Consider the following 46,894-nt stretch of genomic DNA (forward strand, 5'->3'; position numbering starts at 1 on the left):
GCGGTGTGTCAGTCAATAGAGGTATTGGCTGATCCACCGCATTCGCGAGCAAGCCCGCTCCCACATTTTTGATCTTCGCCGCCTTGGGACCCGCGCAAACCCCAGCCGCTCGTCACCAAACCCGGTGTTTTCCCTTAAACAGTTGATAGCGTAGATAAATTTTCAAAAAAAGCGCTTGACGCATTCCCGTTCTCCGCGAATAATGCGCGCCACTTGGCTACATAGCTCAGTTGGTTAGAGCATAGCATTCATAATGCTGGGGTCCGGGGTTCAAGTCCCTGTGTAGCCACCAAGTACTAAAAACGGCTTACCGAAAGGTAGGCCGTTTTTTTATGCCTGAAGAAAAGTACACCGCCCCATCACACGAAGGATGACATTCCCCGTCATCCGCCCCCGCTCGCCCAACCTTATCGCCCCTGCATCGGCAATCGCCCTATTGCCCCAGCGAAGTCAGTGTTTATGGCGATGGTGTACATCGGGAAAGTGCGCATGACTGTGCTGGATCGGTGCGTGCTCATGCGCATGACTGTGTGGCTCGGTACCGTCCCACTCAAAGCCATGCTCATGTTGGTGGTGCGCATCGTGTGTATGGCGATGGCCATGTGTGAGGGGATCGTGCTGATGCTCGTGCGCATGATTTTCCATCAAATGAATCCACACCCCGATCGCCATCAAGGCGGCAGCGAGCAAGAACATCAGCGAGACCGACTCACCGAGCATCAGGATCGAGATAACCGCACCAAGGAAGGGAGCTGTGGAAAAGTAGGCGCCAGTGCGCGCGCTGCCAAGCCCGCGCAGAGCCAGCACAAACAACACCAAACTCACGCCATACCCCAACAGCCCAACTACCATGATTGACCCCAGCGTGGCCACGGCCGGCAGTTGCGACCCGATAGCCAACGCCAAACAGCAATTGACCACCCCCGCCGCCAAGCCTTTGCTGCCGGCGATAAAAAGCGCATCCGAGGCAGAGACCTTACGGGTCAGGTTATTGTCGATGGCCCAACAAAAACAGGCGAAAGCCACGGCCAGCGGCCCCGTCCAATCATGAGCCGTCGCCGTTCCTTGCGGCCATGACAAAACGATCCCGCCCAAAACAATAGCGATCATGCCGATAACGATGCGGCGATCTGCGTTCTCTTTAAATACGACCCACGCCAGCACTGCCGTGAGCACTGACTCAAGATTGAGCATCAGCGATGCGGTGGCTCCCGCCGTGCGAGTCAGACCGTACATGAGCGCCACAGGCGCCAGCACGCCCCCAAAGACGATGGCGCCAATCAACCAGGGCCACTCTCCGGCTGCAAGCCCGGGCCGTTTCCAGCCGTGGTCGCGAGCCAACCGAACGATGGCCAGGCCCAGGCCGCTGCCCAGATAGAGCAGCCCTGCCAACAGGATGGGCGGCGTATCCACCCCCAAGAGCTTGGCGAGCGGAGTGCTGGCGCCGAACAACGCCGCCGCAGCCAATGCGTAGAGAACGCTCAAATTCATAATGGGTCGCCCTGTCAGGCTTATTGCATAAGGACGAGCATCATAGCTGTGCCCGGGTAAGAATTATGTGAACGCCAGCCTGCTGGATTCTGTGCGGTGGAAGCGGCAGGATAGCCCGGCTGGCGACCACCTTCAGAAATTACAGCAGCCGTGTTTTACGCCTGAAGAAAAGTACCCTGCCAAACCACAAGAAGGTGACGCATGACATTCCCCGCTACTGCCATCAGCACTGACCGGCTTTTACTGCTCCCCGTCCACCCTTCCCACGCTCGCGCCCTGCAAGCGTACCTGCTGGAAAACCGTGAATTCCTAAAGCCGTGGGAACCATCGCGTGACGACGCCTTTTTTGAACTGGAAGCCATCACCGAACGCCTCGAAACCATGGCTGAGAAAAACGCCAGCGGCGAAGCGTTGCACCTGCTGATATTCAGCCAGGACAAAATCATCGGTGCCTGCAACTTCAGCAACATCGTGCGCGGTGCGTTCCAGGCGTGCCACTTGGGTTATGCGCTCGCCGAATCCGCCCAAGGCCAGGGCCTCATGCATGAAGCGCTAACGGCGGCGATTGCTCATGTGTTCGACGCAATGCAGCTGCACCGCATCATGGCCAACTACCGGCCAGAGAATGAGCGCAGTGCGCGCCTGCTGGCGCGGTTGGGGTTTGAGCAGGAGGGTGAAGCGCGGGCGTATCTCAAGATCAACGGGGTTTGGGCAGACCATGTGTTGACCGCATTAATAAACCCAACTGCACCCTCATAAGGCCATTTTTACGGGACCTCAGGCCCGTAACACTTACCTTTTGAAAGCCAGAGTGCCGTCCTTGTAGTAGGTGTGTATTTCCCCTTTCTATATGAAAACCCAGCCACGCCTAGAGATCCGCACTCTCGAAAATCGGTATTCACGGTGAAATCAATGTCACCATCCTTTGTGCCTGGATTCCCTTCAATATCAGCCTTGGAAAAAACCATCACCGCTACTGAGTCTATTTTTATGCCATTAGCTTTTGCCCGATCAGTAAGGTTCCCGGCGATGGTTGGGATTTTATCGGTGATCCGCTCAATATCCTTTTGGTCTTCGTAATACTTGACTTCAACAGCCTGTGAAAAACAGGAGTACGCGAACAGAAGCCCGAAAATACTTAGCCTCTTACTCATAGCCCTAGCCGAAAATGATAAGAGGAATAGAGGGGAAGCCGACTTACTTTTCATCCCTCGACACCCGGACAAGGATTCACCAACTCCGAATACTCAAACTCCGTAAAATACGGAATCCTTGTCCCCGGAATCATCCCTCCCGTGTACTTCTTCTTCCCGCTCGGCCTGACCGCCTTCGCGCCAGCACCGATCAACAATGGCTGACCATTGGCCAACAAATAATCCACCATCTCTCGGTGCATCGTTCCATTCCAGTGCTTGTCTGCATCCAGCGGCAGCAACACAAAGTTGGAGTCCGCCGTAAACATGTTCAGCGCTTCCGCCGCTTCCCGCGAGGTGGCGGTATGGCCGCACAGCACTTCGGCGGTTTTCAGGGTGTAGGCCGGCACGTACCGGCTGCTTTGGTACTTGCTCAGGATCAGCCCTTTGCGGGTCAGCACCGCCAAGCCTTGCTCGGCATGGCAGATCGCCTCGTCGCCATACTTCAGTTTGCAGAAGTTGGTGTAGGAGATGTCGATGATGTCACTGCCGGAAACGCCCAGGTCCTGCTGTATCTGGGCGCGGGCTTGAGGGGTTTGGTACGGGATGCTGCAGCCACTGAGCAGCAGTGCAGTAACAACGAAAACCATCGGTAAAGTACGCATCAAAACTCCAAAAACGGGATGAGAAGGTGTCAATCCATTAAATCGCTACCGGTAAAACCATGTCCTTTTGCCCTTCCACCGTCACGTCATAAACCTTCTCGCTGCACACCGAGAACCCCTGCAAATCAAACTCCACCAGATAGGTTTTGTTAGCCTTCGGCAGGAAGCTGCGGGACAACGGCCCGCACTTTTCCAGGGTGTATGACGTCCCGCGATCATTGCGCCAGTTCGCAACGCCCTCCACCACGGTCAGTTGGTCCGCCGGCACCAAGGTCTCGCGGAACGACCGGGCGCGATAGAGCCCATGGGCCAGGCCCTTGTATAACCCTCGGACAAGCGCCGGCGCCTGTTGCTCCAGGGAATCGTTGTAAACAACCCCCACGCTGCTCAGATTCCCCACGGGCCCAGCGCTGAAGCTCACCTGCGATTCGGTGCTGAGCATTCTGAAAATAACCTTCGCATGGTGGTCGTCTGCCGTCAGTACGACCGGTTTGGGTTTGGCCGGCGGCGGGCCTTTATGAGAAGAACAACCCGCACCAAAAACAGCCACCAGGCACAACGGAAAGACCCAAGCAAAGGAACGACCCATAGATAAATTCAAACCCTGTTAAATGCCATGATGGTTAAGTGCGAGATAGCTTAATGCCACCGCTCGGAAAAGTATCTCCCCCGCCCCCATGTGCCTCGCAATATTCCCCCGCCGTCGAAACCTCACTACTGCCGAACAACCTGAAAAAAGGAGCTACACATGGGTTTTCTCGCCGGAAAGCGCGTTTTGATCGTGGGCGTCGCCAGCAAATTGTCCATCGCTTCGGGCATTGCCGCCGCCATGCACCGTGAGGGCGCCGAGTTGGCGTTCACGTATCAGAACGAGAAATTGAAAGGCCGCGTGGAAGAGTTTGCCGCCGGTTGGGGTTCCAGCTCGGCGCTGTGTTTCCCGTGTGATGTGGCCAGTGACGCGCAGATCGCCCAGGTGTTTGCCGAGCTGGGCAAGCAGTGGGATGGACTGGACTGCATCGTGCATTCCGTGGGTTTCGCCCCGGGTGATCAGTTGGAAGGTGACTTCACCGATGCCACCACCCGCGAGGGTTTTCGCATCGCTCACGACATCAGCGCTTATAGCTTCGTGGCCCTGGCCAAGGCCGGTCGGGAATTGATGAAGGGCCGCAATGGCAGCCTGTTGACCCTGTCTTACCTGGGCGCAGAACGCACCATGCCCAACTACAACGTGATGGGCATGGCCAAGGCTTCGCTGGAGGCTGGCGTGCGGTATCTGGCCGGCTCGTTGGGCCCCGAAGGCACGCGGGTTAACGCGGTGTCTGCGGGGCCGATTCGCACCCTCGCCGCTTCCGGCATCAAGAATTTCCGCAAGATGCTGGCGGCCAACGAAGCGCAAACGCCGTTGCGCCGTAACGTCACCATTGAAGAGGTCGGCAACGCCGGCGCCTTCCTGTGCTCGGACCTGGCGTCGGGTATCAGTGGGGAAATCATGTACGTGGACGGCGGTTTTAATACCACCGCCATGGGCAATCTCGACGAGTGATTTTCAGGCCGTAACAGTGCCCCGTTTACTGGGGCGCTGTTGCGTCAAACCCCTTGCCGCACAAAACACTGCTCCACCACCGACTTGCCCCACTGCTGCCCTTCCTGCTCCGACTCCAGCAAAAAGCCCACGTTTTCATACAACTTGCGCGCCACATCCAGGCCCTTGAACGTCCACAACCGCACCGCCGGAAACGGGTGTTCATCGCAGAAATCCAACGCCTCTTTCAGCAGCCGTTTGCCCAACCCCTGACCGTGGGCCGATGGGTCCAGAATGAAGCAGCGCAAGATTGCCTCGCCGTTTTCGCCCTCGCCATCAATGGCAATCGAACCCACAATCTGCGCCCCCTCCAGCACCGCCCACACTTCGTTGCGCGGGTTGGCCAGGCGCCCCATCAGCTCTGACATGTCCGCCGCCACCAGGCTTTCAAACGGCTGGCCAAAATTTGCGTGTTTGGCGTAGTACTCGGCGTGCATTTGCGCGATGCGGCCAATCACGCCCGGCCGGTAGCCACGGGCAATGCGGTAGTGCCTGGGTTGCCGGGCGCCGGTGCGCTGGGTTTGCAGGGCTGCGGCGTATTGGTCCAGCCCACGGCTGACGGCCTGTTGCTGTTCGCTGGACAGGTCACCAATCGCCTCGCCCACCTGCCGTCGGGCAAACGCTTCTATGTCACCTAACGTCTTCTGCCCTCGCGCGGTAAGCCGCAGTTTTTTCGAGCGGGCGTCGTCCTCGTTGGCAAACTCTTCCAGCTCGCCCGCCTCGATCAGCTTGCGCACCATGCGGCTCACCGATGATTTTTCCAGCCCCAGCAAGGTGACCAGTTCGGCCGCCGTCAGTGCGCCTCGCTCGCCAATTTCGACGATGGTGTGAACGGATGACGGTGGATAACTGCTCGCCGCCAACTTCGGCTGCATAAAACCCAGCTCTCGCACCATAAGACGCGAGGCACAGCGGATCTGATCGATAAGGTCTGGCCTGGAACGGTTCACGGGGAAAACCTCTGCCCGAATGAAGAGAGATATAGTTGTACCGAACAACCAAATACAGATCAATCTCCCCTCTCGCAAACTGCTGAGGTACATTCCCTCCCCACGGACAACAGATCATTCTCAAATGAACGGAGTCATCGCGTGCTTTCGATTTTCCCCCGTCAACGCCTTATCACCCTCTCGCTGATTGCCACTGCCCTCACCCTCGCCGCCTGCCACAGCGCCACCGCGCCTGAACTGCCGCCCGCCCCGGAACTCGGCTCGGGCTATCGCACCGACATGAGCACCCGCCACGCCGAGCGCCATATGGCCGCTGCCGCCAACCCGTTGGCGGCCGAAGCCGGGCGGGAGATCTTGCGCAAGGGTGGCTCGGCCATTGATGCGGCGATTGCCATGCAAGCCGTGCTGACCCTGGTGGAGCCGCAGTCTTCCGGGATCGGCGGCGGTGCCTTCATCATGTTGTGGGACGGCAAGCAGGTGCACGCCTACGACGGTCGCGAAACCGCACCGGCGGGCGCCACCGAGCGGTTGTTCCTCAACGCCGACGGTACGCCGATGTCGTTCCCGCAGGCACAGATTGGCGGGCGCTCGGTGGCAACGCCAGGCGTGTTGCGTGCCCTGGAGATGGCCCACAAAAAGACCGGCCACCTGCAATGGGCGACGCTGTTCGAGCCGGCGATTCGCCTGGCCGAACAGGGCTTCCCGATCTCTGCGCGCCTGCACAGCCTGATCGCCGCCGACCGCTATATCACCCGCTCGCCGGAAATGACTGCGTACTTTCTGAACGCCGACGGCAGCCCCAAGGCCACCGGCACGCTGCTGAAAAACCCGGCGCTGGCCAACGTCTTCAAGCGCATCGCCAAGGAAGGGCCGGACGCGCTGTACTACGGCCCGATTGCCGAAGAAATCACCCGCAAGGTGCAGGGCAACAGCAATGCCGGCAGCCTGACCCTGACCGACCTAAAAGGCTACAGCGCGGTTGAGCGGGCGCCGTTGTGCACCGACTACAAGCGCTGGAAAGTCTGCGGCATGCCGCCGCCGTCGTCTGGCGGGATTGCCATCGCGCAAATCCTCGGCACGTTGCAGGCCCTGGAAGCCCGCGACCCGCGTATGGCCCTGGCACCGTTAAAGCCGGTGAAAAACGACTCCCCGGCAGGCCTGGAGCCGGTGCCCGAAGCGGTGCACCTGATCGCCGAGGCCGACCGCCTGGCCTATGCCGACCGCGCCCAGTATGTGGCGGACTCTGACTACGTGCCGGTGCCGGTTGCCGGGCTGGTCGCGCCGGATTATCTGGCCAGCCGCGCCGCACTGATTGGTGAGCGCAGCATGGGCGTCGCCAAGCCGGGCAAGCCTGCCGGTATTGAAGTGGCCTACGCGCCGGATCGCTCGCCGCTGCGTATTTCCACCTCCCAAGTGGTGGCGGTGGATGACGTGGGTGGCGCGGTGTCGATGACCACTACGGTGGAGGCCGCGTTCGGTTCCCACGTAATGGTTCAGGGCTTTTTGCTGAATAACCAGATGACTGACTTCTCGTTCATCCCTGAAGAAAATGGCCAGCCGGTGGCCAACCGGATCGAGCCGGGCAAACGCCCGCGTTCGTCCATGGCGCCGACGCTGGTGTTTGATCGCCAGAGCGGCGAGTTGGTGGCCACGGTGGGTTCGCCGGGCGGTTCGCAGATCATCGAATATGTGAGCAAATCCCTGGTGGCCATGCTCGACTGGAACCTCGACCCGCAAGCCGCCGTCGGCCTGCCCAACTTCGGCAGCCGCAATGGGGCTACCGAGCTGGAAGCCGGGTTGTTCAGTGCGCAGTTCAAACAGGCGCTGAAGGACAAGGGCCACGCCCTGAGCGAAATCGACATGACCAGCGGCGCCCAGGCGATCGTTCGGGTGCGTGATGCGCAGGGCAAGGCGTCGTTGATCGGCGGGGCTGACCCACGGCGTGAAGGCGAGGCGCTGGGGGATTGATTTGACTTAACGGAGAGCTGCGCGTGCACAAGGCAAATAACCTCGGCGCCCTGGTTGGCGTCGACCATGGGTTTTGTACGATTGACGATCCATTGCGGCCTGACGAGGTGTTCATCTGCAAGCAGGTGCACAGCGCCACGACCATTGAATGGAACGCGGAGCTTACGGCCAACACGGTTGAGGCCGATGGGGTTTTCAGCCGGGATGTGCAGCCGATTGCGGTGATCACCGCCGATTGCCTGCCGTTGCTGATAGCCTCGGAAAACGGGGATTTTGTCGCGGCAATTCATGGCGGCTGGAAGGGGCTGCAAGGCGGGATCATCGCCAATGCCATGCAGCGGTTTACCACCGAGGGAGTGGCGTTGGATCAGTTACGGGTTGCGATCGGGCCGTCGATCAAGCCTTGTTGTTATGAGGTGAGTGGCGAGTTTGTTGCGCAGTTGCAGGCGAGTCAGGGGCATTTGTGGCGGGATGGGGATGCGCCTTGGACGGTTGAGCAACCGGGGCCTTTGTTGGCTCCGCAGATTTCGCCGCCAGAGCCGAGGCAGGCGTTGAGTGCGTGGTTTGATTTGAGCCGGTATGCGCTGATCTTGCTGGAGGCGGCGGGGATAAAGCGTGAGCAGGTTGAGGTGAGTGAGGTGTGTACGTATTGCACCTCGCCGGCGTTTGCGAGTTATCGCAGAAGGACGCATGACAGTACGGAAAGGAAGACGTTGTTGTATTCGTGGATTTCGCGAAAAACGCAACGATAAATCGGCGAATACAGCCTCTGCGGCAACACCAAATTTGTGGCGAGGGAGCTTGCTCCCGTTGGGGTGCGAAGCGCCCTCAGAATGAGCTGATGCGTTTTTCCAGGAAGAGCACCGTACTCAGTTTCAGGGCTGCTGCGCAGCCCAACGGGAGCAAGCTCCCTCGCCACAATGGAGTCGCGCTCATGAAAAAGTAATCGGCGCTCCCAAGTCTAACGCCGTAAAATTCATCGACTGATCTTCAACCCCTTACGCCCCGCATGCCGCTCCAGCGCCAGCTCAATCAACCGGCTCACCAGCTCGCTGTAGCTCATGCCCGCCGCCTGCCACAGCTTCGGGTACATGCTGATGCGCGTAAAGCCCGGCAACGAGTTGATCTCGTTGATCAGCACCTCCCCCTCGTCCGTCAGAAACACATCCACCCGTGCCAGCCCGGCGCAACCCAGGGTTTCAAACGCTTCGATGGCCAACGCACGAATACGCTCGCTGGCTTCAACACTGATGTCCGCCGGCACCACCACTTGGGCCGCCTGGTCATCGATGTATTTGCTGTCGTAGGAATAGAACCCGTCGCGCACCACGATCTCGCCGCAGCCACTGGCGATGGGATTCTCGTTGCCCAACACCGCACACTCGATTTCCCGGCCTTTTACCGCCGATTCCACCAGCACCTTTTCATCGAACCCCAGCGCCAGCTCAACGGCCGCATGATATTCAGCCTCGCTGCCCACCTTGCTCACACCCACGGACGAACCCTGGTTCGCCGGTTTCACGAACATCGGCAATCCGAGCTTCTGCTGCGCTTGCTCGAAGGTGGTACGCGCCGCGTTGCGACGGTTGAGGGTAATGAACGGCGTGACCGCAATCCCGGCATCACGCAGCAGGCGTTTGCTGATGTCCTTGTCCATGCACACCGCCGAACCCAGCACGTCGGAGCCGACAAACGGCAAGTCGGCCATGCGCAGCAACCCTTGCAGGCAGCCGTCTTCGCCGAGGGTGCCGTGGACAATCGGGAAGATCACGTCGACGTGTTCCAGCGAGGCCTGGCTTGCGGTTTCTACCAGTTGCTGGCTGGCCTTGCCCGGCACCACGGCCAGTTCACGGTTGGATTGATTGAGGGCGATCAGCGCCGGGTTTTCCTCGTTGAGCAAAAAGCCCGAGGTGTCGTTGAGGTGCCAGTGGCCGGCCTTGTCGATGCCGATCAGGATCGGCTCGAAGCGCGAACGGTCCAGTGCATCGACGATGTTGCGCGCCGATTGCAGCGACACTTCGTGCTCGGCCGAACGGCCACCAAAAATAATCCCTACCCGCAGCTTGCTCATGATCGGCCTCACGTTTGAAAGTAAGGCTTCTTACCATGAGCCGTCAGCGATTCGCTACCAGCGTGGCCCCGAACAGCACATAACAACCACCGGCAAACCGGTCCAGCCACTTGCGCGAACGGCTGTAGACGGCGGCCATCCGCTCGCTGGAAAACACCAGCGCCACGCAGGAATACCAGCTGAACGACAGCGTCGCCATGGTGATCACGGCCAGGGTCAGCAGCATCGGCGACGGTGACGGCGGCATGGTGGATGCAAAGATCGTCGCGACGAACAGCGCCGCCTTGGGGTTGGACAGGTTGCCCAACAAGCCCAGGCGCCAGGCCGAGAACAGCGAACGCTTCGGTTCGTCGGGCAACAGGTTCTGGGCCATGGCCGGTGCCGAGCGCCGGAACAGTTTCAACCCCAAGTAGATCAGGTAGCAACCGCCGATGATCTTGAACGCCAGGTACAGCATGGGCGCTGCGGTGAACAACGACTTGATCCCCAAGCCGCCTGCCAGGCCCCACATCACGGTGCCGGTGGCCACGCCCGAGGCCGCCACCACGCCGTGGCGACGCGAACAACTGGCGGCCAGTTGCGCGGTGTTGAAGAAGTTCGGGCCGGGCGTGACGACCGCGACGGTCCAGAGCAAGGCCAGGGAGGCAAGAGGAGCCGCGTAGGCCGGGTTGAACAATTCCATGTGGGATTGCGCCAAGTGCAGTGCAGGAATCAAGATCATAGGCCCGGCAGAAGCCCCGCACAATCGTTCAAGACCCCGGCAGACAGCGGATTCAGACTGGGTTAACGTGTTTCCACCTCTTTGCGCGACAACTCATCATGGGCACTAACATCGACTGGCTGCACCGCGCGCCCCACGCCAGTGGCCTGGAGCGTATCGAGGCGTATTTTGCCGGGTTTGGCTTCGACCCTCATCGCCACGACACCTACGCCATCGGCCGCACCTTGTTCGGTGTGCAGAGTTTTCACTATCGCGGCGGCATGACCCACAGCCTGCCGGGCCGGACCATGGTGATCCATCCCGATGAAGTGCATGACGGTTGGGCCGGCAGCGAGGAAGGCTTCAAATACCGGATGATTTACGTGGAGCCGGCGCTGATCCAGCAGGTGCTCGGCGGCAAGCCGTTGCCGTTTATCCCCGGCGGGCTGTCGAGCGACCCGTGGCTGTTGCGCGCCAGTGAAGTGTTGCTGCAAAGCCTGGATTGCCCGATCGATCCGTTGCAGGAACAGGACGCCATGTTCGACCTGGCCCAGGCGCTGAACAATGCGTCGGGCATCACGGTGAATCGCAAGACCTTCGACTACCGCGCCGCCGAGCGCGCCCGGGAATTTATCCACAGTGCGCTTGGCCGGCCGATCACCCTCGATGAAATGGCGGAATACGCCAACCGCGACCGCTGGGCGTTGTCGCGGGATTTTCGTTTGTTGTTTGGTACCAGCCCTTATCGCTACCTGACCATGCGCCGCCTGGACCTGGTGCGCAGCCTGCTGGGCCAGGGCCAGTCACTGGTGGATGCCGCACTGACCGCAGGCTTCACCGACCAGAGCCACATGACCCGTCAGTTTCGCAGCACCTTCGGCATGCCGCCCTCGCGCTGGGTGAAGATGCTCGGGCGCTGAAATCCCACCTTGAAATGCACTCAAACTGTGGGAGCGGGCTTGCTCGCGAATGCGCAAGGTCAGTCAATGCATTCGGTGGCTGATACACCGCCTTCGCGAGCAAGCCCGCTCCCACACGCCAGCGCCGCACCCGCCAAGGCAATCGCCGCGCTCCACCACAACGCCCGTTCAATCCCACCCGCCTGCGCCGCACCCGTCGACCCGCCGGCATTCGCCAGCGACACCAGCAACACGCTGTAGCCGTAGACTTGTTGGTAGTACACCGCCAGAAAGTAGTACTGCACGCCAAAGCTGCTCATGAACACCGCCGTCAACACCATGGCCATGCACAACTCGCGATAGCCAAGCAGCCGCAGCGGCATCAGCGGGTCGCGGCCCCGGTGTTCGATCCACGCAAACAGCCCGAGCAGCGCCAACGCCAGGCCACGCAGCCCAGGGTCGACGGCGCCGCCCAGCCCCACTCCGGCCCCTGCACCAGGGCGAACACCTGCAACGTCCCGCCCACGGTCACGGTCACGGTCAACGCGCCGCTGATATCAAAGTTGCGCCCACATGCCCGCGCACCATCGGCGGGGATCCAGTAGCGCGCCGCCAGGGCGCATGCGCCGGCCAACGGCACGTTCACCCGAAACACCGCTTCCCAACCCCACGCCTGGGGCAGCACACCGCCGAGCAACGCGCCCAACGCCAGACCGGCCGCGATGAACTCAAGGACCATAACTGCCTGACCGTGCGCAACCTGCGCACCCGCCGGCTGGTGGACTGGCAATTCATGCTCGATGGCAACGTGCAGGACGTGAGCGTCGAGGGGCGGCTGATCTTTGATATTGGCGATGCATTGGTGGACGGCGCGGTGGGCGGGTTTGGCATCGCCCAGGTGATGGATTTTGCAGTGCGGGAAGACCTGGCTGCCGGGCGCCTGGTGCCGTTGCTGGAGGATTTTGCCGGGCGCAGTCGGGCAATATCGCTGGTGTATCCGCCGTCGCGGCAGTACTCGCCGAAGTTGATGGCGTTTGCCGAGGCGCTCAACCAGGCTCAGAGGTAGCACCACAACTGTGGCGAGGGAGCTTGCTCCCGCTCGGCTGCGCAGCAGTCGTCTAATCTACCGACCCAGCTGTATTGGCAGCAAAGCAATGGGACCGCTTCGCGCTCCAGCGGGAGCAAGCTCCCTCGCCACAAAAGCGGGCACTAACGGAAGGTCAGAGAGTTGGCTTAAAGCTGTCGCCCATCAATAGGATTACCAATCGTCAGGAAATGCCCACCCGCCACATGGTGCAAGGTACGCAGCGCATCCTGCCCTTCGAAATGCCAACGACCGTCGCTGAACACACGCTCATCCGCCTGGGCAGCCACCACTTCGGCGAGGAATAAATCGTAGGTCTGCTGGTTATGCGGCTCCGGCAGCAACCGGCATTCCAGCCACGCCACGCACCCTTCCAGCATCGGTGCTTCGGTGTGTTCGCCGCTGAACGTCTGCAAGCCATACGCGGCGAACTTGTCAGTCTCGCTGCCAGTGGTATTGCCCACGGTCTGCACGATATCGGCCTGGGCCGCACACGGCACATTGAGCACGAAGGTGCCGGCGCCTTCGAGCAGTTGCCGGGTCCAGGTGGCCTTGTCCAGCACGACGGCGACTTTGGGCGGTTCAAAATCCAGCGGCATGGCCCAGGCAGCGGCCATGATGTTGCGCTGGCCGTTGTGCGCGGCGCTGACCAGCACGGTGGGGCCGTGGTTGAGCAAGCGGTAGGCCTTGGACAGAGGGACGGGGCGGCGATGGTTAGGGCTCATGGACGAAAGGCTCGAAAAAAAACCTACGATACCTCAAGCATGAGCCCCAGTGACTAGCTGCTCAGTTGATTGGCGAATTGCCCCACTGCGCTGACCACCTTCTGTGCGCCGTCCTGGATCTCGACAATTACTGTGCCTGCCTCGGCCGCCAGGGCCAGGCCTTGTTCGGCTTGCAGGCGGCCATCGGTCATCAGCGCCACCGCTTCGCGGGCCATGTCCTGGTTCTGGCGCACCACGCCAACAATTTCTTCGGTGGCCTTGCTGGTACGCGACGCCAGTTGCCGAACCTCATCGGCCACCACCGCAAAACCACGCCCTTGCTCACCGGCGCGGGCGGCTTCGATGGCGGCGTTGAGCGCCAGCAGGTTGGTCTGTTCGGCGATACCGCTGATGGTCTTGACGATGCTGCCAATCACCTGGGACTGGGCGTTCAGCGCTTCGATGCCCTCGCCCGCCTGCTGCATGTGCTTGGCCAAATCGCGCATCACGTCCACCGCCTGGGTGACGACGGTGGTGCCGCGCTGGGCGCTGCTGTCGGTTTGCAGCGAGGTGCTGTAGGCGATGTTGGCCGCGTCGGCCACGGCTTGCTCCTGGTTGATCTGGTCGGTGATCACGGTGGCGAACTTGACCACTTTGTACAGCCGCTCGTTGGCGTCGAGCACCGGGTTATACGAGGCCTCCAGCCACACCACGCGCCCACGGCTGTCCACACGCTTGAAGCGGCCCGCGACGAATTCGCCGGAATTCAGGCGCTTCCAGAACTGCTGGTACTCGGGACTGTTGGCGTCCTGCGATTCGCAGAACATCCGGTGATGTTTGCCCTGGATCTGCGCCAGGCTGTAACCCATGCCATTGAGGAAACGGTCGTTGGCCGTCAGCACATTACCGTTGAGGTCGAACTCGATCACCGCCGTGGAGCGCACCAGCGCAGTGATCAGGTTTTCGTGCTCGCGGGACGCCTCGATGGTGCGGGTCAGGTCGCTGGAAAATATCGAAATATGCTTGATACGCCCATCGCTGCTGCGCACCGGTTGCACGATGGAGCGCAGCCACGCCTCGTTGCCGTTGCCCCGCATCAGGCGCACCGCACCGGCAAAATGTTCGCCACGCACCAGGGCGTTTTTGAAGCGCAGTTGAAACGCGTCCTGCTTGACGTGCGCCGGCACCAGGTCTTCGATCAAGCGGCCTTGTAGCTGGCTTGCCTGATAAGCCATCTCCTGAAGAAAGAGGGTATTGACGGATTCGATGCGCCCTTCGGGATCCAGGGTCAGGGTCATCATTTCGCTTTCCAGGCTCTCCCTGACTTGCTGCAGGCTGGACAATTCTTCGCGAAGAGCAGACAGCTCCTGCTTGAGACGGGTGTTGAACATGGAGGCACCGGTGGGGAAATGAAGGCGGGATCCGACCTGCATCGGCGCTACCGGCGTTTTCTTAAGACAGCTTTAGCGCATTGCTCAACTATATTTTCGCGGCACCTCAGCTGCCGTTGTTACGGCAGATGCCCATGACTTGATACTGGAGGGTATTGAGCTTGCCGGTGGAGTCTTCGTAGGTCATGCGCGATGGCACCGCGCTGCATGAGCGGATCGGCGGCGTGACGTTGACCACCTTGGCAATGTCCAGCTTCATGCCGTAGCGATACGCCTGGATTTGGGGCGCGGCCTTGCCGTTTTTCGCGGCATAGGCGGCCATGGCTTGCTGGTTGCTTTGCATCAATTGGGCGAAGGTGCGATCGCCTCCGCCTTCAGCCATCGCGCCGACGGAAAAAATCAGGGCCAATGCAGCGACAGTGGTTTTCAGGGTATTCATGAGGGCTTCCTCGTCTGACTTATTGAATTAAAAGTTCAGAGCAAGGGTAACTAACCAAACCTGTCGCAACGTTCACCGAAAGATTACTTATCCGTTATGTTTTATTGAAATTCCAAAATTGTAATCTGTGCGCCACCTCGCCGTTATCTCGTGTTTGCAACTATCTGCGCGGGCAATATCAAAATAAGAATGCCCCATCGATAAGAAGCTAATAGCTGCCACTACCGAGGAGCGATACATGAGTACCAAGCGCACATTTCCCCTTTCAATAGTTGCTGCACTGGCAGGCCTGACGCCGCTTACAAGCATGGCCGTGGAAGACAAACCCGAAGGTTTTATCGAAGGCAGCACCCTGAACGTGCTGGCCCGCAACTTCTACTTCAACCGTGACGATCGCAAGGGCCAGTCCAGCCCCACCGGCAATGGCTACTCGGAAGCCTGGGCCCAGGGTTTTATCGGCAAATTCGAGTCCGGTTTTACTCAAGGTACCGTGGGGTTCGGCCTGGACGCCTACGCGATGTATGGTCTGAAACTCGACTCCGGCACCGGCCGCAGCGGCGGCCAGGGCTCGTTCGGCGTGTTGCCGGTAGACAGCAACAACCACCCCGAGGATGCCTACAGCAAGCTCGGCGGCGCGGCAAAAGTGCGCCTGCTGGATACCGTGATCAAGGCCGGTGACGTGTTCCCTCTGACCCCGGTGGTGGCCTATGGTGACTCACGCGTATTGCCGGAAAGCTTTCGCGGCGTCACCGCGCAAAACACCAGTATCGAGGGCTTGAGCCTGCAAGGCGGGCACCTGAGCGGCATGAGCCAACCGACTCAAAGCGGCATGGACAAGGGCTTTGCGACGTTTTATGCGGGCAAGGTGGATTCACCCTGGGTCGGCTATGCCGGCGGCGACTATCAGGTGAACAAACACCTCAGCGTCAGCCTGTACACCAGCCGCCTGAAGGATGCCTGGGACCAGTACTACTTCGGCAGCGCCGCCAGCTACCCGCTGAACGATGACGTGTCGCTGTTTGGCGACTTCAACTATTACAAGGCGGTGGACGAGGGCAAAAAACGCCTCGGCGAGTTCGATAACAACATCTGGAGCGCCAGGCTCGGGGTCAAGGTGGGCGCCCACAGCCTGGCCTTGTCACACCAGCGCAACAACGGTGATGACGACTTTGACTACCTGCGCATGTCGGACTCGATCTTTCTTAATAACTCGATCCAGTACAGCGACTTCAACTCGCCCAAGGAACGCTCGTGGATGCTCGCCTATAACCTCGACATGCAGGCCTTCGGCATTCCCGGCCTGACCTTCATGACCCGCTACGGCAAAGGCACCGGCGCCGACTACAGCAACGCCAACGCCGTGTACATGCGCCGTGACGCGGCCGGCGACCCGCTGACCGATCAACGCCGCTGGGAGCGCAATATCGAGGCCAAATACGTGGTGCAGGGCGGCAACTTCAAAGACCTGTCGCTGCGGTTGCGCCAGGCGACTGTGCGCTCAAGTGCCTTTGAGTCGGATTTGGAAGAAGTTCGCCTGATCGTCGAATACCCATTGGCAATTCTGTAACCACCGCTCTTTGTAGGAGCGAGCGTGCTCGCGAAAAACCTGAGGGCGCCGCGTTAAACCAGAAGCCCCGCGTTATCGTTAACGACCTTCGCGAGCAAGCGCGCTCCTACAATTGAATAACATTTGTTCACCATTTGAAGCCTGTCAGAACTGTAATAGGCGCCTCACCTTCTCGTTAAGTTGCGCTTCTTATACTGGCTCCAACTAACGGCACACGCCTTATTGGGAGAAAGTCATGAAGCGATATCACCTGTTATTGATCAGTTTTCTCGGCGCCACGTCCACCGTCGCATTGGCCGATGACGGCGCCGACCGTTCCCGGCAGTTCCTCGCCGAGTTCCGCCAGCAACAGCAGCAGGTACACGGCGAACAGTCCGTGGCCGAGACCGCGCCCGCCGACCCACAGAAGCAGGCGATCTGAACGGCGCACACCGAGCACATTCATCTCTGAAGCTTTTGTGTAGCTCCTTTGGAAAGAGATGAATTTTTAACGCCCCGCATGGGGCGTTTTTTTTGCCGGCAGGTTTACAGCGCAACAACCGGTCACAAACTGCCTGATTGACCCTATAGCTACTTCAGCCTTCAAGCTTCCGAAAATCCGAATTGCAGCCTCTCTCTATCAATAAAAGGTAACCCCCCATGCGTATCCTTGTGGTTGAGGACGAGCAAAAAACCGCCGCCTACCTGCAGCAGGGCCTGACCGAAAGTGGTTACGTGGTCGACTGCGCCGCCAGCGGCGTGGACAGCCTGCACCTGGCCGGGCAACACGCCTATGAACTGGTGATTCTCGACGTCAACCTGCCAGCCAAGGACGGCTGGGAAGTACTTGAACAACTGCGCCGCGACAGCAACCAGCGGGTGATGATGCTGACGGCCCGTGGCCGGCTGACCGACAAGATCAAGGGCCTGGACATGGGCGCCGATGATTACCTGGTCAAGCCCTTCGAGTTTCCCGAGTTGCTGGCCCGCGTGCGTACTTTGTTGCGCCGCAGCGAGCACATCCCGGTGCCGGAAGTGTTCCGCGTGTCGGACCTTGAGCTGGACCCGCGCCGCCACCGCGCCTATCGCGGCACCCGGCGCATCGACCTGACCACCAAGGAGTTCGCACTGCTGCACGTGTTGATGCGCCAATCCGGCGAAGTGCTGACCCGCACGCAGATTATTTCCCTGGTTTGGGACATGAATTTCGACTGCGACACCAACGTGGTGGAAGTCTCCATCAGCCGCTTGCGGGCCAAGGTCGATGACCAGAGTGACGTCAAGCTGATCCACACCATTCGCGGCGTGGGTTATGTGCTGGAGGCCCGCCAATGAAAGCCAGCAGCCTGTCGATGCGCCTCGGGCTGACGGTGAGCCTGATGGGCGCCGGCCTGGTGGTGTTGCTCGCGACCTTGGCGTACCTGGCGCTGACCCACGAACTGGAGAAACTGGCGCGCAAGGGCCTGGAAAGCAAGATGGAGCAAATCCAGCACAGCCTGGCCCTGGGCTTGAACACCCGCGACATCCGCGCCCGCCCACATTCGTTGATGGATTTGGTGATGGGGCATGACAATTTCTACCTGACCATCGTCGGCACCGCGCCCGAAGAAGCGGTGCTGCTCAGTGTCGGTGCCAAACCCCAGGAACCGTTGCTGACCGACTTCGCACCGCGCCAAACCCTCGGTTACCTGAACTGGGACGACAGTAACGGCAACCAAGTGCTCAGTGCCTCCAGCCTGATGCGCCTGGCCAGCGGCGAACGCGTGCGGGTGTTGCTGTCGCTGGACCGCATGGACGATCAGGCGCTGCTCAGTGCCTATCTGCGTTCCACGGTGATCGCCTTGCCGCTGCTGTTGCTGCTGATTGGCATCGGCGCCTGGTGGGTGGTGCAACGCGGGCTGGCGCCGCTGCAGCAGTTCAGTCGCGTTGCCGCCAAGGTCACCACTCAGGACATGACTCACCGCCTGGCTGTGGATAACTTGCCCAAGGAGTTGGGCGAGTTGGCGCAAGGCATCAACTTCATGTTGCAACGGCTGGACGGCGGCGTGCAGCAGCTGTCGCAGTTCTCTGATGACCTGGCTCATGAACTGCGTGCGCCACTGACTAATCTGATGGGCAAGGCCCAGGTGACGTTGTCCCGGGAGCGGCCACCGCAGGAGTACAAAGCGGTGCTGGAGTCCAGCACCGAAGAGATGGAGCGCCTGGCGCGGATCGTCTCCGACATGCTGTTTCTGGCGCAGGTCAGCCACCCTGCGGCGCGGGTTTCGTTTGCGCCGGTATCCCTGGCCGATGAAGCGCGCCGGGTGATGGAGCTGTTTGCCTTGAGTGCCGAAGACAAGCAACTGACCCTGAGCCTCAGCGGCGATGCGTCGGTGCATGGCGACCGTTTGATGATTCAGCGGGCGATTTCCAATTTGCTGTCCAATGCCATTCGTCATACCCCGCACGCTTCCACGGTGTCGTTGCGGGTGGAGGCCCATGGGGAGCACGTGTCGCTGTCGGTGAGCAACCCGGGCTCCGGGATTGAAGCGCAACACCTGCCGAACCTGTTCGAACGTTTCTACCGCGTCGACAGCAGCCGCGCCCGCTCCGAAGGCGGTACCGGGCTGGGGCTGGCGATTGTGCGGTCGATCATGGTCCTGCATCAAGGTCGGGCAGAAGTCAGCAGCGAGCCCGGAGATTTCACTGTGTTTCGGTTGATGTTTCCCCTTCATACCGACGCGATCTGCCAATAAACCATTGTGGCGAGGGAGCTTGCTCGCGCTGGGTTGCGCAGCAACCCTAAAAAGCCCACCGCATTCTTTCAGCTGAAAGTGGGTCGTCGGTGTTGGGGCTGCTGCGCAGCCCAGCGCGAGCAAGCTCCCTCGCCACAGGTTATTGGTCAGGCATCAGGCGGTCTTCCTGTTCTTCACGCCGATGTGCCCAGTGATACAGCGCCGGCAGTACCAGCAGCGTCAGCAGCGTTGACGAAATAATCCCGCCAATCACCACCGTCGCCAACGGGCGCTGCACTTCGGCGCCGGTGCCGGTGGCCAGGGCCATGGGGATAAACCCCAGCGACGCCACCAGCGCCGTCATCAACACCGGGCGCAAGCGTGTCAGGGCACCTTCGTTGATCGCTACCGACAGTGAACGCCCCTCTTCCCGCAGGTTACGGATGAAGGCAATCATCACCAGCCCGTTCAGCACCGCCACCCCCGACAGCGCGATAAAGCCCACGCCCGCCGAGATCGACAGCGGAATATCCCGCAGCCACAGCGCCATGATCCCGCCGGTCAACGCGAAGGGAATCCCGGTAAACACCAGCAGCCCGTCCTTGAGGTTGTTGAACATCATGAACAGCAGCCCGAACACCAGCAGCAACGCCACCGGCACCACGATGCGCAAGCGATCGGAGGCTTCCTTCAACTGCTCGAACTGGCCGCCCCAAGTGGTCCAGTAGCCGGCAGGAATTTTCACCTGGGTGTCGATGGCGGCCCCGGCTTCCTCGACGAACGAGCCGATATCCCGCCCACGCACGTTGGCGCTGACGATCACCAGGCGCTTGCCGTTTTCGCGGCTGATCTGATTTGGGCCGAGCACCAGGTCCAGGCTGGCGACTTCCGACAGCGCGATAAACCCCAACTGCCCTGCCGCGTTATTCGCCAGCGCCGGAATCGGGATCAGCAGCCGCGACAAGCCTTCGATGTCGGTACGCAGCGCGTCGGACAAACGCACCACCATGTCGAAACGCCGGTCGCCTTCGTACATCGTCCCGGCCTGGCGCCCACCCACGGCGACGGCAATCGTGTCTTGCACATCGCCCACATTCAGGCCAAAACGCGCAGCCTTGTCGCGGTCGATATTGATGGTCAGCACCGGCAAGCCGGAGGTCTGTTCCACCTTCACTTCCGAGGCGCCCTTGAGGGCTTGCAAGGTCTCGGCGATTTCCCCGGCAGTCTTGTTGAGCACCGCCATGTCGTCACCAAACACCTTCACCGCGACGTCACTGCGCACTCCGGAAATCAGCTCGTTGAAGCGCAGCTGGATCGGTTGCGACAGTTCATACACGCTACCCGGCACAATCGCACTGGCGCGCTGGATGTCGGCGATGATCGCCTCGCGGGACTTCTTCGGGTCGGGCCACTGGTCCTTGGGTTTGAGCATCACGTAGCTGTCGGAGATATTTGGCGGCATCGGGTCGGAGGCGATTTCCGCGGTGCCGGTGCGGGCGAATACCCGCTCGATTTCCGGCACCTCGGCCATCAAGGTTTTTTCCAGCTGCTGCTGCATCTGCACCGACTGCGTCAGGCTGGTGCCGGGCACGCGCAGCGCTTGTTGGGCGAAGTCGCCTTCGCTGAGGCTGGGGATAAATTCGCTGCCCATGCGACTGGCCACCAAGCCCGACGCAACGATGGTCAGCACTGCCAGGCCAAACACCAGCGGCCGGCGCGTCATCACCCAATCCAGCACCGGCGCGTAAATACGGCGTGCGGTACGCATCACCAGGTTTTCTTCTTCCTTGACCTTGCCGGTCACAAACAGCGCAATCGCCGCCGGCACAAAGGTCACGGACAGAATCATCGCCCCCAGCAGCGCGATCACCACGGTGAAGGCCATCGGGTGGAACATCTTCCCGGCAACGCCCGTGAGCGCGAAGATCGGCAGGTACACCACCATGATGATCAGTTGCCCGAAGATCAGCGCACGCCGCGCTTCCTTGGCCGCCGCGAACACTTCATGCAGGCGCTCGCTGCGGGTCAGCAATCGCCCGTGGCGCTGCTGTGCGTGGGCCAGGCGGCGGATGGCGTTCTCGACGATCACCACCGCACCGTCGACGATAATCCCGAAATCCAGCGCGCCGAGGCTCATCAGGTTGGCGCTGACCTTGTTGGTGAACATCCCGGTAAAGGTGAACAACATCGCCAGCGGAATCACCATCGCGGTGATCAGCGCGGCGCGGATGTTACCGAGGAACAGGAACAGCACCGCCACCACCAGCAGCGCACCTTCGAAGAGGTTTTTCTTGACGGTGCTGATGGCTTTTTCCACCAGGTTGGTGCGGTCGTAGACGGTGACGGCGACCACACCTTCAGGCAGTGAGCGGTTGATCTCTTCAAGTTTTTTCGCGACGGCCTGGGACACGGTGCGGCTGTTTTCGCCGATCAACATGAACACCGTGCCCAACACCACTTCGCGGCCATTTTCGGTCGCGGCGCCGGTACGCAGCTCACGGCCGATATCGACCTGGGCGACGTTGCGCACCCGAATCGGTGTACCGTCGGAAGTGGTGATCACGATGTTGGCGATGTCGTCGATGGACCCGACTTGCCCCGGCGCACGGATCAGCAATTGTTCGCCGCTGCGTTCGATGTACCCGGCGCCGACGTTGGCGTTGTTGCGCTCCAGCGCCGTGACCAGGTCGCTCAAGGTCAGGTTGTAGGCCGCCAGGCGCTTGGGGTCCGGGGCGATCTGGTATTCCTTGGCAAAGCCGCCGATGGTATTGATCTCGGCCACGCCCGGCACGTTGCGCAGTTGCGGCTTGATGATCCAGTCCTGGATAACCCGCAGGTCGGTCGGCGTGTAGGCGGAGCCGTCTTCCTTGCGCGCGCCGTCTTTGGCCTCCACGGTCCACAGGAAAATTTCCCCGAGCCCGGTGGAGATCGGCCCCATCATGCTTTCGATGCCGTCGGGCAATTGCTCGCGGGCGACCTGCAAGCGTTCGTTGACCAATTGGCGGGCGAAGAACAGGTCGGTGCCGTCCTTGAAAATCACCGTAACCTGGGACAAACCGGAGCGCGACAACGAGCGGGTCTGCTGCAACCCCGGCAGCCCGGCCATGGCGGTTTCGATGGGAAAGGTGATGCGCTGCTCGGTTTCCAGCGGCGAAAACCCCGCCGCCGCCGAGTTGATCTGCACCTGCACGTTGGTGATGTCGGGCACCGCGTCGATGGGCAATTTCTGATAGCTGGCGATGCCGACACCGGCCATCAACAGCACCGCCAGCAGCACGATGATGCGCTGCTCGATGGCGAATTGGATAAGGCGCTCAAACATGGGAGATCACTCGCAGGGTCAATGGGCGTGCTCGGCCGAGGCTTTGCCCAACTCGGACTTGAGGATGAAGCTGCCAACGGTGGCCACCTGCGCCCCGGCGTCGAGACCCTGGCGCACTTCGACGAAACCGTTTTCGCTGACGCCCAGTTCGATATGCCGGGTCATGAAGCCATCGCTGGTGCGCACGAACACCGAGGGCTTGTCCTCGACGGTCTGGATCGCGTCCCGCGGCACGGTGACCTTGGCCTGGTAGGTGTCGGTGGCGACCTGTACCGCGACGAACAAGCCTGGGCGCCACGAGTCGTCGGGGTTTTGCACCGTGACGCGCACGGTGGCCGTGCGGGTTTGCTCGCCCAGCAAGTTGCCGACATAGGCCACGGTGCCGAGCACTTCGGTGCCCATTTCCGAGGAGGTGACCTTTACCGGTTTGCCGACCTGGACCTTGTTCAAATCCTTGGGGAATACGCCGAAGGTGACCCACACCTGGGACAGGTCCGACAGGGTGAAGGCGTTGCTGGTCTCGCTCACCACCTCGCCGACGCCGAGGTGTTTTTCCACCACCACGCCGTCAAACGGCGCACGCAGTTCGTAGCGATTACCGCCGACCAACACGGCGCTGCCGCTCAGGGCGTTCATCTTTTGCCGGGCATTGTTCAGGGCGATTTCGGACTCTTGCAACGCCTGGCGGGCCAGCAGGTAATCCTGTTCAGCGGAGATCTTGTCCTGCCATAACTGGCGCTCGCGCTGGAAGGTGGTGCGGGCCAGTACCACCCGGCGTTCGCTGGCCGCCAGCTCGCTGCGCTGATCGGAAATTTGCTGGCTGGCGATCACCGCCAGCAGTTCGCCCTTCTTCACCGATTGCCCGAGGTTGACCTTCACCGCCTCCACCACGCCAGCGGCTCGCGGCACGATGTGGGAGGTTCGGTCTTCGTCGAAACGCACCTCGCCCGGCAGCGACAGCATGGTGCTGATCTGCCGGGATTGCGCCGGCGCGAGTTGAATGCCGGCGGCCTGGATTTGCTGGTCGGTCAGCGCAAGCTTGCCTTCTTCTTCCGCCTCTGCCGCACTGCCGGTGGCCGGCCACGCCAGCATCAGCGTAATGGCCAGCGCCATCCTGTGTTTGTTGTTCATGGAACGCTCCTGACAATTCAAAACCGGGCGAGGTCGCCGTAAATCCGTTCGATACGCACCCAGGCTTCAGTGGCCTGGGCGGTCGCCGCGAGGTATTGGGTACGGGCCGCAATCAAGGTGCGCTGGGCGTCGAGCACGTCGAGGAAGTTGAACTTGCCCATCTCGAAACCACGGGTGGCGCTGTCTACCGCGCTTTGGGCGGCGGGCAGGATCTGCTGGTTGAATGAGCGCACTTCGGTATTGGCGGTTTGCCAAAGGTCCAGGGCCTGACGTGTTTCGGTGCGCAGGCGCAGTTCGGCGGCGTTGCGCAGGTCGCGGGCCTGGTCGGCGCGGCGACTGGCGGCGAGCACGTTGCCCTGGTTGCGGTTGAACAGCGGGATCGGCATCGACACGCCCACCACGTTGACCCGCTCGCGCACGCTGGCGTCGTATTGGCTGCCGATGGACACGTCGAGGTCGGGAATGCGCTGGGCTTTTTCCAGGCCCAAGGCCGCCTCGCCCTGGATGATTTGCAGCTCGGCCAGGCGCAGTTCGGCGGTTTGTTCCAGGCGCCCCAGCAATTGCGCGGGCGGCGGCAATGTGGGGGCGGCCTGGGCTTGGGTGGCGACGGCCTGGAAGTCGGTGCTGGCCGCGCCGGTGCTGGCGGCGAGGCGGCGATAGGCGTCGGTCAGGCCCATTTGCGCGCGGTTGAATTCCAGGCGGATTTCCGAGAGCTGTACCTGGGCGCGAGTGGCTTCCACCGGGGATGATTTGCCGGCGGTGACGCGACCATTGGCGACCACCAGCCCGCGCTCGGCCAGTGCCAGTGAGCGTTGTGCCAGGTCGAGGCGTTCCTGGGCCCGAAGCGCGCCGTAGTAACCGTCGATAACATCCGCCCGCAGCCCATTGCGGCGTTGTTCCAGAGTGAGTGCGGCCGCCTCTTGGGCGCGGCTGGCGACATCAATCCGTGCCCCGCGCTTGCCGCCCAACTCCAGGGTTTGGGTCAGCTTCAGCGTGGTGGTGCGTGAGTTGCGGCGGGTGTCTTCGGCATCCCAGGAGGCTACCGGGTTCGGGATCAAACCGGCCTGCTGGCGGCCGCCTTGGGCGATGTCGATTTCCCACTGCGCAGCGGCCATATCAGGGTTGTTGGCGAAGGCGGTTTGCAGGGCCGATTCGAGGGTCAGGGTTTGCGCAGTTGCGCCCTGAACCGTCATCAGGAATAGCACCGCAGAGCCAATAAAAGTGCTGACAAAAGTTGGCATAACAAGAGTTCCATGCCCATGAATTAACAGGTGGGCAATGTAACTTTCAGTACTTATCAGAGGAGTGGCCAGAACATTACAAATCCGTTAGCAACGGCTCTGCTACGGGCTTTTGCTTTAAGCTGCGGCCAACTTTTCCACTGCCCAGCGGGATCCTCGACATGCGTATTCTGGTTATCGAAGACGAACCTAAAACCGCCGATTATTTACATCAGGGATTGAGTGAAAGTGGCTATATCGTCGACTGTGCCGCCACCGGTGCCGACGGCTTGCATTTGTCCCGCCAGCACGCCTACGACCTGGTGATGCTGGACGTAAACCTGCCGTTGATGGATGGCTGGGATGTACTGCAACGTATCCGCCAGAACAGCAGCACGCGCATCATGATGCTGACCGCCCAGGGCCGCCTCGCCGACCGGATCAAGGGCCTGGACCTGGGCGCCGATGATTACCTGGTCAAGCCGTTTGAGTTCCCGGAACTACTGGCGCGGGTGCGCACCTTGATGCGCCGCAGCGTGCACTCGCCGGTGCCGGATGTGTTACGGGTGGCCGACCTGGAATTGGATCAAGGCCGCCACCGGGCGTTTCGTGGCTTGCAGCGCATCGACCTGACCACCAAGGAATTCGCCCTGCTGCATTTGCTGATGCGCCAGAGCGGCGTGGTGCTGTCGCGTACGCAAATTATCTCGTTCGTGTGGGACATGAACTTTGACTGCGACACCAACGTGGTGGAGGTGTCGATCCGCCGCCTGCGGGCGAAAATTGATGACCCGTTCGAGCGCAAGTTGATCCATACCTTGCGCGGCGTGGGTTATGTGCTGGAAGACCGTGAGTAACGGTCAGGCGTGCACCTCGTCGTGCTCATCGTGGTGAAAGCCGTCGCCCTCGACCTGAATGGTCGCGTGGGAAATATCGAATTGTTCATGCAGTAACTCCGTCACCTGGCTGAGGATCTGTTGCTCGCAGCCTTGCGCCGAATCCGCCACCAGATGAGTACTCAGCACATTCTTGCCGCTGGTGAGCGCCCAGATATGCAGGTCGTGTACGTCCTTTACTCCGGGGACACCGCGAAGCGCCTGCTCCACCTTGTCGATATCGATGCCGTCCGGCACGCCTTGCAGCAGCACGTTCATGCTTTCCTTGAGCAGGGTCCAGGTGCGTGGCAACACCCAAAAGCCAATCGCTGCCGCCACCAACGAATCCACCCAGCCCCAGCCGGTGTACATGATCACCAGCGCCGCGATAATCACGCCGATGGAGCCGAGCATGTCGCTCCAGACTTCCAGGTAGGCGCCCTTCACGTTGAGGCTTTCGCCACTGGCCGCACTCAGCAACCGCATGGCAATCAGGTTGACGATAAGCCCCAGCACGGCGATCACCAGCATGCCGGTGGACTGGATCTCGGCGGGTGCCTGCAAGCGTTGATACGCCTCATAAAGGATGTAGAACGCCACGGCGAACAGCAGCAGCGCATTAAACGCCGCCGCCAGAATCTCGAAGCGTGCGTAGCCGAAAGTGCGCTTGCGGTCGGCGGCGCGCTTGGCCACCTGGATCGCCACCAGGGAAATCCCCAGGGCCAGGGCGTCGGTCATCATGTGCGCGGCGTCGGACAACAGCGCCAGGCTGCCGGTGATAAAGGCGCCGATCACCTCGGCAATCATGAAACTTGAGGTCAGCCCCAGGGCGATCCATAACTTGCGTTCGTGGCCGGCGCGTACTTGGGCGTGGCTGTGTCCTGCGCTCATGAAATGTCCTCGTGGGTCGTCGTCCGGTTGATCATAGAGCTATAGGCCAAAACCACCGGCATGGGTTACGAAATTGTCATCACGGCGTCAGGTGGGCGTTACGCCGTGCGCACCAAAATTGAACATGAACGCTCTGGAACACTTCTATCAGGTATGCTTTTCGAGCAGGAAACAAAAAGAAACATATTAGCCAACCTGTTCGATAAGGAGTCCCGTTTTGGAGTTATCGACTGCCGCGTGGATGGTTCACGACACCCGCCTCATGCTCTGCGTATTACTGGCCATCGCCAGCATCATTGTGTTGATCAGCGCGACCAAGCTGCCGCCGTTCCTGTCGATCCTGATCGGCACGTTTATCGCCGGTGTCGGCGCAGGCTTGCCGCCGGAAGAAGTGGCCAAGGCGTTCAGCAAAGGCGCCGGGGCGATCCTGGGTGAAGCCGGGATCATCATTGCCCTGGGCTCGATGCTCGGCGCGTTGATGGCCGAGTCCGGCGCTGCCGACCGTATTGCCACCACCCTGCTGGGGTTGGGCAAGGGCAAGTCGTTGCCTTGGGTGATGGCGCTGGTGGCGATGGTGATTGGCTTGCCGCTGTTCTTTGAAGTGGGCCTGGTGATGATGGTGCCGATCATCTTTGTGATGGCCAAGCGTTCGAACCAGCCGCTGCTGAAAATCGCAATTCCGGCGCTGGCGGGGATGACCACCTTGCACGCCCTGATGCCACCGCATCCGGGGCCGTTGATTGCGGTTGGCGCGTTGCACGCCGACCTGGGCCTGACCATGTTGCTGGGCTTCTGCCTGGCGGTGCCGGCGGTGATTCTGGCGGGCCCGCTGTACGGCAACTGGCTGTCCAAGCGCATGCACGTGGATGAGCCGGCCGACATTGGCGCGCTGTTCAGTGCACCGCCCAAGGCGCCGCGCCAACCGAGTTTTGGTGTGTCGCTGCTGATCATTTTGTTGCCGGTGATCCTGATGCTCGGCAGCACCCTGGCCAAGGTCGCCATGTCGCCGGAAAGCCCGGTGGCGCTGACGTTGAAGTTCCTCGGTGAGCCGTTGATCGCGCTGGGCCTGGCGGTGATTGCCGCGGTGATTTGCCTGGGCTGGGCCAGCGGCATGCCGCGGGCTGAGGTCGGCAATACCCTGCGTAAAGCGCTGGCACCGATCGCCGTGCTGTTGCTGACCATCGGCGCGGGTGGCGGGTTGAAGCAAACCCTGCTGGATGCCGGCGTGAGCCAGACCATCAGCAAGGTGGCCGAAGGCGCACACATGCCGTACCTGTTGCTGGCTTGGTTGATCGCGGTGGCGCTGCGTCAGGCTACAGGCTCGGCGACCGTCGCCACCACTACCACGGCGGGCATCCTGGCGCCGATGATGGCGGGCTTGGCGGCAACGCAAAGCTCACTGGTCGCCCTGGCGATTGGTGCCGGCTCGGTGTTCTTCTGCCACGTCAACGACGCCGGCTTCTGGATGGTGCGTGAGTACTTCGGCTTGCAGTTGAAGCAGACGATTTGGGTGTGGTCAGTGTTGCAGACCATCGTGTCGGTGGTGGGCCTGGTGGGCACATTGCTGATGTGGCACTTCCTCACCTGAGGATCTGATGATCGTTCCCACGCTCCGCGTAGGAACGATCAGGTGGGTTGGCGCTTGCCAAAATGCGCCGCACTCACTGCGCCCACCGCGCCCATCACCACGCAATACCCCACACAGATCCACGCACTGGTGGGCATCAACGCGATCAGCATCAGCGGCGTGGTACTCGCCCACAGCGCATACGCAATGTTGTAGGTGAAGGAAATCCCCGACACGCGCACCTGCGCCGGGAACAGGCTGACCATCACCGACGGCACCGCGCCCACCACCCCACAACTCAACCCGGCAATCGCATACGCTGCGCCCAACCACACGCCGCCCGCAATCAGGCTGGCATACAGCACGGCAATCCCCACCGGCAGCAGCAGGCTGTAGACCAACACCGCGCGCCAGGCGCCGATGCGGTCCACCAGCAGGCCGGCCAGCACGCAACCAATGTTCAGGAACACGATGCCCAACGCGCTCAGGGCGAAGGTGTGGCTGGGGCTCATGCCGAAGGTTTTCTGCATCATGGTCGGGGTGATCACCACCAATACCACCACGGCAGAGGTGAGTACGCAGGTGAGGATCATTGCCGGCAGCAACGCGTTGCGGTGTTCGCGCAGGACGGTGCGCAGCGGCAGTTCAGCGCCAGCTTGGCGGCGCGCCTGCATTTGCAGGAACACCGGGGTTTCGCTGAGCCAGCGCCGCAGCCATACGCCGATCACGCCGAATACACCGCCCAGCAGGAAAGGGAAGCGCCAGGCGTAGTCGAGGATTTCGGCCGGGGTGAAGGCTTGCGCCAGCAGTGTCGCGGTCAGCGCGCCGAGCAGGTAACCGAAGGTCAACCCGGCTTGCAGGAAGCCCAGGGCATAGCCGCGATGCTTATCCGGTGCGTGTTCGGCGACGAATACCCAGGCGCTGGGCACTTCCCCGCCCACCGCCGCGCCCTGGAGGATGCGCAGCGCCAGCAGGATCAAGGGGGCGAAATAGCCGATTTGCGCGTAGGTGGGCATGATCCCGATCAGCAGGCAGGGCAAGGCCATCATCAGGATGCTCAGGCTGAACACCCGTTTGCGCCCCAGGTGATCGGCGAAGTGCGCCATCAGGATGCCGCCCAGCGGGCGTGCCAGGTAGCCGGTGACGAAGATCCCGAAGCTTTGCAGCAGGCGCAGCCACTCGGGCATTTCCGGTGGGAAGAACAGCTGGCTGAGGGTCAGCGCGAAAAATACGAAGATGATGAAGTCGTAGATTTCCAGGGCCCCGCCCAGGGCGGCCAGGCCCAGGGTTTTGTAGTCGGAGCGGGAGAAACGCTGCGCCTGTGGATAAGAGGTGGCAGTCATGTGAAAGCTCGGCAGACAAACAAAATGGACAGCAGGTTATGAGCTGGGCCGGGTGATGGCAATCACGCTGGATATATTTGCTTTACTCATTGATCAATGAAGATAACTACATTCCCAAATGAATAGCCGTAGAGGAACATGCAGCAAAACTGCCGCCCCCATAATAAATACAAATAGAGGTACTGAACGTGGCCGATGCTATCGAAGAAAGCCGCTACGCCCGATTCGCCCTGCGTTGTTCAAACTTCGCCGAGCGCTGGTTCCCTGACTCCTGGGTGTTTGCCGCCCTCGCCGTGATCATTGTCGCCGTGGCGACCCTGAGCATGGGCGCCGCGCCGACCGAGGCCGCCAAGGCGTTTGGTGACGGTTTCTGGAGTTTGATCCCGTTCACCATGCAAATGGCCTTTGTGGTGATTGGCGGGTATGTGGTTGCCAGCTCCCCGCCCGCCGTGAAATTGATCGATCGCCTGGCGCGCATCCCGAAGAACGGCCGCTCTGCCGTGGCGTGGGTGGCGCTGATTTCGATGGTCGCCTCGTTGCTCAACTGGGGCTTGTCCTTGGTGTTCGGCGGTTTGCTGGTGCGGGCACTGGCCCGTCGTACGGATTTGCGCATGGATTACCGCGCTGCCGGTGCGGCGGCCTATTTGGGCCTGGGCGCGGTATGGGCGCTGGGGCTGTCGTCGTCGGCGGCGCAGTTGCAGGCCAACCCGGCCAGTTTGCCGCCGTCGATTTTGTCAATCACCGGGATGATCCCGTTCACCGACACCATCTTTCTGTGGCAATCCGGCGTGCTGTTGCTGGCGCTGATCGTGGTCTCGCTGATCATCGCCTACGCCACTGCGCCCGGGCCGAACTCCGCGCGTGACGCCAAGGCCTGCGGTGTCGACCCGGCCTTCAACCTGCCCAAGCCGCAGCCACCGACCCGTCCGGGCGAGTGGCTGGAACACAGCCCGTTGCTGACCATCCTGCTGGCCTTACTGGCGGCCGGGTGGCTGTTCCATGAGTTCTCGACCAAGCCGGCGATCAGCGCGATCTCGGGGCTCAACACCTACAACTTCCTGTTCCTGATGGTGGGTGCGTTGCTGCACTGGCGCCCGCGCAGCTTCCTCGATGCGGTGGCCCGGGCGGTGCCGACCACCACCGGGGTGCTGATCCAGTTCCCGTTGTATGGCTCGATTGCGGCGTTGATGACGGTGGTGAAAGGCGGTGACGGTTCGACCTTGGCGCACCATATCTCGACCTTTTTCACCTCGATCGCGTCCCACGACACCTACGCGCTGTTGATGGGCGTGTACTCGGCGGTGCTGGGCTTCTTTATCCCGTCGGGCGGCGGCAAGTGGATCATCGAGGCGCCGTATGTGATGCAGGTCGCCAATGACCTGGAATATCACCTGGGCTGGGCGGTGCAGATCTACAACGCCGCCGAGGCGCTGCCAAACCTGATCAACCCGTTCTATATGCTGCCGCTGCTGGGCGTGCTGGGGTTGAAGGCGCGGGATTTGATTGGTTTCTCGTTTGTGCAGTTGCTGGTGCACACGCCGCTGGTGCTGTTTTTGCTGTGGGCGCTGGGCACGACGCTTAAATATTTGCCGCCGGTGATGCCGTAAACGCTTCTGTCACATTGCCTGCTTAAGCTTCTCACCCAGGCCCGGCAACGCCTCTTGTACCGTGATCGGCACCCCGCCGATCACGGTACAAATGAGTGCGTCGCAGCGCGGTCACGTTACAAAACCCGTCAGTCACAAACAGTTCCCTTACGCCCTAAGGCCTCGCCTTATAGACTGAAGCGTTTAAGCTTTGCCATATTTCACGCCACTTCAATGAAACATCCAGCAATAAAATAAACCAAAAACAGCAGTGAGAAGCCTCGGATGACTGACGAAACAGAAGACCAGAACGCCTCCAAAAATGCCTCCGACACGCTCCCCGACTCCAGCCGTCGGCGCTTTTTAGGCGGGGTTGCCGTACTCGGCGCCGGAGCCACCCTGAGCGCCTGCGGCGGCACGGCTGACCAGCCGGGCCCGGCGGTCGACCGCGAACTGTCTCCTGCGGAGCTGGACAAGGCCCTGCACGACAACGTGAAAAACGTAGTGGTGATCTACGGCGAGAACCGCAGCTTCAACAATCTGTTTGCCGATTTCCCCGGCGTGGAAAGCCCGCTCTCCGCGCTAAAGCCCGCCGACTACCAGCAGCACGACCGCGACGGCAGCCTGCTGGACACCTTGCCTGAGGTGTGGGGCGGCGTGAACCAGTTGGGTCCGCAGACCATCGACGGGGTGATCTACCCCAGCGCCACCCAATATCAGGAACACTTGCCCAACGCACCTTTCGCGTTGAAAGGCCCGGACGGTGAAGACCTGCCGCTGGCCCTGGTCACCCGCGACCTGTGGCACGTGTTCTATCAAAACCAGATGCAGATCAACGGCGGCAAGAACGACCGGTTCGTCGCCTGGGCCGACTCGGGTGGGCTGACCTTCGGCCATTACCCGCAAACGCGCTATTCCCTGCGCCTGTGGGACGTGGCCAAGGAATTTGTGCTGTGCGATAACTTCTTCCAGGGCGCCTTTGGCGGTTCGTACCTCAACCACCAGTACCTGATCAGCGCCCAGGTGCCGTTCTACCCGGACGCCGCCAACTCGGTGGCCAAGTCGCAGATGGCCACGCTGCAAAGCGATGACCCGACCGACACGCGCCTCAAGCCGCTGGACAAATCCCCGGCCAGCGCCATGACCGGCCCGCCGCAATTCGGCCCGAGCGCACTGACCCCGGACGGCTACGCAGTGAACACCATGGCGCCGCCTTACTGGCCCACCTGGATCCGCGACCCGGAACGCCCGGACTACGCCAAGCCGGACCTGCCCAGCGTATTGGTGCCACAGTCCCACGAACACATCGGCGACAAGCTGTCGAAGAAGAACGTCGACTGGGCCTGGTACGGCGGCGCGTGGCAGGCCACGATCGAGGAGCACAAGGATTCGGCAGCGATTCCGAAGATCCCGAGCTTTCAGTACCACCATCAGCCGTTCAACTACTTCAAGCAGCAAGGCCCGGAAAACCCGGTAGAGCGCAAGAAGCGCCTGCGCGATGGCGGCCTGGGCGATGAGCCAAGCACCAACCATTTCATGGCCGATGCCCAGGCGGGCACGCTGCCGGCGGTGAGTTTCTACAAGCCCCAGGGCAACCTGAACATGCACGCCGGTTACGCCGACGTGGCCTCGGGCGACCGGCACATCACCCGCACCTTGAAGATGCTGCAGGAAAGCCCGCAGTGGAAAAACATGGTGGTGATCATCACTGTCGACGAGAACGGCGGCTGGTGGGACCACGTAGCACCGCCAAAAGGCGACCGTTGGGGCCCGGGCACACGTATTCCGGCGCTGGTGATTTCACCGTTCGCGCGCAAGGGTACGGTGGACCATACGGTGTACGACACGGCGTCGATCCTGCGCCTGATCACCCGGGTATTCCAGCTGGAGAAACTCGATGGCATCAAGCTGCGGGACGAGTCGATGGTCGCCCGCGGCCAGAAACCCATGGGTGACCTGACCAACGCGCTGCACTTCAAGGTGTAGACGCGCTTACCCAAAAGCGACAAGCGCGCAGTTTTTCTACGCGCTTTTCCCGGTCAACCGCTACTGTGTGAGGGTGGGCATTCACCCCGCGCAGACGGGCTTTCGCTGACAGGGAACCATCATGTTAAAACTCACCAGGTTGTCCTTCACCCTGGCCGCACTGACCTTGAGTGCGGTCGTACAGGCTGATATCACCGTACCGCTGGGTACCCCGCAACGGGTCACCCAGTTGTTCGCGTACCCGAACAATTGCAGCGTCATCTGTTTTCGTCCCTGGACGCTGGAACAGACCGTCGAGCACTACCTGAACCAGAGCCTGCAGCGAGACGGTTACAGCCGGGCCAAAGTCAGCGTAAAAACCGACCATGACCAGGTGCTTGCCACCTTCAGCGGCGTACCGGACGGTTATGGCAAACCGCTGACCACCTTGCTCGACACCGCCGACCTGGCTTACCAGGGCGCCAGCAAACTCAATGGCGACGGCAAGTGGCAGTTCAACTGGTACCTGTTCCTGCCGCTGGGCATGGCCCTGGAAAACCGCAAGAGCATCGAACTGCTGCACTTCCCGCCGGATTACTCGCTGACCCACTTCCAGGACTACCTGGAGTCGGCCACCACCGACCGCTGGGCGACTTTGCTCACGGCCAACGGCATCCCGGCGACCCAGACGCCGGAGTACCAGACCATCATCGACATCGCCCCGATCGCCGCCCCCGCCACGGCGGGCAAGGACCTGGAAGGCGTGTACGGTTACTTCACCGACTACCAGACGCGCATGGTCAAGGAGCTGAGCCAGCACGCGGGCGGCGCATTGCCGATGGTGGCCTTCGGGGCGCCGGTGCGCAGCTGGATCAAGCAGCAATACGGGCAAACCGTGGCCGTGCTGGGGCTGGCGCAGATCAGCCCGGCCGGCGGCAGCCCGGTTGCGGTGCTGGGGGCCAATCACCCGAGTTACATCTGGTATGCCGCCAACCCCGACACGTATGACGGTGACGAGCAAAAGGCCGATGAGGCCGGTTTAAAGGTGATGGGCCAGGACTTGAGCGCCGCCTGCTGGCAGGCCTCGATGGGCCAGAAGCCCGCCAGCGATCCGAATGTGCAGCTCAAGGGCTGCATGAACACCTGGCAGGTGACGCGCAAGGAGCAGACCTGCGAACTGTTCTATACGTCGATCCGCGAGCTGACGCCCGAACAAGCGAACGCCAAGTGCGCCCAACCTGCGATCAAAACTCAGCTAAGGCAATTGAAAAGCGCAGTGCCGGCACCGGCGGTTGATGCACCTGCGCTTTGACGCTGGCTGCAAGAAGGGCATTTTCCTACATAAAAGATAGTCAATTTCTACTGTCAGAGTTGACAGTAGAAATTGGATCCCACTTAAGCGAGTCTTGAGCCGCGCCCATCCGCTGCAAGACTGGCAGTCAAGACACCACCGGCAGGTCGATGCAGCCCCCTCCTGGAGAGTCATGAAAACTCAAGCCATGGACAAGGCTAAAACCGCCGTGAGTGACTGTCTTTACCCCTTTGCCACCGTGCTCACTGCACACGCCTACCCTCGTGCGCGCGACTATGAAGTGGTGCGAACCCGGGACGGCTCAGGCGATGGCATCAAGACCCGCGTCGCGTTCGACAGCCGCCTGTGTATCGCCAAGGTGTCCGGCTACGCGCTGAGCGAGCGGCGCCTGCATACGTTGCAGATGTCGTCGCGCATCCACTTGTACGACCCGTGGTTCAGCGGCCTGTTGTCGCATTCGTGCAACCCGAACGTGTTTCTCGACATGACGTATCTGGAACTGTGGTCCGTTCAAAACGTTCCCGCCGGCGCCCTGCTGACCATGGATTACGCCCACACCGAGGACGTGCTGTTCCGACAGTTTCGCTGCCAATGTGGCGAGCTCAACTGTCGGGGCTGGATCACCGGCATGAACGAGCCGCTGAATACCGAGGGTCAACAGTTCATGGAGCAGTGGCGCAAGCGCAAAAGCCCTTAGACCGCACCCAGCGGGCGCAGGCGGTATTGCGGCGGCAACTGCTCGAAGCCACTGATGGTGGTGTTCAGGCTTTTCCAGCGACCGTCCTTGATCCCGTAGATGCAACCGTGAACCGACAGGCTCTGCCCGCGGTGCCAGGCGTTTTGCACAATGCTGGTGTGGCCGACGTTGGCCACTTGCTGGATCACATTCAGCTCGCACAGGCGGTCTACGCGTTCCTCTTCGGTGGGCAACTGGGCCAGCACGTCGCGGTTTTCGTAGTACAGGTCACGGATGGTGCGCAGCCAGCCGTCGATCAGGCCCAACTGGTTGTCCTGCATCGAGGCGCGCACGCCGCCACAGCCATAGTGGCCGGTGACCAGGATGTGTTTGACCTTGAGCACGTCGACGGCGTACTGGATCACCGACAGGCAATTGAGGTCGGTGTGCAGCACCACGTTGGCCACGTTACGGTGCACAAACAGGTCGCCCGGCAGCATGCCGACGATCTCGTTGGCCGGTACGCGGGCGTCGGAACAGCCTATCCACAGGTATTCCGGGGTTTGCTGGCGGGCGAGCTTGGCGAAGAATTCGGGATCTTCCTGTTTGATCGCATCTGCCCAGCGTTCGTTGTTATCAAGCAGGTCTTGTAGTTCGTTCATCAGGGAAAGCCTCAGGAATGATGCGCATCTTTGACAGCCGACCGCCGGTCCGGGTCACGCCAGGAATAAAGATAGCCGGCTGGCAATTACTTGAATCTTGGGGAGCCATGCCTGTCCACACACTATAAGCCCCACAGTATGAGGAATGGCCATGACTGATTCACGACGTCCTTTCGGCGCCACCCAACCGGAGCCGATTGATGACAACGAAGACCGCATGGGCTCCATGCGGGAACTGGACTTTGACGAGGAAGAACCGACCGCAGAAATCGGCGACGAGATTCCGCCGGGCGAACGCAAGCATTTGATGCCCGACGAACGGGTACGTGAAGTCGGGATGACGGGAGCTTCGACGGATGACCATGAGTCCACGGATGATGATATGAGCCCGGAGACGCTGATCCATGAGGATGGCGCACGGGATGCGCAGGAAGCGGGTGAAGACCACCCGGCGGATTACGATTTGAGCATCGTCGATGAAGACGAGATTGGCGGCGGGAATGGCTTGGATGAAGCCGAGTTGGCCGACATCGATCCAGTAGACGGTAACCGCTGACACAACACAGACCCAACTGTAAAAAATACCCCTGTGGGAGCCGGGCTTGCCCGCGATGCACGCGCCTCGGTGTCTCAGTGAGACCGAGGTGATGCTATCGCAGGCAAGCCAGCTCCCACAGGGGCTGCTTCCACTTGGGATTTGTGCGTTTTAGTCGACCAGGGTGCAGGCCATCACGACCGCATCTTCGCGACCACCGACGGCGGGGTAATAATCCCGCCGGCGGCCAATTTCGTTGAAACCATAACGCTCATAGAGCCGGAACGCGCCGGTATTGCTGTCGCGCACTTCCAGGAAACATTCCCGCGCCTTGGCCTCGTAGGCCCGGGACATCAGGTGCTCCAGCAAGCTCAAACCCAGGCCACGGCCCTGGTTTTCCGGTTTGACGGTGATGTTCAGCAAGTGCGCTTCATCGAGGATGATCTGCACCACGCCGTGGCCGACCTGCTGCTCACCTTCGAACATCAGCCAGATCTGGTATTTGCCCAGCCCGTCGAGAAAAATCCCGCGGGTCCAGGGGTGGCTGAACGCTGCGTATTCGATCTTCAGTACAGCGTCGAGGTCCGCCTCGGTCATCGGGCGGAAGGATAAAGCTTCACTCATCGGTACTTTTCCAGCGCGCCATCAGCTGGCGCATGGCTTGCCAAACATCAGCCTTACGCTGTGGCTCTTCCATTAATAGTTCCAGGCCCGGCAGGGCCCACACGCAGCCCAGGCCTTCGACCTGCAGTTCGCGGTACCAGGCCTCGGCGTTGGCTTCACCGGCAAACCGCACGGCGGGCAAGCCGATCAGCCACAGGCACACGCAGGGTTCGTCTTCCAGGCGCGCCGACACAAAACCTTGCACAAAATCCCGCGCGGCGTCCGGGCCCTGGTCCATGGTGCCCCGCACCAGCAGCGGCCAGCGTACTGGCTCGCCGACGATTTGCGGGCTGTCGGGCAGGCCGGCGGCGCGCAGCATGTCTTTGAGCAGCAGATAAGCCGGGTCGCGGGTCTGGAAGCGCTCGCCTGTGGGTAACTCCACCAGCAGCAGGCAACGCCCGGCTCGCAGCAGTTGCAGGGCAAAGCGCGGCGGCGGCACCACCGGGGCCTTGGCCACGGCAGGCGCCTCTTCGGCGACGACCGGCTTGGCCACCGGCGACGGGCGCGGCACTTCGACCTTTGGCCGAACCACCGGGGTTTCTGCCACAGGCTTGACCAGCGGCACCGGCGCAGCCGCCTCCTCACCCGTAGCCTCGAACGCCTCGAACGGTTCCGGAGCCTCCAGCAGCTCGGGCCGCGAGGGTGCGGCGAACGGTAATTCAGTGCGCGGCAGCCAGTTGACCACCTGCATGGCGGTCAAGTAAGCGCGACGTCGGGACTCGATAAGCAAAGGTCGGCCACTTGTGGATAACTAAAGAACGGGGATTCTACCGCCCTTCGACGAAGATCGCCCGCAGTTGATCGCGCAAGTGGGCGCCTCACGACCGGCTGTGGATAAATCCCGGCACCGATGCAGTACAATCGCGGCTTTTAATCGCTAACCAGCCGGCCATTCCGATGATCGAACCCAAGCGCGTCTTGCGCGCCCTCGCCGAACACTGGGCCCTGCTTGAGCCACTGTGCGAACACTTCGACCAAGGCACCCTGAGCCTCAGCGAATTGCGCGCCCAACTGGCTGCCCAACAACTGGACAGCACGCCACAGGACATCACCAGCCTGCTGGACGTGTGGATTCGCCTGGATATCCTGGTGCCTGTCGCCAAGAGCCCGAACCGTTTCGAGCTCAACGCGCAGATCCACGACTTCCTGGCGTATCTTCGCAAGGAGCACCGGCTAGGCCTGTGCCTGGAAATCGAAGCCTACCTGCGCCACCTTGAGCGCCTGGCGGGTTATATCCAGGACGCTTTCGATATCCGTGACGGCCATGACCTGGCGCGCCAACTGCGCCTGCTGGACATGCGCGTACGCGACGTGCTGAAAAAACTCGCCAACGACGAACAGGCCCTCGCGGCCGTAGCTGATCGCGCCAAGACCAGCGACCGGCAGATCCCGTTGCGCCAGCGTTACGCCGAAGTACTGGCGACCTGGGACGAATACGTCGAACCGATGATTCAACTGGTGAACGCCGACGGCGCCTTCGAACAAGGCGTGCGCAAGGTCGAAAACGTGCTGCTGCGCATGCTCACCGAACAGCAGCGCCTCGGCCACCTGGTGGACGACGACATGCTGCTGCGCACCCACGCGCGCATCCTCGAAATGCAGACCAGCGCCCAGCTGACCTTGCGTCACGCACGGGAACTGCTGCTGCCGCTGCGTGAAGAAGCACGCCGACACAACGCCGTGACCCGTGGCGCGGCGCTGGCCTTGTCGGCGATCCGCCGCAAGGGCCTGGACGCGGTGCCGCAAGCGGCGATGCCGATGTTCACCCGGCCGCAAAGCACCTTTCTTGGCAGCGCCAGCCAGGTCGAAGCCTACGTGTACGCCCTGGCCAACTTCGAGCCAAAGCCGGCGCGTTTCCCCAAGGCGCACAAATCCCACAAGGGCGAAGCCCCTCGCGCACCGCGCACGGTCAAGGAAATGCTCGAGCGCTGCGAAGACGCACTGCCGATGCCCGACCTGATGACCTGGCTGCTGGAGCAGGAACCGGACGGCGCAACCGACGAGTTGCTGTACTGGTTCTCTCGCCTGTCGCGGGAAAAACGCTTCAAGCGCGAACGTCTGGAACGACGGGATTACCACACTCACGAGCACCAGGTCAGCCTGCGCTCATTCGCCCTGCTCCCGGCCAGCCTTGATGCGACCGGGAATTCTGCGAGCACACCTCATGCATCTTGATCTATCCGAACTGTCCCAACTGGCGCCGATCTTTCGCGAGCTGTTCAAGGGTTACCACGTCAGCCGCCGCGACCCGGAGCTGTACGCTCAACTGTCGAACTTCCAGGACCAGTACCGCACGCTGTTCAAGGCCCTGGGCTTTGAGCTGGTGTGCGATACCCGGGGTTTCTACTACTTCGTGCCGGACACCGCCGTGGCCGCTGCGCAGGTCAACAAGACCGCCCAACGCCTGGCGTTGTTCACCTTCATCATCGTCGAGCACCTGGCCGACCAGGGCCGCGACCCGATCGCCGTGCTCGACGGTGGCAGCCTGGGCCGTGACGAGCTGCCCTCGTTGCTGGAGAAGTACCGCGACCTGTTTATCCAGGCCGAAGTGACAACCGTTGAGGAGCTGGAAGAAAAAATCATGCGCCGTATGACGCAGTTGGGTTTTGCCGGTGAAGAGAACGGCATCTACCGCTTCCTGCCGCCGATGCACCGCTTCCTGGATGTGTGCCTCTCGGTGCAGCAAGACCGCGACCTCGCGGCGAGCATTCACAGCGTGTTGCCGTTGCCGGCGCCGGTGATCATCGACGAAGACAGCGACGAAAAACTGCTGAAGACCGATGACCCGCTGGACTTGACCGAATTTGAAACAGAGAGCGAAGAAGACGCCATGGCCCGCGCCATTGCCGAAGAACAGGAGACCGACGCATGAGCAAGGAACGCTACGGCATCCGCCGCTTCGCCCTTTTGAACACCGCCGGTTACAGCCTGGGTTTGTTCCCGCTGGAAGAGCCGCTGTCGGTGTATGGCGCGAACAACCTCGGCAAATCGGCTTCGATCAACGCCTTGCAGTTCCCGATTCTGGCGCGCATGTCGGACATGAGTTTCGGCAAGTACACCCTGGAGCAATCCCGCCGTTTCTACTTTGCCACCGACACTAGCTACATCCTGGTGGAAGTCGCGCTGCCCCACGGCCCGCACGTGATCGGCGTGGTCGGTCGCGGCCCGGGCGGTGGTTTTGGTCACCAGTTCTTTGCTTACGCGGGCAAGCTGGATTTGGCGCATTACCAGAAGAACGACACCTGCCTGCGCCAGAAAGAGCTGTTCACCAACCTTGAGCGTGAAGGCCTGAAAGCCTATGAGCTGAAGCCGGATGAACTGCGGCGTTTGCTGGTGGGCGGCCATACGTCGATCCCGCTGGACCTGACCCTGATTCCGCTGCGCTCCACCAGCGAGCAGAGCCTGAAAACCTTCCGTGCGCTGTTTATCAACTTGCTGCACATGCGGGAAATTACCGCGGCCAAGTTGAAGCAACTGTTCCTGGATGCGTTCGAACACAGCCTGCGTTCCGGCAGCGTGGATTACATCGCGGCGTGTGAAGAAGCCTTCCGTGATGTGCGACGTATGGAGCAGGACTACAACTCACTGGTCGCGGCCGGGCCGCTGGTGGAAGCGCTTTCCAATGGCGTGAAACAGCGCGAAATTCTGCGCGGCAAGCTGCATCGCCTGTCGCCGCTGCTGGACTCGTTGCTGGGCACCTGGTCGGACTACGCCAGTGCGCGCAAGGAAGAGCTGACGATTCAGGCCGAGCATTACCGCAACGAGCAAGACTCGCTGCAGAACGACCAGCGCGGTGGCACTCAGGAGCTGATGCGCCTGGAGCGGGAAATCAGCGGCATTCAGCGTTGGCTCGGTGAGTTGTCAGTGCTCAAGCACCGCTTCGCGCTGGTGGATGACGTCAAGGTGCTGGAGCAGCAACTGCTGGCGGCCAAGGATGCCCACGATGAATTGGCGGGCGCCCTGGCGCAGTCGCGTCAGTTCAGCGCCGAGGATTTGGACGAGCGTCTGCGGGATCTGGAAAAACGCCTGAAGTCGGTGAAGCAACAGCTCGATCACGCCGACAACAACAGCTACGCCAAGCTGCGGGAAGAATTCTCGCAGCAGGATGTCGAGCGTCTGATGCGCCTGTTCAACAGTTCGCTGTTCAGCTTGCCGCTGGGTGAGCACGGCATCACGCTGGACGAGGAAGGCCTGTGGGTGAAATCCCTGGAGCAGATCCTTGATGGCTTCAAGGGCGAGCGTTTTGAAGTGCCGGGGCTGGCCATCGATATCTCACATATCGAGCCGCCGGCGTTGCAGGCGTTGGCTGACCGCGCCGCGTTGCGCGACCAGAAAGAGCGTCTGGAAAAAGAACTCAAGCAACTGAAAACCCAGCAAGCCGTGGCCTCTGACCGCGCGGCGAGCAAGACCCAGACTGAAGCGCTGTACCAACAGGTATTGGACGCGCAGAAGGCGCTGGAGGACTTCCGCCGTGCGCAGACCCTGAGTGCCGAGGAAGGCGAGAAGCTGGAAAGCCTGGCGCAGATGGAAGGCGCGCAGGACGAGTTGAAGCGCTCCAGCGATGCGTTTACCGAACGCGTCCAGCAACTGTCGGCCAAGCTGCAACTGGTGGGCCGGCAGATTGGCGATATGGAAGCCAAGCAGCGCACGCTGGATGACGCGTTGCGTCGTCGTCAGTTGCTGCCGGCGGATTTGCCGTTTGGTACGCCGTTCATGGACCCGGTCGACGACTCCATGGAAAACCTGCTGCCGCTGCTCAATGACTATCAAGACAGCTGGCAGGGCTTGCTGCGCGCTGATGGCCAGATCGACGCGCTGTATGCGCAGGTGCGCCTCAAGGGCGTGGCCAAGTTCGACAGTGAAGACGATATGGAGCGTCGCCTGCACCTGTTGATCAACGCTTACGCGCACCGTACCGATGAAGCCCTGACCCTGGGCAAGGCACGGCGTGCGGCGGTGACCGATATCGCGCGCACCTTGCGCAATATCCGCAGCGACTACGACAGCCTTGAGCACCAGTTGGCACTGTTCAACCGCGAGATCAACAAGCGTCAGGTGTCCAACCTGCAGAGCTTTCGCATTGTGCTCGCGCCGAACAAGGAAGCCCTCAAGCATATCGACCAGATCATCCACAGTGCCGGCCAGTATGAAGAAGGCGAAACCCTGTCGGTGTTCGACCTGAGTCAAAGCGCCGAGCAGGACAACAAGAACGAGGAAGCCAAGGAATACCTGGCGCGCCTGGTAGCGGCCAACCATAACCAGTTGGGCCTCAAGGACTTGTTCGAGTTGGCGTTCGAGATCACCAAGGTCAACGGCCAGCCGATCATTCACACCGACATCGATGGCGCCGCGTCCAACGGCACCACCATGACCATCAAGGCGCTGACCAACATGTATTTGTTGCTGCACTTGATGGACCGCGATCAGGCCGGGCGAGTGCGCTTGCCGTACTACCTCGATGAGGCGGCAGACATCGATGAGAAGAACCAGGCGGCGTTGCTGGAGACCAGCTTGCAGTTGGGCTTTGTGCCGATTCTGGCGAGTGTGAAGCCACAGGTTTCCGCCCAGGTGGCGATTGACCTGGAAGGCGGCAGCGGGCCGAACGGGATCTACATTGATGAGGCGGACTGGAAGTACATTCGCCGTCACGATGTGGTGAAGGCCACGGTGAACGTGCAGGCGGATGAGCCGGAGCTGGATGAGGTTTAATCGGCTGCGCTGACATGCAAAAAGGCCGCGATCTTTTGGATCGCGGCCTTTTTTTGGTGCTCTTGAGGGCCTCTTCGCGAGCAAGCCCGCTCCCACATTCAATCGGGTTCCTTTAGGGGGAACTCGGTCAAATGTGGGAGCGGGCTTGCTCGCGAAGGCCGCGCCTCGGCCTATTTACCGAGTGGGATTTTAGGTGCCCAAGTCAGCCATTCGTCTTCGAACTTGTCGAACAGCGGGAAGGTTTGCTGCGGGCGTGCAGCGTTGCCCATGCGTTCGCCGTCTGGCGTTGCAAAGGCGATACCGCCGGCGACCAGGGTCTCCAGGGATTCGGTACGCACCGTTGCACCCTTGAATAGGCCGAAGTCGAGACCGAAGCCACTGGTATTCCAGAAGCGGCTGCCACTGCGCACCAGCGGCGCGTACTTAGGCTCGATCAGGATGTGGATCAGTACACGGTCGGCAGTCTGGCCCAGCTCGTAGCCGGTGACTTTGCCTACGGTGACTTCGCGGTAAGTGACCGGAACGCCTTCCTTCAACGAGCCACGGCGCGCGGCGCTGAGCACTAGGCTTAGGCCCTCCTCCTGATGAACGGCCTCGGGTGGTTTGTCCAACGCGACAAAGCTCTTTTGTGGACCGGTGCTTTTCGTCGCCGGCTGCGCTTCGATGTACTGACCGGTGACCAGGGTTTCCAGGTTCGAAGTTTTCATCAGACCCAGTTCTGGCTTGACCACCCAGAACTGACTACCGGCCCGGGCGATGCGATCCGCCACTTGGGTGATGCGCGCGCTGAGCAGTACCGATTGCATGTCGGCACTCAGGTCGACACTTTCGATCTTGCCTACGTCCAGGCCTTTGAAGCGCACCGGCGTACCTGGCCGCAGGCCATCGGCACGGTCGACCTTGATGGTCACCAGCGTGCCGTGCTGGTTGGCGGCCTCGCGATCCGGGAACAAGCGGAAACGCGGGATACGCTTTTTAAGCGGCACATTCTGCTCAGGGGTTTCAAAGGCGATACCGCCGGACATCAGGCTGGCCAAAGATTCGCTTTTCACTTGGATACCGCCGGTCAGTCCACCGGTCAGGGTCACCCCACTGGCATTCCAGAAACGCGTCGAGCCGTTGACCAACCCTTCGTATTCTTTCTCGATGTGGACGCCGATCACCAATTGCTTGTTCTTGCGGGAGAACTGGTAGCTCTGTACGGAGCCGACTTTGACCTGCTTGTAGAGGATCGGGCTGCCGACATCCAGGGAGCCGAGGTTGTCGGTGAACAGCACCATGTGCAGGCCAGGGGAACGCAGGTCCAGTGGAGGCGCCTTGGCACGAGCCACGAATTCCCGTTGTGGCGTGCTGCCCTTGTCACCGGGACGGATGGCGATGTAGTTACCTTTTACCAACGCTTCCAGCCCGGTGATACCGGCCAGGGAAATCGACGGTTTGACCACCCAGAATTGGGTGTCCTGCACGAGGTAGTCTTCGGCCAGTGGATCGAGGGTCAATTCGGCATTGGCACTGGACAGGTCCGGGTCGATCTTCAGGGTTTTCAGGCTGCCGACCTGGATGCCTTTGTACATCACCGGCGTGCGGCCAGCCTGCAGGCCTTCGAAGTCGGTAAGCTTGACCTTGGCCTTGATGCCCGCAGCAGCGGCGTCGAAGTCTTCGTACAGACGGAACGGCAGGCTTGGGTCGGTCGGCGGGCTGTCCTTGCGGTTCTCTGGCGTGGCGAAGGCGATACCGCCGGCGACGATGCTGGCCAGGGATTCGCTGCGTACTTTTACACCGGAAAGGTTGGCGTCGATGCTGATGCCGCTGGCGTTCCAGAAACGCGTGTGTTTACGCACCAGGCTGGCGTAGGTCGGCTCGATGTAGACCTTGATTTCAACGGTGGTCTGGTCTTCGGAGAGCAAGTAGCTTTTGACCTGGCCCACCTGGATCTGCTTGTAGAACACCGGGCTGCCGCGGTTCAGCGAGCCGAGGCGATCGGCCTTGATCGTCAGGTGCAGGCCGGGCTTGGCGTCGGATAAAGGTGGTTCTTCGGACAGGGCCTTGAACTTGCGTGTGGGCTCGCCATCGCCCGGGCTGGCAGCGATGTAGTTACCCGAGACCAATGTTTCCAGGCCGGTGATACCGGCCAGGCTGACGCTGGGTTTTACCAGCCAGAAACGGGTGTTGGTCTTGAGGTATTGCTCCACATCCTTGTTCATCTCGATGGTGGCGATCACCCCGCGATTGTTACCCTCATCATCCAGCGCCAGGGCTTTGACCTTACCCACGGACATGCCTTTGTAGACCACTTCAGTCTTGTTGGCCTGGATGCCTTCGCCGCTTTCAAAGCGAACCTGAATCTCGATACCTTGCTGGTTGTAGGCACGCCACCCCAGCCAGCCGCCGATGATCAGGGCAATCAGGGGCAGTACCCAAATAGCCGACCAGTTGGAAGCTGGGCGGGTTTTAGCCTTAGGCAAATCACTCATGGTCGTCGTCCGACTCCGTGTTATCCCAAATCAGTCGGGGATCAAAAGTTACTGCGGCAAGCATCGTCAAGATCACCACACTGGCGAACGCCACGGCACCGAGATTGGCCTCGACACTGGCAAGTCGCCCAAAATTTACGACCGCCACCAGGATGGCGATCACGAAGATATCCAGCATGGACCAGCGGCCAATGAACTCGATAAAGCGGTACATGATAATGCGTTGTTGCGCGGAAAGTGGCTGGTGACGTTGCACCGAGAACAGCAGCAGGCCGATGCCCACCAGCTTGAAGGTAGGCACCAGGATGCTGGCGATAAACACCACCGCAGCGATGGGGAACATGCCGTGCTGCATCAACTGGATCACGCCGGACATGATGGTGCTCGGATCGCCTTGCCCCAGGGAGCTGACGGTCATGATCGGCAACAGGTTGGCCGGGATGTACAAGATGGCCGCCGTGATCAGCAACGCCCAGGTGCGCGTCAGGCTGTTCGGACGGCGAGCGTGGACCAGCGCACCGCAACGGGTGCAGGTTTGCTCGTCGGTGTCCGGGTCTTGTTTGTTTAACTCATGGCATTCGGTACAGATCAGAATGCCCGCATCAATCGCCCGCATGAGCATCCTCTCCTGACAGCGCTTCCCAAATCTGGTGAGGTGACATGACCACCTCCAGCAGCACCTGGACCATTAACAGGCTCACGAAGCAGGCCAGGCCCAGGCCAACGGTGATAGAGGCCATGTCGGCCAGTTTTACGATCGCCACCAGCACGCCCATCAGGTAAACCTCGAGCATCCCCCAGTCCTTTAGATGGTGGTAGATGCGATAAAACAGCAGGCCGTAGCTGCGGCCGATGTTCCAGCGGATGCTTAGTAATACCGCCAGTTGGCACAGGAGCTTGAGCAATGGAATGCCCATGCTGCAGAGGAACACCACTAAGGCGACGCCTTGCATGCCGGTTTCGAAAAGGCCGACAACGCCGGTCCATACGGTGTCCTGCGAGGACTGCCCGAGTAGATTGAGCTGCATGATGGGTAAAAAGTTCGCAGGGACGTACAACAACAGCGCGGCAATCACTAAAGCCAGGCTTCGTTCAACGACGTTGTGACGGTGCGCGTACAGCTCGTAGCCGCAGCGCGGGCATTGGGCCTTTTCACCGCGGGAAAGCGCTGGCTTGCGCATCAGCAAGTCGCACTCATGGCATGCCACCAGTTCGTCCAGCGGTAAGTCTGACACCTCAAGGGTATCAACCGGGTCGGGCATATAGGGCTCGGACTCTAAAAAAGGTTAGGTGCCTATTCTAGTGTTCTGGTTCAGAAATAACTGTGCAAATTTGTCGGGGGATTTAATAGCGAATTGTGTATGCGGGGGGATTAGAGCGTGGGGGTTAATGCGTGGCATCAGGTAGCCCGCGTTATCGTTGACGTCTTTCGCGAGCAAGCTCGCGCCTACAGAACGCCCAAAACAAAACCCCTGATTGCGTTAGCAATCAGGGGTTCTGGAATTTAATCTTGACGATGACCTACTCTCACATGGGGAAACCCCACACTACCATCGGCGATGCATCGTTTCACTGCTGAGTTCGGGATGGGATCAGGTGGTTCCAATGCTCTATGGTCGTCAAGAA

Annotated in this window: 40 protein-coding genes, 1 tRNA gene, 1 rRNA gene and 3 pseudogenes; 21 read left to right on the forward strand and 24 right to left on the reverse strand. The window is 60.9% G+C overall.

Translation table 11 applies throughout. The features are described from left to right. Positions 1 to 215 precede the first annotated feature (215 nt). A tRNA-Met gene (locus CEC48_RS23985) sits at positions 216 to 292 on the forward strand. Between the two features lie 158 nt (positions 293 to 450). Here CEC48_RS23985 and CEC48_RS23990 read toward each other — a convergent pair. Then, a complete protein-coding gene (locus tag CEC48_RS23990) occupies positions 451 to 1,491 on the reverse strand; it encodes a DMT family transporter (RefSeq protein WP_088426002.1) in 1,041 nt (346 codons plus the stop codon). A gap of 201 nt (positions 1,492 to 1,692) precedes the next feature. Between CEC48_RS23990 and rimJ the strand changes: the two genes are divergently transcribed. Then, positions 1,693 to 2,250: a ribosomal protein S5-alanine N-acetyltransferase gene (gene rimJ, locus CEC48_RS23995; RefSeq protein WP_088426003.1), complete on the forward strand. Its 558-nt coding sequence runs from the start codon at positions 1,693 to 1,695 to the stop codon at positions 2,248 to 2,250. Positions 2,251 to 2,258: 8 nt separating this feature from the next. On the opposite strand, the gene CEC48_RS24000 is transcribed toward rimJ, so the two are convergent. Genes CEC48_RS24000 through CEC48_RS24010 form a run of 3 tightly spaced genes read right to left on the reverse strand, consistent with a single transcriptional unit; the run spans position 2,259 to position 3,731 of the window. Continuing rightward, the gene (locus CEC48_RS24000; RefSeq protein ID WP_088426004.1) at positions 2,259 to 2,699 is read right to left on the reverse strand and encodes a hypothetical protein; all 441 of its coding nucleotides are present in this window, start codon (positions 2,697 to 2,699) and stop codon (positions 2,259 to 2,261) included. After that, positions 2,696 to 3,289 (reverse strand): hypothetical protein, encoded by a 594-nt coding sequence (locus CEC48_RS24005; RefSeq protein ID WP_088426005.1) that lies wholly within the window; start codon positions 3,287 to 3,289, stop codon positions 2,696 to 2,698. Before CEC48_RS24005 ends, CEC48_RS24000 begins: the two co-directional genes overlap by 4 nt. A 37-nt stretch (positions 3,290 to 3,326) precedes the next feature. Further along, entirely contained in the window at positions 3,327 to 3,731 is a 405-nt protein-coding gene (locus CEC48_RS24010; protein WP_088426036.1) for a hypothetical protein, read from the reverse strand. Between the two features lie 306 nt (positions 3,732 to 4,037). Between CEC48_RS24010 and fabI the strand changes: the two genes are divergently transcribed. Then, on the forward strand, positions 4,038 to 4,832 hold the full coding sequence (fabI, locus tag CEC48_RS24015; protein ID WP_088426006.1) for an enoyl-ACP reductase FabI: 795 nt from the start codon (positions 4,038 to 4,040) through the stop codon (positions 4,830 to 4,832). A 44-nt stretch (positions 4,833 to 4,876) separates the two neighbouring features. Here fabI and CEC48_RS24020 read toward each other — a convergent pair whose 3' ends face one another. Further along, positions 4,877 to 5,767 (reverse strand): bifunctional helix-turn-helix transcriptional regulator/GNAT family N-acetyltransferase, encoded by an 891-nt coding sequence (locus tag CEC48_RS24020; protein ID WP_256579773.1) that lies wholly within the window; start codon positions 5,765 to 5,767, stop codon positions 4,877 to 4,879. Positions 5,768 to 5,962: 195 nt separating this feature from the next. Between CEC48_RS24020 and ggt the strand changes: the two genes are divergently transcribed. Then, positions 5,963 to 7,789 carry a gamma-glutamyltransferase gene (gene ggt / locus CEC48_RS24025; protein WP_088426008.1) on the forward strand — a complete coding sequence of 609 codons (1,827 nt, stop codon included), beginning with the start codon at positions 5,963 to 5,965 and terminating at the stop codon, positions 7,787 to 7,789. Between the two features lie 23 nt (positions 7,790 to 7,812). After that, positions 7,813 to 8,541, forward strand: a complete 729-nt coding sequence (locus CEC48_RS24030; protein WP_088426009.1) for a polyphenol oxidase family protein — start codon at positions 7,813 to 7,815, stop codon at positions 8,539 to 8,541. Positions 8,542 to 8,765: 224 nt separating this feature from the next. Here the strand turns inward: CEC48_RS24030 and ddlA are convergent, their stop codons facing one another. Together ddlA and CEC48_RS24040 are read right to left on the reverse strand one after the other, a co-directional pair. Further along, a complete protein-coding gene (gene ddlA, locus CEC48_RS24035) occupies positions 8,766 to 9,860 on the reverse strand; it encodes a D-alanine--D-alanine ligase (protein WP_088426010.1) in 1,095 nt (364 codons plus the stop codon). Between the two features lie 43 nt (positions 9,861 to 9,903). Continuing rightward, positions 9,904 to 10,542, reverse strand: coding sequence for a LysE family transporter (locus CEC48_RS24040; protein ID WP_088426037.1), 639 nt, complete (start codon positions 10,540 to 10,542; stop codon positions 9,904 to 9,906). A gap of 137 nt (positions 10,543 to 10,679) precedes the next feature. Here CEC48_RS24040 and CEC48_RS24045 point away from each other — a divergent pair, with 137 nt between their 5' ends. Further along, entirely contained in the window at positions 10,680 to 11,480 is an 801-nt protein-coding gene (locus CEC48_RS24045) for an AraC family transcriptional regulator (RefSeq protein ID WP_088426011.1), read from the forward strand. Positions 11,481 to 11,539: 59 nt separating this feature from the next. Here CEC48_RS24045 and CEC48_RS24050 read toward each other — a convergent pair. Continuing rightward, positions 11,540 to 12,180, reverse strand: a pseudogene (locus CEC48_RS24050) (hypothetical protein); the annotation flags it as partial. Between CEC48_RS24050 and CEC48_RS24055 the strand changes: the two are divergent. Continuing rightward, a pseudogene (locus tag CEC48_RS24055) lies at positions 12,181 to 12,525 on the forward strand (LysR substrate-binding domain-containing protein); the annotation flags it as partial. Between the two features lie 167 nt (positions 12,526 to 12,692). Here CEC48_RS24055 and CEC48_RS24060 read toward each other — a convergent pair. The 4 genes and pseudogenes from CEC48_RS24060 to CEC48_RS24070 form a co-directional block, all read right to left on the reverse strand. Then, positions 12,693 to 13,268, reverse strand: a complete 576-nt coding sequence (locus CEC48_RS24060) for a flavin reductase family protein (RefSeq protein WP_088426012.1) — start codon at positions 13,266 to 13,268, stop codon at positions 12,693 to 12,695. 53 nt (positions 13,269 to 13,321) lie between these two features. Further along, positions 13,322 to 13,753 (reverse strand): methyl-accepting chemotaxis protein, encoded by a 432-nt coding sequence (locus CEC48_RS32275; RefSeq protein ID WP_371917783.1) that lies wholly within the window; start codon positions 13,751 to 13,753, stop codon positions 13,322 to 13,324. A 108-nt stretch (positions 13,754 to 13,861) separates the two neighbouring features. Beyond that, positions 13,862 to 14,680, reverse strand: a pseudogene (locus CEC48_RS32280) (PAS domain-containing protein); the annotation flags it as partial. A 64-nt stretch (positions 14,681 to 14,744) separates the two neighbouring features. Further along, positions 14,745 to 15,077 (reverse strand): DUF2790 domain-containing protein, encoded by a 333-nt coding sequence (locus CEC48_RS24070; protein WP_088426014.1) that lies wholly within the window; start codon positions 15,075 to 15,077, stop codon positions 14,745 to 14,747. Between the two features lie 238 nt (positions 15,078 to 15,315). Between CEC48_RS24070 and CEC48_RS24075 the strand changes: the two genes are divergently transcribed. The 4 genes from CEC48_RS24075 (at position 15,316) to CEC48_RS24090 (ending at position 19,358) form a co-directional block, all read left to right on the forward strand. Then, positions 15,316 to 16,644: an OprD family porin gene (locus tag CEC48_RS24075; protein ID WP_088426015.1), complete on the forward strand. Its 1,329-nt coding sequence runs from the start codon at positions 15,316 to 15,318 to the stop codon at positions 16,642 to 16,644. A 235-nt stretch (positions 16,645 to 16,879) separates the two neighbouring features. After that, positions 16,880 to 17,065: a hypothetical protein gene (locus tag CEC48_RS24080; RefSeq protein WP_088426016.1), complete on the forward strand. Its 186-nt coding sequence runs from the start codon at positions 16,880 to 16,882 to the stop codon at positions 17,063 to 17,065. 218 nt (positions 17,066 to 17,283) lie between these two features. Then, positions 17,284 to 17,958 (forward strand): heavy metal response regulator transcription factor, encoded by a 675-nt coding sequence (locus CEC48_RS24085; protein ID WP_088426017.1) that lies wholly within the window; start codon positions 17,284 to 17,286, stop codon positions 17,956 to 17,958. Continuing rightward, entirely contained in the window at positions 17,955 to 19,358 is a 1,404-nt protein-coding gene (locus CEC48_RS24090) for a heavy metal sensor histidine kinase (RefSeq protein ID WP_088426018.1), read from the forward strand. Before CEC48_RS24085 ends, CEC48_RS24090 begins: the two co-directional genes overlap by 4 nt. A 139-nt stretch (positions 19,359 to 19,497) precedes the next feature. On the opposite strand, the gene CEC48_RS24095 is transcribed toward CEC48_RS24090, so the two are convergent. From CEC48_RS24095 to CEC48_RS24105, 3 genes are read right to left on the reverse strand one after another with little or no spacing between them, the layout of a single operon-like run. Further along, positions 19,498 to 22,659 carry a CusA/CzcA family heavy metal efflux RND transporter gene (locus CEC48_RS24095; RefSeq protein ID WP_088426019.1) on the reverse strand — a complete coding sequence of 1,054 codons (3,162 nt, stop codon included), beginning with the start codon at positions 22,657 to 22,659 and terminating at the stop codon, positions 19,498 to 19,500. Between the two features lie 18 nt (positions 22,660 to 22,677). Then, complete coding sequence (locus tag CEC48_RS24100) at positions 22,678 to 23,790, reverse strand: efflux RND transporter periplasmic adaptor subunit (protein WP_088426020.1); 1,113 nt, start codon at positions 23,788 to 23,790, stop codon at positions 22,678 to 22,680. 17 nt (positions 23,791 to 23,807) lie between these two features. Next, positions 23,808 to 25,031 (reverse strand): TolC family protein, encoded by a 1,224-nt coding sequence (locus tag CEC48_RS24105; RefSeq protein WP_088426021.1) that lies wholly within the window; start codon positions 25,029 to 25,031, stop codon positions 23,808 to 23,810. A gap of 161 nt (positions 25,032 to 25,192) precedes the next feature. Here CEC48_RS24105 and CEC48_RS24110 point away from each other — a divergent pair, with 161 nt between their 5' ends. After that, entirely contained in the window at positions 25,193 to 25,867 is a 675-nt protein-coding gene (locus CEC48_RS24110; RefSeq protein ID WP_008437506.1) for a heavy metal response regulator transcription factor, read from the forward strand. Positions 25,868 to 25,870: 3 nt separating this feature from the next. On the opposite strand, the gene CEC48_RS24115 is transcribed toward CEC48_RS24110, so the two are convergent. After that, positions 25,871 to 26,776, reverse strand: coding sequence for a cation diffusion facilitator family transporter (locus CEC48_RS24115; RefSeq protein WP_088426022.1), 906 nt, complete (start codon positions 26,774 to 26,776; stop codon positions 25,871 to 25,873). A 217-nt stretch (positions 26,777 to 26,993) separates the two neighbouring features. Between CEC48_RS24115 and CEC48_RS24120 the strand changes: the two genes are divergently transcribed. Continuing rightward, positions 26,994 to 28,364, forward strand: a complete 1,371-nt coding sequence (locus tag CEC48_RS24120; protein ID WP_088426023.1) for a gluconate:H+ symporter — start codon at positions 26,994 to 26,996, stop codon at positions 28,362 to 28,364. A 38-nt stretch (positions 28,365 to 28,402) separates the two neighbouring features. Here CEC48_RS24120 and CEC48_RS24125 read toward each other — a convergent pair whose 3' ends face one another. After that, positions 28,403 to 29,686, reverse strand: a complete 1,284-nt coding sequence (locus tag CEC48_RS24125) for an MFS transporter (protein WP_088426024.1) — start codon at positions 29,684 to 29,686, stop codon at positions 28,403 to 28,405. 188 nt (positions 29,687 to 29,874) lie between these two features. On the opposite strand from CEC48_RS24125, the gene CEC48_RS24130 reads away from it, so the two are divergent. From CEC48_RS24130 to CEC48_RS24145, 4 genes are all read left to right on the forward strand, one after another. Next, positions 29,875 to 31,293 (forward strand): short-chain fatty acid transporter, encoded by a 1,419-nt coding sequence (locus CEC48_RS24130; protein WP_088426025.1) that lies wholly within the window; start codon positions 29,875 to 29,877, stop codon positions 31,291 to 31,293. Positions 31,294 to 31,557: 264 nt separating this feature from the next. Then, the gene (gene acpA, locus CEC48_RS24135; protein WP_088426026.1) at positions 31,558 to 33,258 is read left to right on the forward strand and encodes an acid phosphatase; all 1,701 of its coding nucleotides are present in this window, start codon (positions 31,558 to 31,560) and stop codon (positions 33,256 to 33,258) included. Positions 33,259 to 33,379: 121 nt separating this feature from the next. Beyond that, a complete protein-coding gene (locus tag CEC48_RS24140) occupies positions 33,380 to 34,549 on the forward strand; it encodes a hypothetical protein (protein WP_088426027.1) in 1,170 nt (389 codons plus the stop codon). A gap of 172 nt (positions 34,550 to 34,721) precedes the next feature. Then, positions 34,722 to 35,246: an SET domain-containing protein-lysine N-methyltransferase gene (locus CEC48_RS24145; protein ID WP_088426028.1), complete on the forward strand. Its 525-nt coding sequence runs from the start codon at positions 34,722 to 34,724 to the stop codon at positions 35,244 to 35,246. Here CEC48_RS24145 and can read toward each other — a convergent pair. Beyond that, the gene (gene can, locus CEC48_RS24150; protein ID WP_003214385.1) at positions 35,243 to 35,887 is read right to left on the reverse strand and encodes a carbonate dehydratase; all 645 of its coding nucleotides are present in this window, start codon (positions 35,885 to 35,887) and stop codon (positions 35,243 to 35,245) included. The two genes, CEC48_RS24145 and can, sit on opposite strands and share 4 nt — an antisense overlap. 151 nt (positions 35,888 to 36,038) lie before the next feature. On the opposite strand from can, the gene CEC48_RS24155 reads away from it, so the two are divergent. Next, entirely contained in the window at positions 36,039 to 36,443 is a 405-nt protein-coding gene (locus tag CEC48_RS24155) for a serine kinase/phosphatase (RefSeq protein WP_088426029.1), read from the forward strand. A 150-nt stretch (positions 36,444 to 36,593) separates the two neighbouring features. On the opposite strand, the gene rimI is transcribed toward CEC48_RS24155, so the two are convergent. Both rimI and CEC48_RS24165 read right to left on the reverse strand, forming a co-directional pair. Continuing rightward, positions 36,594 to 37,046 carry a ribosomal protein S18-alanine N-acetyltransferase gene (rimI, locus tag CEC48_RS24160; protein ID WP_003214382.1) on the reverse strand — a complete coding sequence of 151 codons (453 nt, stop codon included), beginning with the start codon at positions 37,044 to 37,046 and terminating at the stop codon, positions 36,594 to 36,596. Further along, positions 37,039 to 37,776 carry an energy transducer TonB gene (locus tag CEC48_RS24165; protein WP_088426030.1) on the reverse strand — a complete coding sequence of 246 codons (738 nt, stop codon included), beginning with the start codon at positions 37,774 to 37,776 and terminating at the stop codon, positions 37,039 to 37,041. The genes rimI and CEC48_RS24165 overlap by 8 nt, the downstream gene beginning before the upstream one ends. Before the next feature lie 206 nt (positions 37,777 to 37,982). Here CEC48_RS24165 and mksB point away from each other — a divergent pair, with 206 nt between their 5' ends. The 3 genes from mksB to mksF are packed head-to-tail and all read left to right on the forward strand — an operon-like array spanning position 37,983 to position 42,794. After that, a complete protein-coding gene (gene mksB, locus CEC48_RS24170) occupies positions 37,983 to 39,260 on the forward strand; it encodes an Mks condensin complex protein MksB (RefSeq protein WP_088426031.1) in 1,278 nt (425 codons plus the stop codon). Next, on the forward strand, positions 39,250 to 39,957 hold the full coding sequence (mksE, locus tag CEC48_RS24175) for an Mks condensin complex protein MksE (RefSeq protein WP_088426032.1): 708 nt from the start codon (positions 39,250 to 39,252) through the stop codon (positions 39,955 to 39,957). The genes mksB and mksE overlap by 11 nt, the downstream gene beginning before the upstream one ends. Beyond that, a complete protein-coding gene (gene mksF / locus CEC48_RS24180; protein ID WP_088426033.1) occupies positions 39,954 to 42,794 on the forward strand; it encodes an Mks condensin complex protein MksF in 2,841 nt (946 codons plus the stop codon). Before mksE ends, mksF begins: the two co-directional genes overlap by 4 nt. Before the next feature lie 170 nt (positions 42,795 to 42,964). On the opposite strand, the gene CEC48_RS24185 is transcribed toward mksF, so the two are convergent. The 4 genes from CEC48_RS24185 to rrf all read right to left on the reverse strand — a co-directional run bounded on the left by CEC48_RS24185 (position 42,965) and on the right by rrf (position 46,892). Next, positions 42,965 to 45,268 carry a PqiB family protein gene (locus tag CEC48_RS24185; protein ID WP_088426034.1) on the reverse strand — a complete coding sequence of 768 codons (2,304 nt, stop codon included), beginning with the start codon at positions 45,266 to 45,268 and terminating at the stop codon, positions 42,965 to 42,967. After that, on the reverse strand, positions 45,261 to 45,884 hold the full coding sequence (locus CEC48_RS24190) for a paraquat-inducible protein A (protein ID WP_003214366.1): 624 nt from the start codon (positions 45,882 to 45,884) through the stop codon (positions 45,261 to 45,263). The genes CEC48_RS24185 and CEC48_RS24190 overlap by 8 nt, the downstream gene beginning before the upstream one ends. Beyond that, entirely contained in the window at positions 45,871 to 46,530 is a 660-nt protein-coding gene (locus CEC48_RS24195) for a paraquat-inducible protein A (RefSeq protein WP_088426035.1), read from the reverse strand. Before CEC48_RS24195 ends, CEC48_RS24190 begins: the two co-directional genes overlap by 14 nt. A 246-nt stretch (positions 46,531 to 46,776) precedes the next feature. After that, positions 46,777 to 46,892: ribosomal RNA gene (gene rrf, locus CEC48_RS24200) — 5S ribosomal RNA — on the reverse strand. Positions 46,893 to 46,894 lie beyond the last annotated feature (2 nt).

The organism is Pseudomonas sp. K2I15 (assembly GCF_002204795.1).
GTDB lineage: Bacteria > Pseudomonadota > Gammaproteobacteria > Pseudomonadales > Pseudomonadaceae > Aquipseudomonas.

Coding starts and splice junctions, on each gene's coding strand:
- ddlA (WP_088426010.1), bottom strand. CDS start 9,860: ATGAGCAAGCTGCGGGTAGGGATTATTTTTGGTGGCCGTTCGGCCGAG.
- CEC48_RS24145 (WP_088426028.1), top strand. CDS start 34,722: ATGAAAACTCAAGCCATGGACAAGGCTAAAACCGCCGTGAGTGACTGT.
- CEC48_RS24090 (WP_088426018.1), top strand. CDS start 17,955: ATGAAAGCCAGCAGCCTGTCGATGCGCCTCGGGCTGACGGTGAGCCTG.
- CEC48_RS24110 (WP_008437506.1), top strand. CDS start 25,193: ATGCGTATTCTGGTTATCGAAGACGAACCTAAAACCGCCGATTATTTA.
- CEC48_RS24140 (WP_088426027.1), top strand. CDS start 33,380: ATGTTAAAACTCACCAGGTTGTCCTTCACCCTGGCCGCACTGACCTTG.
- CEC48_RS24115 (WP_088426022.1), bottom strand. CDS start 26,776: ATGAGCGCAGGACACAGCCACGCCCAAGTACGCGCCGGCCACGAACGC.
- CEC48_RS24095 (WP_088426019.1), bottom strand. CDS start 22,659: ATGTTTGAGCGCCTTATCCAATTCGCCATCGAGCAGCGCATCATCGTG.
- CEC48_RS24155 (WP_088426029.1), top strand. CDS start 36,039: ATGACTGATTCACGACGTCCTTTCGGCGCCACCCAACCGGAGCCGATT.
- CEC48_RS24020 (WP_256579773.1), bottom strand. CDS start 5,767: ATGGTGCGAGAGCTGGGTTTTATGCAGCCGAAGTTGGCGGCGAGCAGT.
- CEC48_RS24000 (WP_088426004.1), bottom strand. CDS start 2,699: ATGAAAAGTAAGTCGGCTTCCCCTCTATTCCTCTTATCATTTTCGGCT.
- CEC48_RS24125 (WP_088426024.1), bottom strand. CDS start 29,686: ATGACTGCCACCTCTTATCCACAGGCGCAGCGTTTCTCCCGCTCCGAC.
- mksF (WP_088426033.1), top strand. CDS start 39,954: ATGAGCAAGGAACGCTACGGCATCCGCCGCTTCGCCCTTTTGAACACC.
- CEC48_RS24010 (WP_088426036.1), bottom strand. CDS start 3,731: ATGCTCAGCACCGAATCGCAGGTGAGCTTCAGCGCTGGGCCCGTGGGG.
- CEC48_RS24105 (WP_088426021.1), bottom strand. CDS start 25,031: ATGCCAACTTTTGTCAGCACTTTTATTGGCTCTGCGGTGCTATTCCTG.
- CEC48_RS24165 (WP_088426030.1), bottom strand. CDS start 37,776: ATGCAGGTGGTCAACTGGCTGCCGCGCACTGAATTACCGTTCGCCGCA.
- CEC48_RS24005 (WP_088426005.1), bottom strand. CDS start 3,289: ATGCGTACTTTACCGATGGTTTTCGTTGTTACTGCACTGCTGCTCAGT.
- fabI (WP_088426006.1), top strand. CDS start 4,038: ATGGGTTTTCTCGCCGGAAAGCGCGTTTTGATCGTGGGCGTCGCCAGC.
- CEC48_RS24185 (WP_088426034.1), bottom strand. CDS start 45,268: ATGAGTGATTTGCCTAAGGCTAAAACCCGCCCAGCTTCCAACTGGTCG.
- acpA (WP_088426026.1), top strand. CDS start 31,558: ATGACTGACGAAACAGAAGACCAGAACGCCTCCAAAAATGCCTCCGAC.
- CEC48_RS24040 (WP_088426037.1), bottom strand. CDS start 10,542: ATGGAATTGTTCAACCCGGCCTACGCGGCTCCTCTTGCCTCCCTGGCC.
- CEC48_RS24045 (WP_088426011.1), top strand. CDS start 10,680: ATGGGCACTAACATCGACTGGCTGCACCGCGCGCCCCACGCCAGTGGC.
- rimJ (WP_088426003.1), top strand. CDS start 1,693: ATGACATTCCCCGCTACTGCCATCAGCACTGACCGGCTTTTACTGCTC.
- CEC48_RS23990 (WP_088426002.1), bottom strand. CDS start 1,491: ATGAATTTGAGCGTTCTCTACGCATTGGCTGCGGCGGCGTTGTTCGGC.
- CEC48_RS24100 (WP_088426020.1), bottom strand. CDS start 23,790: ATGAACAACAAACACAGGATGGCGCTGGCCATTACGCTGATGCTGGCG.
- CEC48_RS24195 (WP_088426035.1), bottom strand. CDS start 46,530: ATGCCCGACCCGGTTGATACCCTTGAGGTGTCAGACTTACCGCTGGAC.
- CEC48_RS24060 (WP_088426012.1), bottom strand. CDS start 13,268: ATGAGCCCTAACCATCGCCGCCCCGTCCCTCTGTCCAAGGCCTACCGC.
- mksB (WP_088426031.1), top strand. CDS start 37,983: ATGATCGAACCCAAGCGCGTCTTGCGCGCCCTCGCCGAACACTGGGCC.
- CEC48_RS24075 (WP_088426015.1), top strand. CDS start 15,316: ATGAGTACCAAGCGCACATTTCCCCTTTCAATAGTTGCTGCACTGGCA.
- CEC48_RS24190 (WP_003214366.1), bottom strand. CDS start 45,884: ATGCGGGCGATTGATGCGGGCATTCTGATCTGTACCGAATGCCATGAG.
- can (WP_003214385.1), bottom strand. CDS start 35,887: ATGAACGAACTACAAGACCTGCTTGATAACAACGAACGCTGGGCAGAT.
- CEC48_RS24085 (WP_088426017.1), top strand. CDS start 17,284: ATGCGTATCCTTGTGGTTGAGGACGAGCAAAAAACCGCCGCCTACCTG.
- CEC48_RS24070 (WP_088426014.1), bottom strand. CDS start 15,077: ATGAATACCCTGAAAACCACTGTCGCTGCATTGGCCCTGATTTTTTCC.
- CEC48_RS24080 (WP_088426016.1), top strand. CDS start 16,880: ATGAAGCGATATCACCTGTTATTGATCAGTTTTCTCGGCGCCACGTCC.
- rimI (WP_003214382.1), bottom strand. CDS start 37,046: ATGAGTGAAGCTTTATCCTTCCGCCCGATGACCGAGGCGGACCTCGAC.
- CEC48_RS32275 (WP_371917783.1), bottom strand. CDS start 13,753: ATGCGCGATTTGGCCAAGCACATGCAGCAGGCGGGCGAGGGCATCGAA.
- mksE (WP_088426032.1), top strand. CDS start 39,250: ATGCATCTTGATCTATCCGAACTGTCCCAACTGGCGCCGATCTTTCGC.